This window comes from Achromobacter ruhlandii, assembly GCF_902859695.1.
Classification (GTDB): domain Bacteria; phylum Pseudomonadota; class Gammaproteobacteria; order Burkholderiales; family Burkholderiaceae_B; genus Achromobacter; species Achromobacter ruhlandii.
This window is the reverse complement of record NZ_CADIJL010000002.1, coordinates 173015-229676: the sequence shown is the minus strand read 5'-3', so window position 1 is coordinate 229676 and position 56662 is coordinate 173015. Positions and strand designations below refer to the sequence as shown.

Here is a 56662-nt window from a genome sequence, read left to right as displayed (position 1 = left end):
CGGTGGTGGCGGTGGAACCGACCGGCACGCCCGAGCGCGTCGACGGCCCCCTGCCCCCGCACCTGCTGGTATGGGGCGACCACTTCGACCCGCACGACACCTGGCAACGCTACCGCGCCCAGACCGACGCCTACTGGGACGCCCTGCGGCGGGCCGGCAGGCGCGCCGACGTGCTGGACCTGCCCGCCGCCGGCATCGGCGGCAATTCCCACTTCTGCATGCTGGACCGCAACAGCGACCGCATCGCCGAACTCATCGTCGACTGGCTCAACGGCCTCGACTAACCTTCGCCTGGAGACACCATGAAACTGACCAAAACCGCAATCGCCGTGGCGTTGCTGAGCGGCGCCTCGCTGATCGCGGGCGCGGCCTCGGCGCAGCAGGCCGACTACCCCAACAAACCCGTGCGCCTGATCGTGCCGTTCGCCCCCGGCGGCACCGCCGACATCATCGGCCGCGTGTTCGCCGCGCAGTTGGGCACCGAACTGGGCGCCACCGTGGTGGTCGAGAACAAGGCCGGCGCGGGCGGCTCGATCGGCACGCGCTTCGTGGCCGATTCGGCGCCGGACGGCTACATCCTGCTGCTGGCCTCGTCCAGCACCCACGGCACCAACCCGGCGGTGTACAAGAACCTGACCTACGACGCGGCGCAGGACTTCACCGCCATCACGCAGCTGGTGACTGTTCCCGGCGTGCTGAGCGTGACCAAGGACTTCCCCGCCGCCGACCTGAACGGCCTGATCGCCGCCGCCAAGGCCAACCCGGACAAGTACACCTACGCCTCGTCGGGCGCGGGCGGCCTGGGCAACCTGGCGATGGAACTGATGAAGTCGATGACGGGCGCCAAGCTCATGCACATCGCCTATCGCGGCGCCGGCCCGGCCTTCACCGACGTCATCAGCGGCCAGGTGTCGATGATCTGGGAGCCGGTGCCGGCCTCGCTGCCGTACATCAAGGGCGGCCAGATCCGTCCCATCGCCATCGCCGCCGACACCCGTTCGCCCGAACTGCCCGACACGCCGACCTTCAAGGAAGCCGGCCTGCCGCGCTACGAGGCCAACGCCTGGAACGGCCTGCTGGCGCCCAAGGGCCTGCCGGCGGACGTGACGCAGAAGCTGCACGACGCCTCGGTCAAGGCGCTCAACAACCCCGAGGTCAAGGCCAAGCTGGCCAGCCTGGGCGGCACGGTAGTGGCCGGCACGTCGGAAGCATTCAAGAACGTGATCGCCAGCGACGTGAAGAAGTGGAAGAACGTGGCGGCCGACGCCAAGATCCAGCTGGATCAGTAAGGCTGTCAGGCCCCAGCGGTCTCGCGCCCGCCCCGCCGCGCTACAGGCGGCCGAGCAGGCGCGGTCCCTGCGCTTACTTGAACCGCGTCAGGTGGATCAGCATCGTCCGATCTGAATTGGCGCGCAGCAAGTCGGTCAGGCCCTGGGCGTAGTCAGGCATGGTCAGGTTGTGGAATGCCGTGCTGCCGCCGCCAACGCGCATTTCGAAATTGGCGGTCGTGTCGCCCACCTGCAGGGTGGGAACGCCTACGTCGCCGCCCGTTCGCCGCGGCACGATCGCGGCAATGATCGCATCCTGGCCGACCCTGGCCACCGAGCATTCCGTACTGACCGTCGGATTGAGCAGCAGGCCGCCCAGGCCCTCCTGATCCTGTTGGTCGAGCTTCTTTGGATCGATGATGAGGATCGCAGTGTTGAACATGCGAGCCGACAATATCTGCTCCGAGGGCGCGGTCAGCTCTCCCTGCCGTTCCGCGGCGACCGCAAAGCAGCCCCGGGCGGGATTGTGGGTGAGTGATTGGACCACCCGCTCGAGGCGAGCGGGATCCTCGAGATCCTGCGCCGAAATACGCACCAGGTTGTTGCAGACCACCTGGCTGCTCGACTCGTCGGCACTGACGATGGCGCGCGAGCCCAACTCGCTGCCAGGCTGCAACCCCTCCTCGATACGACGGCTCACCGCGTAAAAGGTCGGCACGGGGAACGCCGAGGTGGATGGCGCCACCGTGCCGCCCACGGGAATCTGGATATCCCCTTCCGTCCGCATATTGTCCAAGGCCTGCCGGGGATCCCGCACCGGCGGTGGCACATTCGGCGCCTCGGCCTTCAACTGGCCAATCATTTCCATCAACGCGGCATGGGCCTGGAGCGTCATCTGATGACGGTCGGCCATGGCGGAAACGTCGTCGCGCACTTCCTGCAGATGGCTGCGCAGCCGGGTCGCATCCTCGACCGAAGGCGTATGACCATGCCGGACCAGCGCCAAGGCGTCGTGCAGGCGCTCGTTGACGCGATTGAGCTGTTCGCCGTGGACCTGCTCTTCTTCGCTCAACGCTCCCACCAGGGACAGGCATTCGTGGACCAATCGCTGCTGCCGCAGAATTTCGTCGGCGCCCTTGGCGACCGCCTCGCCATTCCTGGCATCGGGCTGGAACGCCGTGGGGTATTGCGCCTCAAGATTGGTCCGGTGTTCCTGCTTCGAAGCGGCGATGCCATCCAGCAGTTGGGCCAGCCGGGAGTAATTGTTGGCCGTCTTGATATGGTCTTCCTGCAAATCGCTAACTTCATGCTGCAGATAATTCGCGCCTGACCGCAAGGCCGCAATGTCGTTCATGGGACTCCTCCGCGCATCGTTGTCCACGGGCAGGGAGCTGCCCGCATCCCGGTGAGTAACGAAGCAGCCGGCGAGGTTCCCTCGCCCGGCGCATGGCGGCCAAGCGTCAGGCCGGCGCGAAGTTGCCGGGGAACGTGACCGTCAAGCCCACGCCGCGCCCGTTCAGGCCTGGCGCGAACGCCACGACCGCGCCATGGCGCGCGGCGATCTGCGCCACCAGCGACAGGCCGATGCCGCTGCCGCCGCCATTGGCGCCCGGCGCGCGGTAGAAGCGGTCGAACACCCGCGCGCGTTCGGCCGGCGCGATGCCGGGGCCGTCGTCGGCCACCCGCAGCCAGGCCCCGCCGCCCTCGCCCGGCCCACACGCCACGGCGATCTGCCCGCCCTCGGGGGTGTAGCGCAGGGCGTTGTCGAGCAGGTTGCGCACCAGCACCCCCAGCGTGTCCATGTCGCCGCGCGCGCCGCAGGCCTGCACGTCCAGCTGGATGCGCTGGCGCTTGCGCGCCGCGGCCGCTTCGCAATCGCGCACCAGCAGCACCACCAGCGTATCCAGCGCCACCGGTCCGAAATCCGCGCCGGATTCGCTGGCCGCGTCCATGCGCGCCTGGTCCAGCAATTGCTCGGCCAGGCGGGCGGTGCGCTGCGCCACCGCGCGCAGTGGCAGGGCGGCGTCGGCGGCCGGCGTGCCGGCGATGCGTTGCAACAGCACTTCGGTCTGGGCGCTGAGCGCCGCCAGCGGCGTGCGCAGTTCGTGCGCGGCGTCGGCCAGGAAGCGGCGCTCGTGGTCCATGGCGGCCTGCAGGCGCAGCAACAGGGCGTTGATGGATTGCACGTAGGGATGCAGTTCGCCCGGCAGGCGGTCCAGCGGCAGGGGCGCCAGATCGAACGGCGCGCGCCGCAGGATCGCCTCGCCGGCCTGGTTGACCGGCCGGAAGGCCTGGCGCACCACGATCCAGGTGGCCGCCGCCAGCAGCAGGAACAAGGCAGTAACGATGACCAGGCCGCGCTTGAACGCGGCCACCGTCTCGGCCCGCAGCACGCTGTCGGCGCGGGCCAGTTGCACCTGCACCTGGCCCGAGGCGTCGCTGAGCGAATACACGCGCCAGCTCTCGCCATGGATCACGCTGTCGCGGAAACCATCGTCGAAATGCGGATTGAGCGGCTGGGCCGGCGATTCCGGCGAGCGCAGCGCCAGGCGCCGGTCCGCCAGCGACCAGATCTGCACCGTGGTCCGCTCGCCACGGAAATGGCTGGACGGCGGCAACTTGAAACGTTCGTCCGGCCGCTCATCGAGCAGGCCGCGCCGCAGCGACAGGATGGTCTGGTTGGCCGAGTCGACCAAGGTCTGGTCGCGGATGCCGGTGCGCGCCTCGTTCATGGCGTACTGCTGGCACAGGAACACCGCGGCCCAGGTCAACAACAAGGTCAGCAGCAGCGTGACGGTCAGGCGCTTGCGCAGCGTCTTCATGGCGCGTCCCCCGCGGCAATGCGATAGCCCAGGCCGTGCACGGTGGCGACCAGGTCCTCGCCGAGCTTGCGCCGCAATTGGTGCACGTAGACCGCCACGGTATTGCTTTCGATGGTGCCGCTGCCGCCGTAGACGGCGGATTCCAGCTGCTCGCGGCTGACGGTCTGGCCGGCGCGCTCCATCAGCGCCAGCAGCGTGCGGTATTCGCTGGCGCTGAGCGTCACCTCGGCCCCAGCTCGGGTCACCACCCGCCGCGCCGGGTCCAGCGACACGTCGCGGCAGCGCAGGACCGAGACCACCGAATTGCTGCTGCGGCGCACGACGGCGCGCAGCCGGGCCAGCAGTTCGTCCAGCTGGAACGGCTTGACGATATAGTCATCGGCGCCCGCATCCAGCCCCTGCACCCGCTCGCTCAGGCGATCGCGCGCGGTGATGATGAGGACCGGCGTGGCGTCATAGCGTCCGCGCAGATGCTTGAGCACGGCCAGGCCGCTGCCGCCAGGCAGCCCCAGGTCGAGCAGCACGGCGCCATAGCCGTGGTCGACCAGCGCCAGCCGGGCCTCGGGCACGTCGCGCACCCAGTCCACGCGCATGCCCGCCTGCGCCATGCTGGCGCGCAAGGCGTCGCCCAGCATCGCATCGTCTTCCACCAGCAGAACTTGCAAAAACGCTCCCTGACTCTCCATGGCGCCGCATTGTGCCGTCCTGGATTTAAAGAATTTTTAAAAGCCGGCTCCGACAATGGCGCCTTGTCGCGCTCCGGCCGCCGCCGGGCGCCTGTCCACGAGAAAGGAAAGTTCCCGCAATGAAGCTGGCTATGTTAGCAACTGGCGCCGCCACGGCCGCCGCCCTGGCCTGTGCCGCCGCCCCGGCCCAGGCCGATCAACCTGGCACCAATTTCATCGGGTTGAGCGTCGGCTATGTGCCGGTCTACGAAGGCTCGCGCGAATACCGCGCCCTGCCGGTGCCGTTGGTCAACTACCACTCGGGCAATTTCTTCATCTCGCCACGCGCCGGCCTGCCTGCGATGGGCCTGCAGACCGCACTGGCGCCCGACTGGAAGGCGGGCGTGTTCGTCGGCATGGGCCTGGGCCGCGATTCCAGCGACGCCGACCGCACCAAGGGCCTGGACGACATCAATTTCCACGGCACCTACGGCGCCTTCGTCGAATGGGCGCCCGGCCCCCTCTCCCTGGGAGCCGCCTACCGCCAGGCCGCGCGCAGCGGCTACGGCGGCACGCTCGAACTGCGCGCCACCTACGCCGCCTGGCAGGAAGGCGCCCATCGCGTCAATATCGGCGCCAGCACGCAGTGGGCCAGCCACGACGCCATGCAGACCTGGTACGGCGTCACCTCCTCGCAGGCCGCCAGCAGCCGCGCCGGGCTGTCGACCTACTCGCCAGGGTCCGGCTTCAAGTCGGCGGCGCTGTTCGCCACCTGGTCGTACCGCATCAACCCCAGCTGGAGCACCATCACCACGCTTGGCGTGAACACGCTGCTGGGCGACGCACGCGACAGCCCGCTGACCGAGCGCCGCACCAATATGTTCGGCAGCGTCGGCGTGGTCTACGCCTTCTGAGCGGCCCCGGCCGCGCCTTCCCAGGAAACCCGCGCCATGAAACCGCTGCCCAGGATGGAAGTGTTCGCCAAGGTCACCAGCGTCGGGGCTTTCGGCCGCGCCGCCGCGGCGCTGGGCATTCCACTGACACCGCTGCCGCGCCAGGTGGCCACGGCGGGCCGCGACGCCGGGCCGCTGCGCGTGGACCTGCCCGACGCCGGCACCCGGCAGGCGCTGGCGCCCCTGCTGGCGGCCTTCGCGGCGTGCCATCCCGGCCTGCGGTTCCAATTGCGCGTGACGCGGGCCGCGCCCGCGGCGCCGGATCGCCCCGATCTGACGATCCGGCTGGAACCGCCCACCGACCCGTCCTGGCTGGCGCATCGCCTGGGCACCCTGCGCGCCGGGCTCTATGCCGCCCCCGATTACCTGGCGCGGCGCCCCGCCCCCGAACACCCGGCGGACCTGGCGGCGCACGACTGCATCGGCGTGCATGCCGACGACCACGGCGCGCCCGCGCGCTGGCAACTGCGGCGCGGCCAGGACCGCGCCGTCGTCATGACGCGCGAACGCTATTGCGTGGAGGATCCCGAGATGGCGCGGCAGCTGGCCGCACGCGGCGCCGGCATCGCGCCGCTGCGCGACGGCGCGCCGGGGCTGGTGGCGGTGCTGCCGGATTGGGAGCTGGAACCGGTGGCGTTGTATGCGTTGACCAGCGCGCCCCGGCTGCCGGCGCGCACCCGCGCCTTGATCGCGCACCTGACACGGGCGCTGGCGGACTGACCGCAACGGCGGCGCGGCGCCACCTCATCAACAAGGCGCGGCACGCACAGGCGTCCCGCGCCCCGAAGCACGGCGATTCAGGCGGCCATTCAGGCGCCAAGCAGCGCCGGCTCGGCGCCGTGGCCCAGGGCCGGCGCCTCGGCATCGATCACGCGGCCGGTCTGCAGCTTGAACACCGCCACCGCGTCACGCAGGCGTTGCGCCTGGGTTTCCAGCGACGCCGCCGATGCCGCCGCCTGCTCGACCAGCGCGGCGTTCTGCTGCGTCACGCTGTCCATCTGCGACACCGCCTGGTTGACCTGCTGGATGCCCTGCGACTGCTCTTCCGAGGCGCTGGAGATCTCGTTGATGATGTCGGTCACGCGGCGCACCGACGCCACGATCTCCTGCATGGTGGCGCCGGCCGCTTCGACCTGGTCGGAACCGATCGAAACCTTCTGCACCGAATCGTCGATCAGGCCCTTGATCTCCTTGGCGGCCTGGCCGCTGCGCTGCGCCAGCGCGCGCACTTCGCTGGCCACCACCGCGAAACCCTTGCCCTGCTCGCCGGCGCGGGCCGCTTCCACCGCGGCATTGAGCGCCAGGATGTTGGTCTGGAAGGCGATGCCGTCGATCACGCCGACAATGTCGGCGATGCGGTTGGAACTGTCGGCGATGGCGCGCATGGTGCCCACCACATCGCCCACCGCCTGGCCGCCGCGCGTCGCCACGTCGGATGCCGCCGAGGCCAGTTGCGAGGCGCTGCGCGAGCTGTCGGCGTTGTTCTTCACGGTGGACGACAACTCGTCCATGCTGGCGGCGGTTTCCTCCAGCGAGGCGGCCTGCTGCTCGGTGCGCGAAGACAGGTCAATGTTGCCAGCCGCGATCTCGCGCGAACCGGTGTGGATCTCTTCCACGCCCTGGCGCACGGCGGCCACGGTGCGCGCCAGGCTGTCCTGCATGCGCTTGACGGCTGCGTACAGCACGCCGATTTCGTTGTTGCCGCGCTGCTCGATGCGGTTGGTCAGGTCGCCGCCGGCGATCCGGTCGAACAGGCGGCCGGCCTCGTGCAGCGGCCGGAACACCGAACGCGCGAACACCGCGTACAGGCCCACCACCAGCACCGCCACCACCACCAGCAGGCCGATCAGGAAGGCGATGGCGCCGTTGATGCGGGCGTTGGCTTCGCGCGCCACGCGCTTGCCGATTTCGTCGGCAAAGTCCACGTACTTCTGGATTGCCTGGGTGAAGGCGATGCCCAGCGGCGTGACCTTTTCCAGGTTCAGGCGGCTGGCGTCATGCGCCTTGCCGGCGCGGATCGCGGCGATCATCGGCGTAATCGCATCGCGCTGATAGACCTCATAGGCAGCCAGCGCCTCGTCGAACAAGGGCTTGCCGACGGGTGAGGTCTCGGGATTCTGGCGCGCGCTCTGGATCAGGTCGGCGGCCTTCTTGGTGTAGCCGTCCAGGCGCTGCATGCTCGCCAGGCTGTCGATGCTCTTGCCTTCCAGCAAGGTGGTCTGGGCCGCCAGCAGCACCAGGCGCGCCCGCAGCAGTTCGGAACCGGCATCGTCCACGGCGTTGGCCCGCACCAGGTTGGTGTCCAGCATCACCTCGATCGAGCTGCGGTTGGAGGTCAGCTGTTGGTAGACGGCGATGCCGGTGACCAGGAAAAGGGCGAAAAAAATACAGAGCGCGGTCGTCAGGACGGCGCGGATACTCAGATTCTTGAACATGGGGAGGGCCACTCGGGGGTTGCGGAGGGCAGCCTTGGGCGGCTGTCGGACTGTTTACGGCTTATTGCAATGAAAAGTTAAATATCTCATTGGGTTACATGGGTGGTGCCCCATAAGCCCGCCGACCGCCCATGAAAAAGCCCCACCGATAACCGGTGGGGCTGTTGGCTGCCTCACTGCCTGCAACAGGCCGCCGCGGCGGCCGTCTTGCCTTATTTCAGCCAGGCGCGCGCGTTGCGGAAGATGCGCATCCAGGGACTGAACTGGCCGCCGCTGTCGGCGTTGCCCCACTTCTCGGGCGCCCACGACATCATGACGTTGCGGGTCACGCGTTCCGGGTGCGGCATCATCACGGTGAAGCGGCCGTCGGCGGTGGTGACGGAGGTCAGGCCGCCCGGGCTGCCGTTCGGGTTGAACGGATAGGCCTCGGTGGCATTGCCGCGGTTGTCGATGTAGCGCGCCGCCGCCAGCACACGGCCGGCGTCGCCCTGCTGCGAGAAGTCGGCGTAGCCTTCGCCGTGCGCCACCGCGACCGGGATGCGCGCGCCTTCCATGCCGGCAAAGAAGATCGACGGCGACTTGGCCAGCTCGACCATCGACAGGCGCGCCTCGTATTTTTCGGACAGGTTGCGGGTGAAGCGCGGCCAGTGCTCGGCGCCCGGGATCATCGGGGCCAGCGCGGCCATCATCTGGCAGCCGTTGCACACGCCCAGCGCGAAGGTGTCGGGGCGAGCGAAATACGCCGCGAACTGATCCGACAGCTTGCTGTTGAAGCGGATGGTGCGGGCCCAGCCCTCGCCGGCGCCCAGCACGTCGCCGTAGCTGAAACCGCCCACGGCCACCAGGCCCTGTACCTGCGCCAGGTCGACGCGGCCCGACAGCAGGTCGGTCATGTGCACGTCGACCGCGTCAAAACCGGCGGTGTCGAAGGCCCAGCCCATTTCCACCTGGCTGTTGCAGCCCTGCTCGCGCAGGATCGCCACGCGCGGACGCTTGCCGCTGTTGATGTACGGCGCGGCCACGTCTTCCTGCGGGTCGAAGGCCACGTTGGGGCTCATGCCCGGATCCTGCGTGTCGTTCCAGACGTCCAGCTCGGCCTGGGCGCAGGCCGGGTTGTCGCGGCGCGCCATGATGCGGTAGGAGACTTCGCTCCAGGCGCGGCCGAGGTCGGCGCGCGGCTGGCCCCAGACCTTCTTGCCGTCGCGGTAGAACTCGACCTCGTCGCCGCCGTTCAGGCCGCCGATGACGTGCGAGTGGGCCGACAGGCCGGCGCCGCGCAGCACCTGCATGACGGCGTCGCGCTGGGCGGCCGGCACCTGGATGACGGCGCCGGCTTCCTCGGCGAACAGCGCCTTGAGCGTCAGTTCGTCGCGCTGCACCGCCACCTGTTCCGGACGGATCTTGTAGTCGCCCCAATCGGCCGATTGCGGGTCGAAGGTCAGCATGTCCAGGTTGACCGAGATGCCGGTGCGGCCGGCGAAGGCCATTTCGACCAGCGTGGCGAACAGGCCGCCGTCGGAGCGGTCGTGGTAGGCCAGGATGGTGCCGGCTTCGGCCAGGGTGCGGATGGTGACGAAGAAGGCGCGCAGGGCTTCCGGCGAGTCGATGTCCGGCACGGTTTCGCCGACCTGGTTGTAGGTCTGCGCCAGGATCGAGCCGCCCATGCGGTGCAGGCCGCGGCCCAGGTCGATCAGGATCAGCACGCTGTCGCCGGCGTCGGTGCGCAGTTGCGGCGTGAGGCTGGCGCGCACGTCGCCGACCGGCGCGAAGGCCGTGACGATCAGCGACACCGGCGCCACCACCTGGCGCTGCTCGCCGTCCTGTTCCCAGGAGGTCTTCATGGACAGCGAGTCCTTGCCCACCGGGATCGACAGGCCGGCGGCCTGGCACAGCTCGCTGACGGCCGACACGGTGTCGTACAGCGCGGCGTCCTGGCCGTCGACGCCGCAGGCGGCCATCCAGTTGGCGGACAGCTTGATGTCTTCCAGGCGCGCCACGTCGGCGGCGGCCAGGTTGGTCAGGGCCTCGGCCACGGCCATGCGGCCGGAGGCCGGCGCGTTCAGCATGGCGATGGGCGTGCGTTCGCCCATGGCCATGGCTTCGCCGCGGAAGCCCTGGTAGTCAGCCAGGGTGACGGCGCAGTCGGCCACCGGCACCTGCCACGGGCCGACCATCTGGTCGCGGCTGGAGAGGCCGCCGACGGTGCGGTCGCCGATGGTGATGAGGAACGACTTGTTGGCCACCGTGGGGTGGCGCAGCACGCGGTAGGCCGCTTCGGTCAGGTCGATGCCGGCCAGGTCGAGCGGCTCGGACACGCCCGGCAGGCGGCGCACGTCGCGCGTCATGCGCGGCGGCTTGCCCAGGATGACGTCGATCGGCACGTCGACCGGGCGCACCTCGGCCTCGCCCTGCGGACGGATGGTGTCCAGGCCGGGCAGGCCCTCGCCGTCGACCACGCGCAGCTGGCGTTCCTCGGTGGCCACGCCGACCACCGCGTAGGGGCAGCGTTCACGGCGCGCGATGGCGTCAAAGCGCTCCAGGTCCTTGGGCAGGATCGACAGGACGTAGCGTTCCTGCGATTCATTGCTCCAGATCTCGGCGGGCGACAGGCCGGATTCTTCCAGCGGCACGCGCTTCAGATCGAAGATGGCGCCGCGGCCGGCGTCGTTGACCAGTTCCGGGAAAGCGTTGGACAGGCCGCCCGCGCCAACGTCATGGATGGCGATGATGGGGTTGTTCTCGGCCTGCTGCCAGCAGCGGTCGATCACCTCCTGGGCGCGGCGTTCCAATTCGGGGTTGCCGCGCTGGACCGAGTCGAAATCCAGCTCGGCCGAGTTGCTGCCCATGCTGATGCTGGAGGCGGCGCCGCCGCCCATGCCGATGCGGAAACCCGGGCCGCCCAGCTGGATCAGCAGCGCGCCGGGGGGAATCACGTCCTTGTGCGTCAGGCCGGCGTCGATGCTGCCCAGGCCGCCCGCGATCATGATGGGCTTGTGGTAGCCCCAGCGGGTGCCGCCGGCGGTCTGCTCGAACGAACGGAAATAGCCCAGCAGGTTGGGACGGCCGAATTCGTTGTTGAAGGCGGCGCCGCCGATGGGGCCGTCGATCATGATGGACAGCGGCGAGGCGATGCGGTCCGGCAGGCCGTGGTGGTCGGCTTCCCAGGGCTGCGTGGCGTCGTCAAAGCGCAGGTGCGAGACGGTGAAACCAGTCAGGCCAGCCTTGGGCTTGGAGCCGCGGCCCGTGGCGCCTTCGTCGCGGATTTCGCCGCCCGCGCCGGTCGAGGCGCCGGGGAACGGCGCGATCGCGGTCGGGTGGTTGTGCGTCTCCACCTTCATCAGGGTGTGCACGGTGGTGTCGCGGCGGATGTACTTGGCGCCATCCACGCCCTCGCCCGTCACCCCGGGCACGCCGGCCTGGAAGCGCTGCGCCGGGCCGCCGGCCATGATGGCGGCGTTGTCCGAGTAAGCCACCACGGTGCCTTCCGGCTGCGCCTTGTGGGTGGCGCGGATCATGCCGAACAGCGTGTTGGGCTGCTCCTGGCCGTCGATCACCCACTGGGCGTTGAAGATCTTGTGGCGGCAGTGTTCGCTGTTGGCCTGCGCGAACATCATCAGTTCGACGTCGGTGGGATCGCGGCCCAGGTCGCTGAACGACTTGGCCAGGTATTCGATCTCGTCATCGGACAGGGCCAGGCCCAGGGTGCTGTTGGCCTCGACCAGGGCGGCGGCGCCGCGCGCCTGCACGTCGACCGTGCGCATCGGCTTGCCGGCCAGCGGCTGGAACAGCGCCTGGCCGTCGAAGCTGGCGTCGACCACGGTTTCGGTCATGCGGTCGTGCAGGCAGTCGGCCGCGCGCGCCAGCATGTCGGCGTCGAACGTCTTGCTGCCCAGCAGGCCGCGTTCGGGCGTGATGACGTAGCGCACGCCGCGTTCGATGCGGTGCACGGCCGACAGGCCACAGTTGTGGGCGATGTCGGTGGCCTTGCTGGCCCACGGCGAGATCGTGCCCAGGCGCGGGATCACCAGCAGCGCAAGGCTCTTGGCCGGCGCCTCGCCGGTGGCGGGGGTGCCGTAGTCCAGCAATTGGGCCAGGTGCTGCTGCTGCTCGGCCGTCAGGGCGGCGTCGGTGCTGACGAAGTGCTCGTAGCGGGCGGAAATGTCGGCCACCGGCAGGCCGGCTTCCTTCAGTTGCGCCAGCAGGCGGTCACGACGAAAGGAGGACAGGACGGAGGAACCAGGCAGATGCTGAACAAGGGACACGATGCGGGCGCCGTATATAAGGAGGGAAGCAAAAGCAGGATTTTACCCCGCTTGGCGGGTTTTCCCGGACGGAAGCACGGCCCTGTCCCGATCCGGCCCGAATTCGTCCGGCTTTGGCCATTGTTACAAAAGAATTCCGCGACGTAACGTCCGACCTGCTGCACAGCAATATGACGGGCAAACCCCGCCGCCATCGCGGGTTATGGCGCATCGCCGCCCTGCCGGCGCGGCCCGCCTATTGCGACGCACCATGTTGCACCCATACCGCAGCGCGGGAAAACACGAACACCCCTGCCCTTGCCCCGACGGTAGGATGCAGCGACCCCATACCAAGAAAGCGCCCCGCCGCGCTGGCCGTCGCCTCACATGTCACGCCCCGAAGCCCCCGCCGAGCCTGTCGAACCGATCATCCCCGCCGAAACAGACCCCGCCGTGAAAGTGCCGCTGGCGATCGAGGACTGGCTGGCCGTGATCCTGCTGGCGGCGCTGGCCCTCATCACCTTCCTGAACGTGCTGGTGCGCTACTTCACCGACCAGTCGTTCGCCTGGACCGAAGAGATCTCGGTGTTCCTGCTGATCGTGCTGACCATGGCCGGCGGCAGCGTGGCCTTCGTGCGCAACCACCACATCCGCATCGAGATCCTGGCCGACAACGGCTCGCCGCGGCGCCAGCGCATCATGGCGCTGATCGCCAACTTCTGCGTGCTGGCGTTCTTCGTGCTGCTGACGGTGCTGTCGGTCAAGCTGGTGTCCGATGAATTCATCTACGAGGAAACCTCGCCCGCCATCGGCGTGCCGACCTGGTGGTATTCGATCTGGCTGCCGGTGATGGCCGCCGCCATCTCGCTGCGCACGCTGGGCACGCTGCGGCGCCTGTGGAAAGCGCCGCTGCCCAAGGCCGACGGAGGCCAGGCATGATCGCCGGCATCCTGTTCGCGGTCTTCATCGCGCTGATGCTGATCGGCGTGCCGGTCGGCGTGGCGCTGGGCATCGGCGGCACCGTGGCCATCGTGCTGTCCAACCTGGATACGCCCTGGTATGGCCTGCTGACCGTGCCGCAGAATTTCTACGCCGGGCTGGCCAAGTACCCGCTGCTGGCGATTCCCATGTTCGTGCTGGTCGGCTCCATCTTCGACCGCTCCGGCGTGGCCAAGCGGCTGGTGGATTTCGCCATCGCCATCGTCGGGCGCGGCCCGGGCATGCTGCCGCTGGTATCGATCGCCGTGGCCATGTTCCTGGGCGGCATCTCCGGCTCCGGCCCGGCCTGCGCCGCCGCGGTGGGCGCGGTGATGATCGCGGCCATGTCGCGCGCCGGCTACCCGGGGCCGTTCTCGGCTTCGGTGGTGGCGGCGGGCGCGGCCACCGACATCCTGATTCCGCCGTCGGTGGCCTTCATCATCTATTCGGTGCTGGTGCCCGAAGCCTCGGTGCCGGCGCTGTTCGCCGCCGGCATGGTGCCGGGCATCCTGGCCGGCCTGGCGCTGATCGTGCCGGCCGTGTGGCTGTCGCGCAAGCACAAGATGGGCATGCTGGAAGCGCACCTGCCGCGTCCGCCGTTCTGGAAGAGCCTGCGCGAGGCCTCATGGGGCCTGGCCGCGCCGGTGCTGATTTTGGGCGGCATGCGCATGGGCTGGTTCACGCCCACCGAGGCGGCCGTGGTGGCGGTGTTCTACGGCCTGTTCGTGGGCATGTGCATCCACCGCACCATCAAGCTGCGCGACCTGTACGTGATCCTGCGCGAGGCGGCCGAGCTGTCGGCCGTGATCATGCTGGTGGTGACCCTGGCCGGCATCTTCGCCTGGGCCCTGTCCACGCTCAGCGTGATCGACCCGATCACCCACGCCATCGTCAATTCCGGGCTGGGCGAATGGGGCGTGCTGGCGCTGCTGATCCTGCTGCTGATGACCGTCGGCATGTTCCTGGACGGCATCTCCATCTTCCTGATCTTCGTGCCGCTCCTGATGCCGATCGCCAAGGCCTACAACTGGGATCCGGTGTGGTTCGGCGTGATCCTGACGCTGAAGGTCGCGCTGGGCCAGTTCACCCCGCCGCTGGCGGTCAACCTGATGGTGTCGTGCCGCATCGCGCGCGTGCCGATGGAATCGACCGTGCGCTGGGTGGTGTGGCTGCTGGGCGCGATGTTCCTGGTGCTGGTGGCGGTGCTGGTGTTCCCGCAGCTGGCGCTGTGGCTGCCGCACAAGCTGGGCTATTGAGGGACCCGGACCGGCTCGTCCGGCATGCATTCATGACAACAACAGACAGACCCGCAAAGAGAGGAGACGCAACATGAATTTCCGCAAGCTGATCGGCGCCACCCTGTGCGCCGCCGCCGTGGTTGGCCTGCCCGCCGCCGCGCAGGCGCAGAACTACAAGCCCGAATACAAGCTCTCCATCGTCGTCGGCACCACTTTCCCGTGGGGCCAGGGCGCCGAGATCTGGTCCAACCTGGTGCGCGAGCGCACGCAGGGCCGCATCAACATCAAGGTCTACCCCGGCACCTCGCTGGTGCAGGGCGACCAGACCCGCGAATTCACCGCCATCCGCCAGGGCGTGATCGACATGGCCGTCGGCTCGACCATCAACTGGTCGCCGCAGATCAAGCAACTGAACCTGTTCTCGCTGCCCTTCCTGATGCCGGACTACGCCGCCATCGACGCGCTGGTGCAGGGCGACGTGGGCAAGGAGATGTTCAAGCTGATCGAGAAGGCCGGCGTGGTGCCGCTGGCCTGGGGCGAGAACGGCTACCGCCAGCTCAGCAACTCCAAGCGCGAGATCAAGCGGCCCGAGGACATGAAGGGCATGAAGCTGCGCGTGGTCGGCTCGCCGCTCTACATCGACACGTTCACCGCGCTGGGCGCCAACCCGACCCAGATGAGCTGGGCCGACGCCCAGCCGGCGCTGGCCAGCGGCGCGGTCGACGGCCAGGAGAACCCGCTGTCGATCTACACCGGCTCCAAGCTCTACACCGTCGGCCAGAAATACCTGACGCTGTGGAACTACGTGGCCGATCCGCTGATCTTCGTGGTCAACCGCGAGGTGTGGAATTCGTGGTCGGAGAAGGACCGCGACATCGTGCGCCAGGCCGCGCTGGACGCCGGCAAGCAGCAGATCGTGATCGCGCGCAAGGGCGTCACGCCGGAAGATCCGTCCTTGCTGAAGGAGATCGAGGGCCATGGCGTCACCGTGACCTCGCTCAGCCAGGCCGAGCATGACGCCTTCGCCAAGGTCACCCAGCCCGTCTACGACAAGTGGAAGAAGCAGATCGGCGAAGACCTGGTCAACCTGGCCGAGAAGTCCATCGCGGCGCGCAAGAAGTAATCCGGCCAGGACACGATACCGAACAAGCAGCAAGCCCCAGGGGAACGGCGGCGCAAGCCGCCAACCGAGGCAGGGACGTCAGATCCCGCCCACCAAAGACGGGCGCCGGCCACAAGCCGGCGCCCGTCGCCTTTTGGAGAGTTCGTTCCGGCCCGTGGGATCGCCCTTCGGCGCCTTCCCGCTCATCGCCCGGCGGCGGGCGCCGCAACGCCGCCGCGTGGCATCGCGCTACCCCGGGTAACGCACTTCCAGGATGTCCAGTTCCTCGATCCCGCCCGGCGTGCGCAGCACCACCGTGTCGCCCTCCCGCGCCTTGATCAGCGCCCGCGCCACCGGCGAAATCCAGCTGATCTTGCCGGCCAGCGGCTCGGCCTCGTCCACGCCGACGATGGTGACGGTATGTTCCTCGCCGGCCTTGTCCGAATACAGCACCGTGGCGCCGAAGAAGACCTGGTCGCGGTTCGGCTGGGCGGCCGGGTCGACCACCTCGGCGATGTCCAGGCGCTTGGTCAGAAAGCGCATGCGGCGATCGATTTCGCGCAGGCGCTTCTTGCCGTAGAGATAGTCGCCGTTCTCGGAACGGTCGCCGTTGGATGCGGCCCACGACACCACCTGCACCACCGCCGGCCGCTCCACGTTCATCAGGTGCGTCAGCTCGCCGCGCAGGCGCTCGTAGCCTTCCGGCGTCATGTAGTTCTTGGTGCCGGCCGGCAATGCCTGGGCTTGCGGCAGGTCATCGTCGTCCTCGTTGTCGGATTCTTTGACAAATGCTTTGTTCATGGCGGCGGCGCGGTCGACGCGCGATCAGTCAATTCAAGGGCGGCATGGACACGCCATGCCAGGAGCCGGGCGGCGACGCGCCGCCCGCGCTAGAACCAGTCGTGCCAGACCGGTTTCAGGTCCGGCGGCAGCGGGGGCAGCCGGCCCAGGTCCATGCGGCTTTCCTTGGGGCTGTGGAAGTCCGACCCGCGCGAGGCCAGGAAACCATAGCGGCGCGCCACCTCGGCATACTGGCGCGCCTCTTCAACGGTGTGGCTGCCGGTCGTGACTTCGATGCCCACGCCCCCCAGTTGCAGGAATTCGTCGAACAGCGCGGCGAACTGCAGCGGCGTGTACTTGTAGCGCCCCGGATGCGCGATGACGGCCATGCCGCCGGCGCCGCGGATCCAGCCGACGGCCTCGGCCAGCGTGGCCCATTGCATGGGCACATGGCCGGGGCGGTCATCGCCCAGGTGCTTGGTGAAGACGGTCTGCACGTCGGGACAGTAGCCGGCTTCGACCAGATAGCGCGCGAAGTGCGTGCGGCTGATCAATTCCGGATTGCCGGCGAACGGCAGCGCGCCTTCGTAGGCGCCGGGCATGCCCATGTCGGCCAGGCGCTCGCCGATGCGGCGGGCCCGCTCCGCGCGGCCCGAGCGCGTCTTGCGCAACCCCTCGACCAGCGCCGCGTTGGACGGATCGAAACGCAGGCCGACGATGTGCACCGTCAGGCCGGCCCAGGTCACCGAGATCTCCACGCCGGTGGCAAAGCGCATGCCGAGTTCGCCGGCCATGGCCGCCGCTTCGGCCAGGCCGCCGACTTCATCGTGGTCCGTCAGGGCCCAGACATCGACGCCATTGGCGTGCGCGCGCTGCGCCACGTCGCGCGGCGCCAGGGCGCCATCGGACACGGTGGAATGGCAATGCAAATCGATGTTGAGGACGGGCGTGTTCATGAAGCCTATTGTAGAGAAGCCCCGCCCCCCTGGGTAGCGGCGCCGGCCAGCGGCGTCCCCAATATGATGGCCGCGGCCGTTGCGGAACAACTGAAGCGCCGCGGCGGCCGTCACGCCAACAGGAAATCCGCCACCGCCGTCACCTGGTCGTCGGCCATCAGCGTCGGCGCGTGGCCGACGCCCCGCACCTCGTGGACCTGGGCGCGCGGATTGCGCTGGCGCATTTCATCGACGGTGGCGCGGGTCAGCAGATCGGAATGCTCGCCGCGCACGATCAGGATCGGGCAGTCGACCGCCTCATACGAGCGCCACAGGATCTGCTCGCCGGCGGCCAGTTCCTCGCCGGTCTGCAGCGCCATCGGCTGCGCCAGCGCCAGGTCGTAGTGCTTGACCCATTGGCCGCCCTGCTCGGGATAGACAAAACGCGCCAGGTGGTCCCACTGCGCGTCCGTGTGCGGGCCGAAGGTCTCGGAATTGGCGCGCATGGCCGCCACCGCCTCGGCAAACGAGGCGAAGGCGCCGGGCTCGCCCACGTACTGGCCGATGCGGGCCAGCGCGCCGGTCTCCAGGCGAGGGCCGACGTCGTTGAGCACCAGCTTCGACAGCCGGATGCCCTCCTGCGGCGGCAGCATGCCGGCATGCGGGCGCAGCGGCAGCATCGCCCGCGCGAACGCGGCGGCGCCGGCCAGTCCCAGGCCGATCAGCCCGCCCATGGAGGTGCCGACCCACGCCAGCGTGGCGGGACGCAGCCGGGCCACCAGGGTCGTCATGTCGGACACGTACTGCGGCACGGTGTAGAAGGCCGGATTGACCAGCCAATCGGAACGGCCGCGGCCGACCACGTCCGGGCACACCACCCGGTATCGATCGGCCAGGCGCCGCGCCAGCGTGTCGAAATCGCGGCCGCTGCGCGTCAGGCCGTGGACGCAGACCAGCACCTGGTCATTGGCCGGATCGCCCCACTCCCAGTACGCCATGCGGTGCAGGCCCGCCGGGCTGGCACAGGTGACGAATTCCAAACGGGGTTCCAGGCTCGCATCCAGCATCGTTGTGCTCCATCAGACCGGCGCGCCGCCACGGCGGCGCCGCGCATGGTCGGTATCTTATCGGAAGCGCAGCGCGGCCAGCACCTGGTCCGCCAGGTCGTCCACGCTGGCGCGCGTGTCCAGCGTCAGCACCGGGCAATGCAGCTGGCGGATCCATTCCCGGTGCTGCGCCAACGTGCGCGCGCCCTCGGCGCCCGTGTCGTAACCGGCGGCCCACTCCAGGAAAAGGCGGCTCTTCTCACGCACCGCGGGATCGTTTTCCAGCGCCGCGCCGTAGCGTTCAACCTCGCGCCGCCGCAGCCGCGCCATGCGCTCGGCCGCCGGCAGCCGCAGGAACACCACCAGCGTGAACGCGGGAATCAGGCCCTCGCCCCAGTGATACACCGAGCCGCCGCTGAGCACCCAATCGTCGTGCCCTTGCAGCCGTTCGCGGATGCGGCGCCAACGCTCCTCTTTGGGATACTTGTGGGTGAACGGCGGATCGGTCGGCAGCCAGTAGTAGTCATCGGCCTCCAGATGCGGCACGCCGAGGCGTTCGCCCAACGCGGCGCCCAGCGTGGTGGCGCCACAGCCGGACGCGCCGAAAAGATGTATGCGCGCAGCCATGCGACTCCCCTTGAAACGGATGCGACAGGGCGGATCGCGGATCCGCCGGCGGCAGGCACGGGCCTGGCAACCAGTGTAGCGGCGATCGCGTGGCGCCGGCGCGCAGCGACGCATTCGCCATGCGGGCGCGCGGGCCCGCCGCCGCACTAGAATGGCGCCTGGCCTGGCGGCGCATTGCCGCCGCGAGCCAGGCGCCTTTGAATGCTGCGACGTTCCAGGAACTCCAAACATCATGCCCGGTGGCTACATGCTCAACGGCGGCTACGTTGCCGCCGCCCTGCTCTTCATCGCCGCCCTGTTCGGCGTGCTGGTGGTCGGCCTGGTGGCCGGCTGGCGCGCCGGCCGCGGTAGCCGACTGCAACTGGTGCTGGCCTGGCTGCTGGCGCTGGCGCTGCTGCCGCCGTGGCTGCTGGCGCTGGCCGCCGACGGCGACATCTTCGGAGTGGTCCTGATTTCCCGCTACGCGCTGGCCCTGCCGGCGCTCGCCGCGCTATGGTGGCTGCGGCGCAGCATCCGCCTCTTCACCGGCCTGCGGCCCGGGCTGGAACGGCTGCCGCGCACACCCTGGCTGCTACTGCTGGCCGCGGTGCTGCTGTACAGCCTGTTGGGTTATTGGTCAGGTCATCGTTACGATTATTCGTTCGACATCAACGACACCATTACTTCCATGGTCTTTATCGTCGCCACCGGCCTGTTGGTGGCAGGATGCGCATGGGCCTTGCGCAGCAGCATACGTTGGTTAAGATTGGCGGGTCCCGGTTCAGTGGCCGAGGTAGCCCGGCGCTGACGGCCCGCTGAAATTAGATTGCCTATCGGCCCGATTCAATCATTAAATTGGATTCCACGCGCCGGTCCGGGCGAGAGTTATGCGCTTCGAGCATTGCCAGATCAGTCAGTCCAGAATTGATATGGAGCCACTATGCACCAAAGCAGTCCGACTACTCCGCTAACCCACTCCCGCCCGGAGGCCGCCCCGCCGCCCGAACCGCCCAAGGTCCTGCAGGACGTGCTGGCGCGGGCGGATGTCCGGATCAACGGCTCGCGCCCCTGGGACATCCAGGTCCATGACAAGCACATGTACGAGCGCGTCTTCGCCAGCTGGTCGCTGGGGCTGGGCGAGTCCTACATGGACGGCGAGTGGGACTGCGAGCAGCTCGACGAACTCTTCACCCGCCTGCTGCGCGCCGACATGGGTTCGGCCGCGCTGGGCCTGGCGCGCGTCAAGCTGATCGCCGAACACCTGCGCCACAAGCTGTTCAACCTGCAATCCCGAAGCCGCGCCTTCGAAGTCGGCGAGCAGCACTACGACGCCGGCAACGACGTCTTCGAGGCCATGCTCGACAGCCGCATGATCTATTCCTGCGCCTTCTGGGAACGGGCCGACACGCTGGAAGCCGCGCAGGAAGCCAAGCTCGACATGATCTGCCGCAAGCTGCAGCTCAAGCCCGGCGAGACGCTGCTGGACATCGGCTGCGGCTGGGGCGGGCTGGCCAAGTTCGCGGCCGAACGCTATGGCGTCAAGGTCACCGGCATCACCGTCTCCAAGGAGCAATTGGCGCTGGCCCAGGAACGCGTGCGCGGACTGCCGGTGGAACTGCTGCTGCAGGACTACCGCGACCTGCAAGGCAGCTTCGACAAGGTGGTGTCGGTCGGCATGTTCGAGCACGTCGGCCCCAAGAACTACGACACCTACTTCAGCAATGTGCAACGCCTGATGGCGCCCGGCGGCATCTTTTTGCTGCACACCATCGGCATCGCCTCGACCAGCCAGAGCACCGATCCCTGGATCGACCGCTACGTCTTCCCCAACGGCAAGCTGCCCTCGGCGCGCGAGATCAGCACCGCGGTCGAAGGCCGCTTCATCATCGAAGACTGGCACAACTTCGGCGCCGACTACGACCGCACGCTGATGGCCTGGTGGGACAACTTCCAGCGCGCCTGGCCGCGGCTGCAGGAACGCTACGGCACGCGCTTCTACCGCATGTGGCAGTACTACCTGATGTGTTGCGCCGGCTTCTTCCGCTCGCGCGAGGGGCAACTGTGGCAGGTGATCCTGACGCATCCGCAGCGCCAGGAGATGTACCGCTCGCTGCGCTGAGGCGGACTCGGGGAGCGCCTTCCGGGGGCCGCCCCCTCTGGAAGGCGCCGCCCGGGCCCCAGACGGGAAATGTCGGGCCTGGCCGCCCCCGCCTCCAACGCGCCACGCCCGGATCGCCCCGGGCGCGTCCCGCTCCGCGTCACGCCACCAGCTCAGCCGCCCTGGCCTCGGCGCCGACTCGCGCCGCGTCCTCCAGAATCATCTGCGCCGCCCGTTCCGCGATCATGATGGTCGGTGAATTGGTGTTTCCCGAGGTGATCGTCGGCATGATCGACGCATCAGCCACGCGCAGCCCCTGCAAACCATGCACGCGCAGGCGCGCATCCACCACCGCGCCGTCATCGGCGCGGCGGCCCATGGCGCAGGTGCCGACGGGATGGAAGATGGTGGTGCCGATCTTGCCGGCCGCCTCGCGCAGCTCGGCCTCGCTCTGGTAGGCCGGGCCCGGCAGCCATTCCTCCGGCTGGTAGCGCTGCAAGGCCGGCGCCGCGCTGATGCGCCGCACCAGCCGGATGGCGTCGGCCGCCACCTTCAGGTCCTGTTCTTCCTTCAGGTAGTTCGGCGTGATCACCGGCGGCATCGAACCGTCCGCGCCCTGCGCGTGCACGCTGCCGCGCGACACCGGCCGCAGATTGCAGACGCTGGCCGTGAAGGCATCGAAGCCATGCAGCGGCTCGCCAAAGGCGCCCAGCGACAAAGGCTGCACGTGGAATTCCAGGTTGGCGCGCGCCTGGCCCGGGTCCGACTTGGCGAACGCCCCCAACTGCGACGGCGCCATGCTCATCGGCCCGCTGCGGTTCAGCAGGTATTCCAGGCCGATGCCGGCCTTGCCCCACCAGGTCGAGGCGATGCGGTTCAGCGTCTTCACGCCGCGCACCTTCAGGATGACGCGCAGTTGCAGGTGGTCCTGCAGGTTCTCGCCCACGCCGGGCAAGGCGTGATGCAGCGCAATGCCGCTTTCGCGCAGCCGCGCCGGCTCGCCGATTCCCGACAGTTCCAGCAGTTGCGGCGTATTGACGGCGCCCGCCGCCAGCACCACCTCGCGCGCCGCGCGGACGCTGACGGACTGCCCCTCGCGGCGCACCTGCACGCCGACGCAGCGCGTGCCCTCGAACAGCAGCCGTTCGGCGTGCGCGCCCGTCATCACCCGCAGATTGGGCCGCTCGCGCACCGGCCGCAGGAACGCCTTGGCGGTATTCCAGCGCCAGCCACGGCGCTGGTTCACATCGAAATAGCCGACCCCGAAGTTGTCGCCCCGGTTGAAGTCCGCCACGCGGGGAATGCCCTCCTGCTCCGCCGCGTCGGCGAAGGCATCGAGGATGTCCCAGCGCAGCCGCTGCGCCTCGACCCGCCACTCGCCGCCGACGCCGTGGAATTCGTCGCCGCCACGATAATGGTCTTCGCTGCGCTTGAACACCGGCAGCACCTGGTCCCAGCGCCATGACGGATCGCCGGCGATCTCGGCCCAGTCGTCGTAATCCTGGCGCTGCCCGCGCATGTAGATCATGCCGTTGATCGACGAGCAGCCGCCCAGCACCCGGCCGCGCGGATAGATCAGCGACCGCCCGCCCAGCCCCGGCTCGGCGCCGGTGCGGTACATCCAGTCGGTGCGGGGATTGCCGATGCAATACAGGTAGCCGACCGGGATGTGGATCCAGTGATAGTTGTCGCGTCCGCCCGCCTCCAGCAGCAGCACGCGCGCCGCCGGATCGCGGCTCAGGCGGTTGGCCAGCACGCAGCCGGCCGACCCCGCGCCCACGATGATGTAGTCGTATGTCTCCATTGCGCTTCTTCTTTTGAGTCTCAAGGGCTGTGCCACTGTCGCGCAGCCGGCCGCCCCTGTCCAATGAATTGTTGAAAAGCGCTTTATAAGTCTCTTTAATAATGGGTATCGCCCTGACGGGACCGGAGCCATGGACCTCAAGCACATCCGCACCTTCGCCGCCGTGGCGCGCGTCGGCAACCTGACGCGCGCGGCCGAACACCTGCACCTGACGCAGCCCGCGCTCAGCCTGCAGCTCAAGAGCTTCCAGGAGGCCCTGGACCTGCCGCTGTTCACCCGCACCGCCCAGGGCCTGGCGCCCAATGCCGATGGCCGCGCGCTGCTGCCGTCGGCCCAGCGCGTGCTGGACGCGCTGGAGGATTTCGAGCGCGCCATCGGCGCGCTGCGCACCACGGTGCAGGGCGAACTGCGCCTGGGCACCATCCTGGATCCGGAATTCCTGCGGCTGGGGGCCACGCTGCAATACCTGGTGCAGCACTATCCCAAGATCCGTCCCACCCTGCGCCACGGCATGTCCGGCTCGGTCGGCCGCCAGGTGCGCGCGGGCGAACTGGACGTCGGCTTCTTCCTCGGTCCGCGCGATGCCGCCCGTGGCCAGCCGGCGCTGCACGCCCTGCCGCTGGCCGACTTCTCCTACTACGTGGTGGCGCCCAAGGGCTGGGGGCCGCAGCTGGCCGGCCGAGGCTGGCACGACATCGCCGCCCTGCCCTGGATCTGGACACCGCCCGACTCGGTCCACCACCGCCTGCTCGCCGCGAAATTCGCCGAGCTGGATGTCACGCCCAACACGGTTGCCGAAGTGGACCAGGAAGCCTCGATGCTGGACCTGGTGCGTTCCGGCGTCGGCCTGACCTTGGCCCGCGACTCGATCGCGCTGCGCGAATCGCAGGCCCATGGCCTGGCGCTGGCGCCGGGCCTGGCGATCCAGGCCGAACTGGCCTTCATTACGCTGGCGGCGCGACGCGAGGAACCGCTGGTGATGGCGGCATTCGATGCGGTGCGGGCCGCGTTTGCCTAGGCCGGGCGGATGCGCGCCGGCCTCGTCCGCGCCAGGCGCGCCACTCGGGTATGCTCGCTGTCACATCCTGCCGGCCCCGCCGGCGCCGCCCCTGACCGGAGACCCGCGTATGCGTTGGCGCGTGCTTGCCTGTAGCCTGGCCCTCACCTTGGCGTGCGCCGCATCGCCCGTGTTCGCGGCCGCGCCCGCCAATCAGGCCGAGTGGAGCCAGGCCGTGCAGCGGCGCATGATCAGCACCTTCATCTTTCCGCCCGAAGCCCGGCGGCTGGATGGCCCGATCAGCCTGTCGCTGAAGATCATCGTGCTGCGCGACGGCAGCATTGCCGATATCCGCGTCGATCGCTCCTCTGGCGACGACGCGGTCGACCTTGCCGCCACCCGGATGGTCAGGCGCGCCGGACCGCTGCCCGCCTTTCCCGCCGACATGACCGGCGAAAAGACCACGCTGAGCCTGCCGCTGCGATTCCAGCAGGAGCAAGACGAACCAGCGGGCGGCCGCGGCGATGACCGGGGCCCGCCCGCCGACATCGTGCCGCGCCGCTACGCCGACGCCGCCACCGGCCTGGCCGTCACCGTGCCGTCGCCCTTGCGTGCCGGCCCCGCGCCGGCACGCGGGCGCTTCGACGCCTTGATCGAAATCGCCGGCCCCGACGGCTTCCCACCCCGGGCGCAAGACGCCAAATACCTGTGCCGCGTCGGCTTCCTGGCCGCGCCCCCCATGGAACGGGGCGCCAAGGCGCCCGCCGCGCCAACCTGGCAGGCGCAGGTCAAGGCCGCCGAACGCCGGCAACGCCAGCGCCGCGCGAGCATCGAGCTGTACGACCACTACCTGCTGGCCGGCCGCCAGGGCATCGACTACGTGGTCGCGCCCGGCGCCGGCCCCGGCCACGCCGACACGCTGGAGTACTACGCCGAGCTGCCGTTGCCGCAGGGCCGCATCCGCATGGCCTGCGCCACCCAGCGCGACGCCATGCCGGCCGCCCTGACGCTGTTCAGGCAGGTGCGCGACGGCATCGGGCTGGCGCCGCGCTCGCCATGAGCCCATCGTCCCCTCGCGCCTGATGCAGTGCCAGCGCCCGGGTGACGATTCAGCGCCCATCAGCGCCCATGCCAGTAGCGTCGATGCCGCTCGCGCTGGGCCCACACCCGCAGCCCGTCCGCGCGCGACTCGGCCAACACCGCGCCGTCGCGATCGCTGCGCCAGAAGCGGGCGCCGGCGCGCAGCCAGCGTCGCTGCACCGCCGGCGCGGGATGGCCGAAGCGGTTCAGGTAGCCGCATTGCGCAATCGCATGGCCTGCCCGCGAGGCCATCACCAGCTCGCGGCCCGAGGACCCGCCCGATCCGTGATGCGGCGCCAGCACGATGTCGGTCGGAGGCAGGCCCAGCGCGGCCAGCTCGCGCTCCTGCGCCACGCCGATGTCGCCGGTCAGCAACAGCGAATGGGCTGCCCCTTCCACCCGAAGCACACAGCTGCTGGCATTGCGGTCGCCGCCCGGATCGGCGGCGCCCGCCGCCGGATGCAGGAACGTGAAGGTGACGCCGTCGATGCGCCAGCCATCGCCGCGTTCGCAACGCAGCATAAGGGCCGGCGGCACATCGCGCACGCCGGCCGGCCACAAGCGGGCGTCGCGTCGCAGCCACGCCGCCAGATCGAACGACGCATAGCTGCGCGCCACCGGCGCCGCCGCCAGCACCGAGCGCGTGCCGCCCACATGATCCAGGTCCGCGTGCGACAGCACCAGCACGTCGAGCCGCCCGATGCCGCGCGCCAGCAACTGCGGCCCGATCACGCGCTCGCCCGCGTCGCCCCCGCCGAAATGACGCGGGCCCGCGTCGAACAACAGCGACTGGCTGGCGGTTTCCACCAGGATCGCGCTGCCCTGGCCGATATCCATCGCGCTCATGCGCCAGTATCCCTGCTCGGGCCGCTCCGGCCGCCAGCACAGCAATGGCAGCATGCACAGCCACCCCAGCCGGCGCAGGGGCCAACCTGGCGCCTGCAAGGCCCAAGCCATGCCCGCGACCGCCCACGCCAGCCACGGCCACGGCGCCGCCGCCACCGTGAAACTGGCCCAATCGGCGTGGGCCACGCGCGCCACCACCACCATGGCCGCGCTGAACACGCCCGCCCCCGCCTGGCCGGCCAGCGCGGCCACCGCCGCCATGCCCGGCGTCACTGACAACAGCGCGCACAGCAGCGCCAGGGGCGTGACCAGGAAGGTCACCGCGGGAATCGCCACGGCGTTGGCCAATGGCGAACCCAGAGACACCTGGTGCACCAGGAACGCCAGCAGCGGCGTCAGCCCCAGCGTCACGGTCAGCTGCAGGCGCGCGGCCTGCGCCAAGGCCGCGGCCCAGCGCTGGCGCCAGCCGGCCTGCGCGTCGCGCGGCGCCTGCGCCACGCGCAACAGGATCGCCACGGCGCCGAACGACAGCCAGAAACCCGCCGCCAGCGGCGCCCAGGGATCGAGCAGCACCACTGCCGCCGCCGCGAACGCCAGCACCCGTCCCGCCGAGACCCGCAAGCGCGACCCCAGGGCCGCCAGCGCCAGCAGCAACATGAAGAAGGTGCGCCGCGACGGCACGCCCCAACCCGCCAGCAGGCAATACGCCAACCCCGCCACGGCCGCCGCGGCGCCGCCCGCGACGCGGGCCGGCACGAACTCGGCCAGGCCCATGCCGCGCCAGCGGGCGCGCCGCCACCAGGCCGCCAGCAGCCAGGCCGCCAGTCCGGCGATCGAGGTCACGTGCATGCCGCTGATCGACACCAGATGGGTGATGCCGGCGCGATTGAAAACGACCCAGTCTTCGCGCGCCACGCCCGCCTGGTCGCCGATCGCCAGGGCCACCAGCACCGGCGCGTAACGGTGGCCATCCAGCGCGCGCCGCATGCCCTCGCGCACCCGGTGGCGTGCCCGTTCGATGGCAATGCCGGCCGACGCCCATGGCCGGTCGTCCAGCAGACGGGGTTGCCCGCGCACCGTGCCGGTGGCCCGCAAGCCGCGCGCGAACAGGCGCGCCTCGCCATCCGGGGCGTCCGGGTTGAGCGGCGCGTGCGGCCGGCGCAGCACCAGCGCCATGCGCCATATCTGCCCGGGAATCACGCGCGGCGCGCCCGGCGTTCCCCGCGCGGGCAGGCTTTGCGGCCCGCCCGGCCGCCCGCCCGCCGCCGCGCCTTGCGGGGCCAGCCACGAGACCAGAATGCGTCGGGGAATTCCCGGCTGCGCCGGCTCCACCTGCTCGGCGGTGAAGCGCACCCCGCGCGCGTCGTCATCGGGCAGTTCCACGACGCGCAGCGCCAGCCGCGCCACGGCATTCTGGTGCACGTCGGCCAGCGCGTCATCCAGGCGCCGCTGCGCCTGCCACGCGGCATCGAGCGCGCCGACCAACAGGCCCAGCAGCAAGGGCGCCATCACCCCGGCCAGGCGCCCCGGCCAGCGGCGCGCGGCCAGCGGCACCAGCGCGCAGGCCGCGCCCGCCCCTATGTAGAACCCCACGCCCGGCAAGACCGCCAAGCCCTGCACCGCCCCCGCGCCTGCCACCACGGCCAGGCAGAATATGCGCCCTTTGATGTCCGTCTCCTGCAACACGGACCAGCATAGGGTCGGGCCACGCGCGGCGGATGCGTCAGTGAACGCGCTTGTCCACCTCGGCAAACCGCAAGCGCGAACGGCGCCTCGCCGTCACCCGCGACAGCCGGCGCCCGGATGATTCAACGCGCTTGCCGCGCCGCGCTGGCCAGCAACCGCACTTCCGCCAGCGCCGCGCCGATCCCGCCCGCCGCCAGGGTCTCGACCAGACGCGTGCCCACGGCCACCAGATCCGCATGGCGGCCCACCGCCCGCGCCTGCTCCGCGGTGCGCACGCCGAAACCGGCCGCGATGGGCAATGGCGTGCAGGCCCTGACGCGCGCCAGCGCTTGCGCGATCGCGTCATCGGCGGGCAGCGCGGCGCCCGTCGTCCCCGCCAGCATGACGTGGTACACGAAGCCGCTGGCGCCGGCCAGCACCCGCTCCAGGCGTTCGTCCGGCGTGGTCGGCGCGGTCATCCTGATGATGGCGATGCCGTGCCGCCGCGCCAACCGCTCGATGCCGGCCGCGTGCTCGGGCGACAGGTCCACCACGATCAGGCCATCGACGCCGGCCCAGGCCGCGTCGGCCATGAAGCTGGCCGCTTCGTAGCGCATCAATGGGTTCAGATAGCCCATCAGCACGACCGGTGTCCGCTCGTCTTCCTCGCGGAAGGCGGCGACCAGCTCGAGCGTGCGCCGCAGCGTCTGCCCCGCTTTCAGCGCGCGCGCGTTGGCCCGTTGCAGCACCGGGCCATCGGCGATCGGGTCGCTGAACGGCATGCCCAGTTCGATCACGTCCGCGCCCGCCGCCGGCAAGCCCCGCAGCAGGGCCAGGCAATCGTCGTAGCTGGGATCGCCCGCCGTGAAATAGGCCGCCAGGCCCGCCCTGCCGGCGGCGCGCAGGTCGGCCAGGGTTCGTTCAAGCCGGTTCATCGCGCTTCTCCCGTGAATTGCAGCACCGAATCCATGTCCTTGTCGCCGCGTCCGCTCAGGCACACCACCAGCGCCTGATCGCGCGCCATGCGCGGCGCGAGCTTGCGCGCATAGGCCAGGGCATGCGCGCTTTCCAGCGCGGGAATGATGCCCTGCCGCCGCGTCAGCCAGACGAATGCGTCGACCGCCTCGGCGTCGGTGATCGACTCGTAGACCACGCGCCCGGTATCGTGCAACAGCGCGTGCTCCGGTCCGACGCCCGGGTAGTCCAGGCCCGCCGAGATCGAGTGCGCGTTGCGGATCTGGCCATCCGCATCCTGCAGGAAATAGCTGCGGCAGCCATGCAGGACGCCAGGCGCCCCCTCGCCGATGCTGGCCGCATGCTCGGCGGTACCGGTGCCGCGGCCGCCGGCCTCGACCCCGAACAGCCGCACCCCGGCGTCGTTCAGGAAGGGATGGAAAAAACCGATGGCGTTGGAACCCCCGCCCACGCAGGCCACCATCGCGTTCGGCAACCGCCCCGTTTTCTCGATGATCTGCGCCCGGGTTTCCTCGCCGATCACCTTCTGCAATTCACGCACCAGCCAGGGATAGGGATGCGGACCGGCGCCGGTGCCCAGCAGGTAATAGGTGTCGTCGGGATGCGCGATCCAGTCGCGGATGGCGGCGTTCATCGCGTCCTTCAGGGTGGCGCTGCCGTCGCGCACCGGACGCACCTCGGCGCCCAGCATCTTCATGCGCGCCACGTTGGAGGATTGCCGCGCCACGTCGACGGCGCCCATGTAGACCACGCATTCCAGGCCGTACAACGCGCACACCGTGGCCGTGGCCACCCCATGCTGCCCCGCGCCGGTCTCGGCGATGATGCGGCGCCTGCCCATGCGCCGGGCCAGCAGCGCCTGTCCCAGGCAATTGTTGATCTTGTGGGCGCCGGTGTGGTTCAGGTCCTCGCGCTTGAGGAACAGGCGGGCGCCGCCCAGCTCGTCGCTGATCGCCCCCGCGTACAGCAGCGGGCTGGGACGACCCACATAGTCGGCCAGCATGGCGCGGTACTCGGCCCAGAAGCCGGGGTCTTCCCGCGCGGCGCGAAAGGTCTGCTCCAGCGCGTCCAGCGCCGGGGCCAGCGTCTCGGGCATGTAGCGGCCGCCGTAGCCGCCGAACTGGCCCGCCGCGTCGGGAAATTCTGGATGTGAGGTAAAAGACATGGATTCAGCCCTTGGGAAACATGGGCACCATGGTATCCAGGGAAATTCGCGGAATAAATCATAGATTTCTTGCACACGGATATCAGATTTTCTAATATCAATAGCATGCGTAACCTGCCCCCGATGAACTCGCTGCGCTTTTTCGACAGCGCCGCCCGGCACCTGAACCTGTCGCTGGCCGCGCAGGAATTGGGCGTGTCGCACAGCGCGGTCAGCCAGCAGATCCGGCAGCTTGAGACCTGGCTGGGCTGCAAGCTGTTCGAGCGCCATTCGGAAGGCGTGCGCCTCACCGCCGCCGGACAGGATCTGCAACGCGCGTGCCACCCGGCATTCGACATGCTCGAACAGCGGCTGGCCGAACTGCAGGGCCGCGCGGCATCGCCCCATGTGGTGGTGGGCGCGCCCGCCAGCCTGCTGTCGAACTGGATCATCCCCAGGCTGGAACATTTCGAGCGCGATCACCCCGCCATCCAGGTGCGGTTGCAAACAGCGACGGACATCGGCCTGCTGGAACGGCGCATCGTCGACGTGCTGATCGTGGCAGACGAGCACCACCTGCCCGCCATCGAGGCGCTACCGCTATTCCGGGAAACCATCGGTCCGGTCTGCACGCCCGGGATCGCGCGGCGCATCCACACCCCCGCCGACGTGCCGCGCACGCCGCTGCTGCACACCGCCTCGCGTCCCGCCGCCTGGGAATACTGGGCCCAGGCCTGCGGCGTGGCGCTGGACACGCGCCAACCCGGGCGCCAGTTCGACCAGCTCGGCCACATGCTGGAAGCGGCGGCGGCGGGCCTGGGCATCGGCATCGCCCCCAGGGAACTGGCGCAGGCCGACATCCGCGCGGGCAGGCTGGTCGCGCCGCTCGGGTTCCTGGCGACGGGCGGCCGGTTCAGCCTCTACGCCCGCCCCGATGCCGGGCCGATGGTGAATGACCTCAAGCACTGGCTGACAGCGCAAGCGCACTCCGACGCGTCCTGACTCGCCGCCGCGGCAACGCGGCGCGGCGTTCATGTCGGCCATGCTCACGCAGGCCCCGCGCCAAGTCGGATCGATCTGGGATTTGGTCTCGTGGCGAGACGCAACGCCAACGATCCGCTTAGTATTTTTCAGCCGATCCATCCCGGATTGGATAAGCGAACCGACGTCTTTCCGACCCGAAAAGGGCCATCGCACACGGGTCGCGTGCCATCATCGACGCCACATCGGTCACCGCGTCGATCCGTCACGCGCCACCTCGTCAACGATGGCGCGGATCGACCCCGCCATCCCCTTACGCAGCCAGTCGCACGCCATGCCGGTTGCAATCATGTCATGGCCTGGCCGCAACCCTGCATTGGAGAACCTCATGCCCTCGATCCTAAACCAGTCCCTGTCGCTGCGTGCGCGCAACAACCTGGGCAAGTCGGAATCCGCGCAGGGCGTGGCGATGGAGCGGCTATCTTCCGGGCTGCGGGTCAACCACGCCGCGGACGATGCCGCCGGCGAATCCATCGCCAACCATTTCACCGCCCAGATCCGCGGGCAGCACCAGGCGGCGCGCAACGCCAATGACGGCATCTCGCTGGCGCAAACCATCGAGGGCGCGCTGGGCGAGATGGGCCGCAGTCTGCAACGCATCCGCGAACTGGCGGTGCAATCGCAAAACAGCACCAACTCGCTCAGCGACCTGCGTGCCATCCAGGCCGAGATCGACCAGCATCTCGGTGAAATCGAGCTGATTTCACACCAGACCCGCTTCAACAATCTCGACGTGCTGGCCCAGGACGCCAATCTGTCCATCCAGATTGGCGCCCACGATGGCGACACACTCACACTCAGCACCCGGCTCGTCAACACGAAAACCCTGAACCTGGATCATATCGACGTGGTGCATGATCCGCGTCTGGGCAGCGCCGTCGACAGGACGGTGATTGACACCCAGTCCAAGCCCGCGCCGATCATCCCGCCACCGGCGGTTGCGCCGCCTCCCCCTGTGGCACCGCCTCCCGCAGTAGCGCCGCCTCCCACCCCCCCTTCCGTCCTGAGCATCAGGAATGGCGCCACCGTCCTCACGATATTCGACGCCTTCCTCTTTAGCTACCCGTTCAACGGCACGACGCAATACGTCATTCAGACTTCATTTACTATTCCCCCCACGGAGTACCGCCTTGCCGCCTTGCCCGCGCCCGCGACGGGCGTCACAGAAATCGACATCGCTGGCCTGCCGCTCCTGGACAGAACAACCCTGAGCGCCGCGGAATCGACGGCGCTAGGCAGCAGCACGATCACGCTAATCGGCGACCCGGTTCCGGTTCCGACCGCTCCGCCGGTCGTGCCGCCCCCCGCGCCCGCACCTGCCCCTGCCCCTGCCCCTGCCCCTGCGCCCGGGCCGACACCCGCGCCCGGCGTCCCCGCGCCCAGCGCCGACGCCGTCAAGAAAGACACGCCCATCCGACTGTTCGATTTTCTCCGGAGCCTCGCGCCGGTGCCCGCCGCCGACGATGGCCGGCCCCTGTTCGACCAGGACAGCAAGGTGCACTACCTGAAGGACGCCACCGGCAACGCCAACGGCGAATACGTCATCAGCGGCAGCGATGGCAATTTCTACGACATCAGCATTTCGTCCACCGGCGAGGTGTCCTTCAAGCCGAAAGACGCGCCGCCGACCGTGAACCTCAAGGTCGTGCCCATGAAGCGGGTGACCCAAGCCCTGGGCCAGGTCGACAGCCTGCGCGGCGAGCTGGGCGCGATGCAGCACCGCCTGGGCTCGGTCATCACCAACCTCAATCACACCGCCGATATCCTCAGCCAGGCCCGCAGCCGCATCGAGGACGCGGACTACGCCGTCGAAACCTCCAACCTGACGCGCCAGCAGATCCTGCAGCAAGCCAGCAAGGTCGCCTTGACGCAGGCCAATCAGTTGGCGCAGAACGTATTGGCGTTGCTGAAGGAGGATTGAGGCGTCATTGGGGCAGATCCGAGGCTATATTGTGAGTGCCCGTGGATACGTCGATCATATTCTCCATGACCGTGGCCAAAGCTATCTACTTGGTGCCCTGGCCAGTGGCATCGCGCTGCGTCAACAACGTCTCCACCGGCGCGTAGTCCGTTGCCGCACCGGCACATCGGTGCCGCTTTGCAAATAGCTGATGCAGGCAGGGCTGGCCGAGGGTTCCCCTTTCACAGAGTGCAGCTTATAGCCGGGCATGCTCATATCCTGAGGCCTGGCAGCCACATCCAGAACGGCAAGGACTCATCCTGTGCGCCGAACATTAGACCGTCAACAATGACACGCCTTTTATCAGTTTGAGTCCCAGCCCGCGCAAAAAGACAGGCAGGACCATCACCGGACAACACGGCACGGCAGCGAGAAGCTGAATGGCATATGCCTGCAAGCCGCGCCATCGCAGCGGCGCCGCGCCCGCTCAGTCAGTTACCAGATACGCCTGGCCCCCCGGCTTGAGGTAGGGCCGCAGTGCCTTGAACGGCACGCTGCCGTGGGTGCCCAGGCAGGCGCCCGAGGCGTGTCCCACGCCGGACACCGACAGGCTCAATGCCCCCGGCGCGGTGGCGCCCAGGGCCAGGTATTGCGGCCAGAGGTCGGCGCAATCTTCCAGGTTGGGATGCTGCTCGGCGCGGTCCTCGGGCGGGCCGGCCTTGACCACCTGCTCCACCAGCCCCCGCAGCGCGGCGCTGGGCTCGCGGCCGAAACTGCGCTGGCCCGGCGCGTAGGCGTCGAACACGCGGTTCCAATCGAGGTATTCGCCGCGCAGCAAGTCGAAGGTGTATGGCTCGAAATGATTGGCGGGATGTGCCCCGCCGCAATCCAGGCTGCCTGCTTCGGTCACGGTCAGCAGCGCGCGCGACAGCCAGGTAACGTTGATGTTTTCATCATCGAAGCCGCCCAGGGTGCCCGCGCCGGGATTCGTGCTGGTATAGGCGGACGCCATGCATTCCAGCGCGCCCAGGCTCTTGCGCCAGTGGCGCTGCTCCAGCAGGTCATTGACGCGCCGCATGACTTGCGGATCGGGGTGACGGCTGAGCCGTGGATAGGCGAACCTGGTGCGCGGATCCACCCACATGCGGTAGGCCACCGCGGCCGAGCCGGCTTCCTTGCCCACCGGCTTGGCGTGGCCGGCCAGCTTCAGCGTTTCGTAGGGCGCGCGGGTGGCATCCATGCCCGCCTTGAGGTCGATGTCGCCCAGGTCGACCTGCGTGGCCCGCGCCTTGGCGCGGTCGCGTTCGAGTTGGGCGGTGTCGTAGCCGGCCACCCGCTGCAGGTCGAAGCGGCGTTGCTTGCCGGTGCGCGCGTCGGTCCACTGGCCGCGATAGCCCTTCTCATCGCGCGTGCCTTGCCAGCTGGCGGCGCGATCGGCGGCATCGATCGTGGCCGTGTCCGAGGCGGGCGGCCGTGCCGGATTCGGTTTGGGCTCGTACAGGACTTCGCCCGTGCCGCGCAGGGGAATGTCGACGCCGCTCCTGGGATAGAAATAGCGTCCGCTTACGACCCCGTCGGCGCCAGCCGCGTCATCCAGTTCCAGCACCACCTCGCCGGCGCCTTGCAGCGTGCCCTTGTAGACGGTGCGCTGGGCGGCATCGGCCTGCGCACCCGGCAGCGACAGGAGGGCCATCGCCAGGGCCCCGAGGGAAGGAATATGAGGACGAAAGGTGGACGATGGCATGGAGTGGGCGCAGCCGGAAATTGGGTAGGCCAAATATACCCGAGCCATCTCTGTGCCTTCCGATTGCGACCGACGGACGCAACACGCGAGCGCGCGCCACCAAGCCGGCGATTGAAGCGCGGCCGCCGGGCCGGCGCTTACGTGCTCTTCAGCGCCGCCAGCACCCCGGCCAGATCCAGCGCGCCGGCGCTGGCGGACCGTTTCATCGATTCCAGCCCGCGGGCCACCCAGCCCGCCACCGCTGCATTCGCGTCCGCCTCGTTCACCGCCATCGCCTCGTGACGCGGAACCTGGATGACAACCGCAAGGGCCGCTTTCTTGCCCGAGTACTTCGCCACGGCGCTGAACCCCGACTCGGCGTAGTCGCTGATGCTGCCTCCCACGAAGAGTTCGATATCCAGCGTGGCGGCGCCCGGCACCACGACCGGCGCCAATGCCGCCTTCAGTCTGGGCCGGTACGCGACGACGGCGGGCAGGAACCGCAGGCCGGCCTCCGGCCCGCCCATTCTTGCGCCGAGTGCGACATCCATGAAAACTCCTTTCCCGGGCAGGCCGGTCGTGTGCGGACGGGGCATCGGCCGGGCACGGTGCGCCGGCCGCGCCGGGCGTCACTTGTTTCGCTTGACCATATCCAGGATGGTCCGGAAGAGTTCGTCGCGCGCCTGCGCCTCGGGGATTTCACCGGCGACGGCCGCATTCGAGAGCGCGTCAGCCGCGCCCAGCATGGCCCACAGGCTGGCCGTGGCGATGCCTTGCGGCCCGGCGAAGGGCGCGAAGAGGCGCCGGCATTTTTCGATGAAGGCATATTGGTACTGCCTTTTCACGGCGGCCAGCTCCGGCGAGCCGTCCAGCGCCGCGAGCACCCCGGCAATCTCGCGCCCTTGCGCCGATACGCACGCGACGTATCTCGCGGCGATGACGCCGGCCTTGTCCTTCAGGGTCGGCTTGCTGGCGGCGATGGCGTCGTCGATGATCGCCGTCTGGCGCGCATCGAAGTCCTGGTACAAGGCGGCCAGCAGGCCATTGCGCGTGCCGAAGTGGTCGTAGACCACCGGCTTGGAAATCCCGGCCTCTTCGGCCAGGCGCCCGAGGGTCAAGGCGTCGGAGCCTTCCTCGCTGACCAGTTTCCAGGAGACTTCCAACAACTGGCGCGAGCGCTCGTCTTTCGACAGGCGGCGGCGTGGCGGCGGGGCGGGAGCGGCGGACATCTGTATTCTCGGGTATCGATCAGGACGGCACGGCAAAGATCCGCTGGCCGATAACGTGCGCCGCGTCGAGATGGGACGCCGGAGAGCCGGTATCCGAGGGAAGCAGCAATTCCGAGGTCGCGACGCGCGCGCCGCAGTAGCCAAAGATGCCGTGGTCGATCTGCGTTTTCATGGCGCTGAAATAGCCATGCTTGTCGTAGGTTCGCATATCGGCGCCGCCGATGGCAACCAGGTGCACGGGCAGGCGCTGCAATTTCTTGACCAGCTTGCCGTCCGCGCTGGCGTCATAGGCCCAGCCGTTGGTGAACACGCGGTCGATCCAGCCCTTCAACAAGCCGGGAAATGACCACCAGTAAACCGGGTAGACCAGCGCCAACGCATCCGCGCGGTCAAGCCGCGCATGCTCGGCGAGGACGTCCGGCGGCGGCGCCGCCTGCTTCAGGTGCAGGGCCACGTCGGCCTGAGTGAATCTCGGATCGAACCCCTGCGCGGCCAGATCCGCGATCTCGAAAGTGTGTTCCGTGCCGGAGGCGGCAATGCCCTGCGCGAGCCGGGCGGCGACGGCGTGGGTCAGGGATGCCGGATCGGGATGTGCGACAACAATAAGGGCGTGCATGCGGGGCCTTTCGTATCAGAGTTTCTATATACCAATCGTAGCCTACTTTTAGTAGGTTATGAAAATTTCTTTGGCCGCGGTCGCGATGGCGGTCGCGATGGCGGCCGCGGACATGTCCGCCGACCATGCCCGCCGCGATCTTGAGCATGGGCGCCCGAAGCGATAAATTTGCTGCAGCGAAATCGTTACCGCGGCCTGCCCCGCAGGCCCGACGTGGGAGTCACACGCATGGATATCATCGAGACGATCGCTGCTCACACCCGCGCGCTGCAACGCCCGCTGTACGCCGTGACGGCCAGCGCCATCCGCAAGGCCGACACTCCTCTCATCCTCACCCTGCACTGGCACGGCTTTCACCGTGATGGCGAGCCCGGCCGCCGGCTGCGCTCAGTCGCCGGTTCGGCGGTGCAGCTCAACCTGCGTTGGCACGATTTTGCCGTGCTCGACCGCGCGATCATCGACGCCGGATGGGCGCTCGGCGCCTGGGACGTCGAGCGCGTGGCGCGCCCACCCTGGTGGCGCCTGAACGCGCCGGTCGCGGAAGCCGTGGCCGGCCACCGCGCCTTCGCCGATTATTCCGACCTGCCGTCCGCGGACGACCCGGTCGTGGTGGAAGCCCCGGACCAGCGGGACCTGATCGCGCTGGCGGCGCGCAAGGGCTACGTGCGCTGGCTGTTCAGGCCGCGCAAGGGGGGACTGTGGCGCCAGCTGGACGGCGACGACAGCACGCTGGATGCCGATGGCGGACGCCCCCTGCCCTGCCCGGTTCCGCTGCAACCGGACGGCCGCGAACTGCGCCGCAAGGTGCTCTACCGGCTCGGCCAGGGGAATGGATTTTTGATTCTTTAAGTTTCATTTTGATGCATTTTTGACTCTTGAAGCGCCTTTGGCGCGCCCATAGATTTTTTGCGCATCCCGATCGCGGATGCCCGGCGCATGACGGCGCAATGCCGTGACGACGCGCCGGCGTTCACTTTTTGATGATCAAGACTTCAGGAGATAGAGTCATGAAGATCCGTCCCCTCTACGACCGGATTGTCGTCAAGCGAATCGAACAACAGCGCCAGACGGCGTCCGGGATCGTCATCCCCGATGCGGCCGCCGAAAAGCCCGAGCAAGGCGAAGTCCTGGCCGTCGGGCAAGGCAAGCGCAATGCCGACGGCTCCCTGCGCGAGCCCGAACTCAAGGTGGGCGACCACGTCCTTTTCGGCAAGTACGCCGGCCAGACCGTGAAGGTCGACGGCGAAGAACTGCTGGTCATGCGCGAGGACGATGTCTTCGCCGTGCTCGCGCCGCGGGACAAGCAACTGAAGAAGGCCGCCTGAGGCCCGGCCATCGCGAACTGAGGAGCAAGACATGAGTGCCAAAGACGTCAAATTCCACGATAACGCCCGCACCCGCGTGGTCAAGGGCGTCAACATCCTGGCCGACGCCGTCAAGGTGACGCTCGGCCCCAAGGGCCGCAACGTGCTGCTCGAACGCAGCTTCGGCGCGCCCGTCATCACCAAGGACGGCGTCTCGGTCGCCAAGGAAATCGAACTGAAGGACAAGTTCGAGAACATGGGCGCGCAGATCGTCAAGCAGGTGGCCTCGAAGACGGCCGACGTGGCCGGCGACGGCACCACCACCGCCACCGTGCTGGCGCAGGCCATCGTGCAGGAAGGCATGAAGTACGTGGCCTCCGGCATGAATCCGATGGACCTGAAGCGCGGCATCGACCAGGCCGTATCGGGCGTGGTCGAGGCGCTGCGCAAACTGTCCAAGCCGATCTCCACCAGCAAGGAAACGGCGCAGGTGGCGGCGCTGTCGGCCAACGCGGATGAAGCCATCGGCAAGATCATCGCCGACGCGATGGACAAGGTCGGGCGCGAAGGCGTGATCACCGTCGAGGACGGCAAGTCGCTGGACAACGAGCTCGATATCGTCGAGGGCATGCAGTTCGATCGCGGCTACCTGAGCCCCTACTTCATCACCGATCCCGAGAAGCAGGTGGCGCAGCTCGACGACCCGCTGGTGCTGCTGTACGACAAGAAGATCTCCAACGTGCGTGAGCTGCTGCCCGTGCTGGAAAGCGCCGCCAAGGCCGGCAAGCCGCTGCTGATCGTGGCCGAGGATGTCGAAGGCGAGGCGCTTGCCACGCTGGTGGTCAACGCCATGCGCGGCGTGCTCAAGGTCACCGCGGTCAAGGCGCCGGGCTTCGGCGACCGCCGCAAGGCCATGCTGGAGGACATCGCCATCCTCACGGGCGCCACCGTCATCTCCGAAGAGACCGGCAAGCAGCTCGACAAGGCCACGCTGCAGGACCTGGGCAGCGCCAAGCGCATCGAGGTGCGCAAGGAAGACACCATCATCATCGACGGCGCAGGCAAGCAGGAAGCCATCGACGCGCGCGTCAAGACGCTGCGCAAGCAGATCGAGGACGCCACCAGCGACTACGACCGCGAGAAGCTGCAGGAACGCGTGGCCAAGCTGGCGGGCGGCGTGGCCGTCATCAAGGTGGGCGCCGCCACCGAAGTCGAGATGAAGGAAAAGAAGGACCGCGTCGACGATGCCCTGCATGCGACCCGCGCGGCCGTCGAGGAAGGCATCGTGCCCGGCGGCGGCGTGGCGCTGCTGCGCGCCCGCGCCTCCATCCAGGACCTCAAGGGCGCCAATGCCGACCAGGACGCCGGCATCCGCATCGTGCGGCGCGCGCTGGAGGCGCCGCTGCGCGCCATCGTGGCCAACGCCGGCGAAGAACCGTCGGTGGTGGTGGCCAAGGTGGCGGACGCGAAGGGCAATTTTGGCTATAACGCGGCCACCGGCGAGTACGGCGATCTGGTGGAGATCGGCGTGGTCGACCCGACCAAGGTCACCCGCACCGCGCTGCAGAACGCGGCGTCGATCGCCGGCCTGATCCTGACGACGGACGCCACCGTCGCGCAGGCCGCCGAAGAGGCCAAGCCGCAGGCGGCGCCGGCCGAAGCCATGGACTTCTGATCCGGCTCGGACCGGGGCAGCGTGAAGGCATCGCGCCACGGGCGCGGTGCCTTTTTTTTTGCGTCGTGGCGCGCGACCGGGCCACCGCCGCCGCGTCCTCGCGGACCGCTCTTCAATGGCGTCTATGCATTCGCGCCAACCGATTTCACGAATCAAAAACGCGGGGTCTTGAATCCGCGCGGACCGCACTTATATCTCTGTTGAAGCGGTCGAGCGGCTGGCGATTGCGACGCATGAAGCGGCCCCGATCCTGTCCAACCATCTTGGGAGGTAATCATGGCGAACTACCCATTCACCGATACCGGCGTCGAATCCTTCTTCGACGCGGTCCAGGAACAGATGGACCGCATCCTGCGCGGCGCGGGCCTGCCCGCCAACCTGCGCGCCCTGCCGCGCGGACATTTTCCGCCGGTCAATATCGGCGTGTCGGATGATGCCGCGGTCGTGGTGGCATTCATTCCCGGCATCGACCCGGACACCCTGAAAGTGTCCATCGAGAAGGGCCTGCTGACGATCAGCGGCACGCGCGAGACGCAGGCACTGCCCGAGAACGCGCGCTATTACGCGCGTGAACGCGCCGACGGTTCATTCACGCGCGCCATCGAACTGCCGGCCGACGTCGACGCCGACAACGTGCAGGCGCGCTATGTCGACGGCTGCCTGCTGGTCTCCATCAAGAAGAAGGAGTCGTCCAAGCCGCGCCTCATCCCGGTGCAGTAACGCCCGCCCGTCGCATTGTTCAGGAGATACCATCATGAATACGCGTAACGAACTCGTTGTCGAACAAGAAGGCCGCGCCGCGCAGCGGCGTCCCGCCACCCTGCCCGCAGTGGACATTTTCGAGGACACCGCCGGCGTCACGGTGCTGGCCGACCTGCCGGGCGTCACCAAGGAGCGCCTGAACATCAAGGTCGAGGCCGACGTGCTGGTCATCGAAGGCGAAGCCGCCGTGCCGGTGCCGCGGGAACTGCGCCTGATCCACAGCGAACTGCGCGAGCCGCTGTTCCGCCGCTCGTTCCGCCTGGGACCGGAATTCGACAAGGAGGCGATCAGCGCCAACCTCAAGCAAGGGGTCCTGACGCTGCGCGTGCCGCGTGTGCGCGAAGCGCAGCCGCGCCAGATTCCGGTGACGGTGGCGTAAACGATGCGCCGCGCCGCGGGGCCGCCGGGCCGCCGCGGCGCGGCGCCTTCATGTCCTGACCTGCCGCGGCCGGCGTCCCCCTGCCGCCGTGGATTCAGAAGCGATATCTCACTTCCAGCGACCCGGTGTTCTGCCGGTTGCCATCGCCAAACTGCCCGCCGTACAGCGCGCTCACCGTGGTGCGCTTGCTGACGTCGATGCCCACGCCAAGCTCGACCACCGCGGCGTCGCGCGCCACAGGGGCGCCCGTCACCGAAAACGCGTCCCCGCCCTGCACGAAGGACATCGTGCTGAGCGGATTGCGGTCGCCGAAGGCGTGGCGCCATCCCAGCGTGCCCCGCACCGCGCCGCGCGCGCCGGCGCTCTCGAAATCGCTGCGCGCGTGCAGGCCCAGCGTGGTGGTCGTGATGCGGCTGCGGCCGCTCTCGCCGCGCAACGCCGCGTCGCCGCCGGATTCGGAAAAGCCGCGCGTGCGCAGGTCGCTGAAGTTGGCGCCGACGAAAGGCTCCAGCGTGATGCGGTCGTTCAGCGGCATGGCATAGCCGAGTTCGCCGAACACCTGGCCGGTGCTGGCGCCGTAGCCGGCCTTGAGCGTCTGATCGAGACCGGCGGCGGCGGTGCTGCGCCGGGTGTCGACGTCGTGCCACGTATAGGCGGCCCCCAGGCTGAGATTGATCCGGCCCGCGCCGGCCTCGAAGGCCCGGCCGCCATACAGCGTGACGCTGTAGCTGTCGACGTCGGCGCTGGAGGCCCGGTCGCTGGTGCGGCTGCGGCTGTTGGTGTAGCCCAGGGCGCCGCCCAGGCGCCATTGCGCGCCGACCGCCACGTCGCCGCCGAGGATCACGCCCGAGTCAGTCTGCGTGGTACGGGCGGCGTTGCCGTCGCCGCCCAGGGTGCTCCAATTGCCGAACACCTGGGTCCAGAGCGGTTGCGCATTCGATTGCGGCAGCGACGCGGCATCGCCCCTGCCCAGCTGCGCCGTCGGCGCGCCCGGCGCCCAGCCCGCGCCCAGGTTGGCGCGCAGCCGCGACAGCGGCATCTGCGCCATGGCGCCGGTGGCGCCCTGCAGGATCGACATTGCGCTCGCATGGGCTTCGCCGGAGAGCGCGTTGAACGCCTGCGCGGGCATGCCATCCGGCAGGTTCAACACGTGCCGGTATAGCGCGCTATCGGGCGCCAGGCTCTGCAGGGCCCGCGCCACCGCGCGCTGGTTAGCGCTGGCCGCGGCATCGACAAACTGGATCGGGCGCGAGCCGCCGCCATCGGACGGAACCTGCTTGAGGCTCACCACCAGATCGACGCGCTGGCTGTCGTAGGCCAGAGAAGGCGTCAGGAACGCCAGGTTGCTCGACACGCTATCGAAACGGCCCTGCACCCCGTTGTCCGCCGTCAGGATGGAATAGACCGTGGCAGGCGCATAGTTGCCGTTCTGGCCGATATGCAGCACGGATCCCGCCAGGTTGGCGCTGCCGGCCACCCGCACGCTGCTGGCCAAGCCATCCGGCGTGGTGGCGACGCGGTAGACGGATCCCGGTTGGAAGGTCAGGTCTCCCTGCACGTTCATGCGGCCCGTGGGAAGGTTGGCGCTGCCCGGGGCCAGGGTGGCGCCGGATGCGATGGTCACCCCGCCCAGCGTTCCGGAGCCGGACAGCGTCGACCCGCTCGCGGCAAGCACCTGGCCGCCGAGCTTGCCGTCCACCTGCAACGTGCCGGCCGCCACCTGTGTCGCGCCCGTGTAGGCGCTGCTGTCGCCGGTCAGCGCCAGCGTCCCGGCGCCCAGCTTCGTCGTTGCGCCCGCGCCGGAAATCGCGCCCGCGTAGACGGCATCGTCGGCGCGATCGAACCGCAGGTTGGCGTTGTTGACGATATTGCCGCTCAACGAGCCGCGATTGCCGCCATCGCCCACTTGCAGCGTGCCCGCGTCGACCACCGTGGTGCCCGCGAAGGCGTTCTCGCCAGCCAGCACCAGGGTGCCGGCGCCGGCCTGGCGCACCTGTCCGGCGCCGCGCAGTATGCCGTCGAAGCGGATCGTGTCGCCGCGATTGAAGACCAGCGCCGCGCCCGCCGCGATGTCCGCATCGCCGGCCAGGCTGCCCGAGTTGGCGCCGTTGCCTATCTGCAGGGTGCCGGCTTGCACGAAAGTGCCGCCGGCATGGTTGCCGGCGCCGGTGAGGATGACCGTGCCGCTGCCGGTCAGGCTCAGCCCCCCCGCGCCGGAGAGCGTGCCGGACAGCGTCATGCCGTTGGCGCCTGTTACCGTGAGCCCGCCAGGACCGAGCACGAAGTCGTTGGCCATTCTCAACGTCCCCGGCGCGCCGGCGGCGGCAATCGCGCCCCCATTCGCGTTGATCGGGCCGAGTCCTAGCATGGCGCCGTGCTGCAGCGTCGCCAGGCCGCCGTTGAGCGTCACGCTGCCGCCGGAGACCAGGGGCGAATCCTGCAATATCCAGGAACCGCTGTTGATACGCAGGTTCTGGAAGTTGACGTAGGTCAGCCCGGAGATGGCGGTGACCGCCCCTCCCGTGCCGCTGCCGGTGCCGGCGGACGGCAGCGCGTTCTGCAGCACCAGCGTGTTGCCCCCGCCCACGCCGCCATCGATCGTGCCGGCAGGCGCGAAGGCAAGCCCGGGCTGACCGGCCACCGGCAGGTCGGCTGACGAGGATCCCGAACCGCGAAACACGACGGAACCCGAGACGGCGGTGAAGGTGTTGTTACCGCCCTGGCCCAGCGACACGCCGCCGACGATGGTCCCGGCATTGGTGAAACTGTGCCCCTCGCCGGGAATGCCGGCGGCTTCGAACGCGACGCGGCCGACGATGGTGCCGGTACGGTCGTTGACGAATTCCACCTTCGCGCCGCCGTAAGCGGCAATGACGGCCTTGTCCGCCGCCGCGGTGACGGTGCCGTCCACATCTCTGCTGCTTATCATGCCAGCGTTGGTGAGGTAGCTCGTCCCGCCGCTGCCGTTCTGCACGGCCAGGGCCATGCCCAGGAGCGACGGCAGGCTGGAGCCGCCGCCGACGCCGGGGGTGACGCCGACAATCGTCCCCGTCACCCCATTGGTCACCCGTGTGACGCCGGCCGAACTGTTGCCGACGAACACGCCGGTCGACCCGGCCGAATTCACGCCAAGCGGGTTGGGGTCGATCCTGCCATCGTTCGACACGGTCACGTTGCTGCCGGTCAGGCTGAGCGCGGTGCCGCCGCCGGGCGGTATGACGCCCAACGACCCCGTGCCAGTCACGGTGACCTGCAGGTTATTGGTCGCATCCGCGTAGGACGGCGTGACAGGATTGGCTGGCGAGGCGCATTGGACGAGAAGGCCGGCGCGGATACAGTCCGCCTGGGCCGCCCCGCCGGTCCCGGCCAGTGCCAGCGCCAGCGCGGCGCCCAGTGCATGACGGCGCGGCAGGCAAGGCAGGACGGGGCCGGGCGAGATCCCGCCCGCACGCGCTTGCGATGCCAGTTCCGACGCCGCTTGCCAGACGCGCAGACGGCGGTTCCATACCAGACGGTAGATGTGGTTCAAAGCGCGATCCCTTGTTTTTGCGACGGCCCGCGTCATCCTGGCCCACCGTGAAGTTGGCACGAACGCATGCGATCAGCGCGGCGCACCCACGACAGGACGAGCCGACTTTTTTTGGCCGATGGGCGAAATATTTGCGCACAATATAGCCCGCGCCGGGGCGGCTGAAGCGAAAAGAAAAGGCGCAATCACTGGTCAATTCCTGCCCACCGCGAAGATAATCGCACTTTTGCCGCCAATGCCGATTTACAAGGAGCGACCTTCTTGGGCCCGACCGCCGACCGCGCCGCCCCGCCGTTGACCGTCCGCGAGGCCATCGCCCTGGCCCACACGCACTGGAACGCCGGTCAGGCCGCGCAAGCCGAAGACCTTTGCCTGCGGGTGCTGGACGCGGTTCCGGACCAGCCTGACGCGCGGCATTTGCTCGGCCTGATCGCGCATGCGTACGGCCATCCAGCGCTGGCGCTGGCGCATCTGCGCGCAGCCTGCCAGCCGCCCGCGGCGCCGGCCGCCTATTGCAGCAATCTGGCGGAAGTGTGCCGCCAGCAGGGACGGCTCGACGAAGCCGAGGCGGCCGCCCGGCGCGCGGTGGCCGCCGACCCGGGGCTGGCCGAGGGCTGGAACAACCTGGGCATCATCCTGCAGGAGGCAGGCCAGCTGGCCGCCAGCCTCGATTGCCTGCAGCGCGTGGCCGCGTTGCTGCCCGACAGCCCGCAGGCCCACAACAACCTGGGCAACACCTGCAAGCGCCTGGGCGACAACCCGCAGGCGCTGGCGCATTACCGCCGCGCCCTGGAATTGGACCCGGACTACGCGCAGGCCTTGAGCAACATGGCGGTGGCGTTGGGCGACGAGGGCCGGCACGAGGCCGCCCTGGCCGCCATCCGGCGCGCCATCGAGATTGATCCGCTGCTGCCGCAGGCGCACCTGAATCTGGCCGCGCTGGAGCGCGCGCGGCCACGGCCAGGCCAGGGCCAGGCAATTCCCGGCGGCGCCCCGGCGCCGGCCGCGCCGCCCGATGAACATGCGCTGGGCGAGGCCGAGGCGCTGCTCCGCGAGGGCCGCTACGCCGAAGCCGAAACGTTGCTGCGCGACGCGCAGGCGCAGGCGGGGCGTCATGTCGCGCTATTGCGCCTGCTGGTCCAGGCCCTGCGCCCGCAAGGAAAGCTGCGGGAAGCGCGCGCCGCCCTGGAGCACGTGCTGCGCGCGGAGCCGGGCGACACGGGGTCGCGCTTCGAGCTGGCCGAGGTGCTGCTGACGGAGGGCGATTTCGATGCCGGCTGGCGCGAGTACCGCTACCGCTATCACCTGGCGCACACGGCGGCGCTGGCCCGCCACGTGCAAAAGCCGCGCTGGGATGGCCGGCCCATCCCCGGCCAGACGCTGCTGCTGCATGACGAGCAAGGCTACGGCGATACCTTCCAGTTCCTGCAATTGGTGGCGCTGGCCCGCGCGCGCAGCGGCGCGCGCATCGTCCTGGAGGTCAAGGCGCCATGCCACGCACTGGCGCGGGGCGGCGACGGGATTGATGAAGTCATCGTCGCCGGCTCGCCGCCGCCGCCGTTCGATCTGCACTGCGAGCTGATGAGCCTGCCGCTGGCGCTAGGCCTGCGGCTTGACGACCTGCCCGTGCGCACCGCCTACCTGCGCGCCGACCCGGCCCGCGTGGCTCGCTGGCGCGCGCGGCTGGCGGGCCTGCCGCGCCCCCTGGTCGGGCTGGCCTGGGCGGGCCGGCCGACCCACCCGCGCGACGCGCAGCGTTCCCTGGCGCTGGCCGATCTGGCGCCGCTGGCACAGCCCGGCATCACTTTCATCGGGCTGCAGGTCGGCGAGGCGTCCGCCCAGGCGGCCTCGCCCCCGCCGGGCCTGAACCTGGTGCCGTTGGGCCAGGATATCCAGGACTTTGACGACACCGCGGCCATCCTGACCCTGCTGGATGTGCTGGTGTCGGTGGACTCATCGCCGGTTCATCTGGCGGGCGCGCTGGGCTGCCCGGCCTGGGCGCTATTGCCCTTCGCGTCCGACTGGCGCTGGCTGCGCGAACGCCGCGACAGTCCCTGGTATCCGTCGCTGCGCCTGTTCCGCCAACCGGCCCCGGATGCATGGCGGCCGGTGTTGGAAGAGGTGGCTGTCGCGCTGCGCGCCTTGCAAGCGGCCCGTTCCGCCGACGCATGACGTTCCGCCCCTTCCTCGCGGGCCGCTCCAAAACCTGACGACCCGCTCCACGGCAAAGCCGCGCACTTTGGCGCCGAACATGGAGCGGCCGGAAATGCCACGCGCGTCGCCCGCGAACCGCGACTGCGTCGGCTCCAGCGCGCGGCGCCGCGGCCGCCGCAATGCCGTCACGCAGGCGCCGGACCGCGTCAGGGCAGCCCGATTCCCGTGGCGCCTTGCAGGGTTTGCAGCAGACGCGCCTGGAAGGCCTCGTCATGCGTGGCCGGATGCGGTTCGCGCCGCGCCTGGTGATGCCAGTAGCCGCCGCTGCGCAGCGCGTCGGCATCATCGGTCGTCGCCAGCCAGGCTTGCGTGACATGCCCCAGGCTGAGATCGTCCGGCGCGTTGGGCACGCCCATCTTGGTGGGCACCCAGCCGGGATCGACCGCATGGCTGATCACATCCGGCCAGCGGCGCGCCACGGCCGCCATCAACGCCGTCACGAACAGCTTGCTGTCCGAATACGAGCCGCTTTCGCGGCCGCCATCCCAGGCCATGCCGTCCAGGTCCGGCCTGCCGTCGTAGTGCATTTCGCTGCTCAGGTACACCAGCCGTCGCGGCCGCGCCATCAAGGCGGTCAGCACATACGGCGCGATGACATTGACTGGCAGGATGGCCGGGCCGGTGAAGACGCCGGCATTGTGGATGACCGCGTCCATCCGACCCAGCGCATTGAGCTGGTCCGCCAGCTCCCGCGTCTGCGCCAGGTCGGCCAGGTCGCCCACCACGGCCAGCGCCCCTTGCGACAACAATTCCCTCGCGGCGCCCAGGCGCTCGCGGTTGCGGCCGTGCACGACCACCATGTGGCCGTCCGCCAGCAGCGCGCGCGCGGCCGCCAGCCCCAGGCCATCGACCGAACCGGTGATGAAGATGCGTGCCATGAATCCACTCCTTGAAAACCGGGCGCGGGCCGGGCAAGCCTTGCGCGGCCGCCATCGACACCGCGCCACGCGCAGGCGACTGCAGTGTATCGGCATCGCGCGCCCGATGACGCCTTGACCCGCCGGCGCATCCGGGAATTCCGGCGCCCGTCGCGTGCGGCAGCCTCGGATGCGCGGATTCGCGCGAAGTATAGTGACCGGCGCGGCGCAGGCGCGCCCGAGGTCCCCCATCCCGAACTTCGCAGCAGGAGCCCCTTTTCATGGCCACCGAATCCCAAGCCCCCGTCATCCTGATCACCGGCGGCAGCCGCGGCGTCGGCGCCGCCACCGCGCGGCTGGCTGCCGCGCAGGGCTACGACGTGGCGATCAGCTATGTCTCGAACGAGGCGGCGGCGCGGGCGGTGGTCGCCGACGTCCAGGCCCTGGGGCGCCGCGCCCTGGCCGTGCGCGCCGACAGCGCGGACCCGCAACAGGTCACCCATCTGTTCGCCGCCATCGACCAGGCATTCGGCCGTCTGGACGTACTGGTGAACAACGCCGCGATCATCGCGCGGCAATCGCGCGTGGAGGACCTGACGTTCGAACGGATGCAACGGGTCTTCGCCGTCAACGCCATCGGCCCCATGCTGTGCGCGCAGCAGGCGGCCCGGCGCATGTCCCAGCGCCACAACGGCCGGGGCGGCGCCATCATCAACGTGTCATCGGGCGCGGCGCGGCTCGGCAGCCCCAATGAATACGTGGACTACGCCGCCTCGAAGGGCGCGCTGGAGAGTTTCACGATCGGCTTTTCCAAGGAAGTGGCGCGCGAAGGCATCCGCGTGAACTGCGTGCGTCCCGGCCACATCTATACCGAGATGCACGCCAGCGGCGGCGAACCGGGGCGGGTGGACCGCGTCAAGGACACCGTGCCCATGGGCCGCGGCGGCCAGCCCGAAGAAGTGGCGCGAGCCATCCTGTGGCTGGCCGGCGCCGAGGCCTCGTACGTCACCGGGACATTCGTCGACGTCACCGGAGGCAAGTAGCCGGCGGCGCCGCGCTAGCGCAGCGCGGCCACCTCCATGACGGTTGCCCCGCAGGCCTGCACCAGTTCGGGATCGTGGCTGGCGAACAGCACCACGCGGTCCCGGCCCCAGGCCATGAACAGCTCGGCCAGTTCACGCCGCGCCGGCGTATCCAGCCCGTTGCTGGGGCCGTCGGCGATGACCACGGCCGGATCGCCCAGGGCGGCCGCGGTCAGGTAGACCTTGCGGCGCGTGCCCGTGGACATCTGCTCGAAGCGCTTGTCCAGGTGCGGTTCCAGCCCCAGCCGCGCGGCCAGGTCGAGCACCGCGTCATCCACCGCCACGCCCTTCTCCGCCGCGACCTGCTGGAGCAAACCGCGCCCGGTCTGCTGCGGCGACGCCAGGCAGTTGTCGGGCACGTAGGCGAGGCGGGACTTGGCCAGTTGGGGCGCCCCGCCCAGCGAATGGCCCTCGACCCAGACCTCGCCGCCATCCGGCGCGATCACGCCCGCGATGATGGCGAGCAGGCTGGATTTACCGGTGCTGTCCTCTTCGCACAGCGCCACGCAGCCGGGGCCGAAGGTGTGCGTCAGCCCCTGGAAGACGAGATGGTCGCCGTAGCGTTTGGTGAGATGGTCAATGCGCAGCATGGCGCCAGTGTACGCAGGAACGTGCCGCCCCGCCAGGACCGCGCGGTGCCTGCCGCCCAAGCCGCCGGGCCGCCCCCGACCACGCGACGACACGCGGCCCCGGCCATGCGCGACGGCGCGGCCACCGCTGCCTGCCCCCGCCTGGCCTCGATGGCGAAGGTCTGGAAGCGCCTGAAGCGCGAGGCCGCGTGACGGCAGCGCGTCACTTCCTCAGGTACGACTTTTTCCCGCTGTCCGAATAGCAGAAGGTTCCGCCGCGCGGGCCCGTACAGTATTGGCCGTCGCGGCAGTGGCACGTGCCGCTCGAACCGGCCGCGGGTGGCGGCGACACCAGGGATTGGGCGCCGCCGTCCGGCCCCGTGCAGACACGCTTCGATGCGCTGATCGAACCATCACGGCAAAGAAACTTCTCCCCGGCACAGCGTTCCACGCCGCCCTTCTTGCCGGAACAGGGAGTGTTCGCCGAATGAGCCGTGGTCGCGAACGATACGGCCAGCGCGGCCAGCGCCAGGATCAGCGCGCGCATCGTCAATGCGCCGCCGGTCGATCGCCGACCCAGGCCGAGAAGCGCAGCAGATAGCCATCGGGGTCCTGCACCAGGAACTGGCGCACGCCCACTTCGATCGCATCGCTGCGATACCAACGCGCTTCGGGTTCCCGGTACAACGGCCAGCGGGCGGCCGCCAAGCGCTCCAGCAAGGGCTCGATGGCGGCCACCTTGATCTCGAAATTGACGCCCCGCCCACGCGGCGCCTCCAGCGCGCCCGTGATCCAGTTGTCATCGCCGCGCACCTCCTCCAGCATGAACTGCGCGCCGTCCAGGTCCAGGTATGCAAAGCCCTCCGCCTCGCGTCGGTAGGCAATCTGGAAGCCGCACAGGTCCATCCAGAAAGCCAGGCTGCGCGGCAGGTCGGCCACCAGCAACTCCGGAACCATTCGGGCTCGGCGTAATTCGGTCATGCGTGTCTCCGCTTTTTTTGAGTATTCGACATGATGACAGAACCGATGGCGCCCCGCCTTCGCGGTGAAAGAACAACGGCTCCAGGCCGCCCTTGCCCCGGTCCAGGTACTCGAACGCCACCCGCTCCCCGGGAAGCGCCGGACCGCCGCCATGGCTGAGGTTGTACAGTTCACCGCCCAGCCGATAGACATACAGCGGGGTCCAGGACGTCGACTCCGGCATTAGTACCTTGTAGGTCAGGACCTCGTCCACCCGGCCACGCACGCCGTACTTGACCGTCGCGCGCCGTGGTCGAGGGCCCCCACAGCCAGATCCCGGCGAAGAGAACCGTGATGGCCAGGAACAGCATGAAAAACACCGCCCCCCAGGACCGTTTCCGCGCCTTGAAAGTTCGTATGCCGGCGCAACCATGCCAGGTCCTGCTCGGTCAACGCCTCATCGTGGGTCTGCATGCCGCGCGCCTCCTCGTCTCGATCCGATTGCCCGCCATGATGACAGAAGCGCCGGGCTCGCCCGGCTTGACAAGCCCCCCTCCCCCCTCCGAACATAGCCCCATCCACCCGGGGAGCTTCGGCAAGAAGCTGAGATTCCGATGGCGGCCGCGCCCAGCGCGGCACGCGGCGCGCGAGACCCGTTGAACCTGATCCAGACAATCCTGGCGTAGGGAAGGTGCGCATCCCGCCGGCCCGCCATGCCGCGCCACGCCGCCCCGCCCCGCCCGTTGTCCCCTTGCAAGGACCCGCCGGCATGGCCTCCCTCACTCCTACCCTGTCCGACCTGGCGCTGGCTTCGCGCGACCTGTATGCGGCCGTGCGCCGCGACGCGCCGCTGGTGCAGTGCCTGACCAACTTCGTGTCGATGAACACCGCGGCCAACACGCTGCTGGCGATCGGCGCCTCGCCTGCGATGGTGCACGCGGTGGAGGAAGCGCCCGAATTCGCCGCCATCAGCGGCGCGGTGGTGATCAATATCGGCACGCTCTCGGCCCCCTGGCTGGACAGCATGCTGCGAACCGCCGCCGCCGCCAACCAGGCGGGCACGCCCTGGGTGCTGGATCCGGTGGCGCACCACGCCACTGCGTTCCGCCGCGACGCGGTGCGGCGCCTGCTGGACCTGCGGCCCGCCGTAATCCGTGGCAACGCGTCGGAGATCATCGCGCTGGGCGGCGGCCAGAGCGCCAGCAAAGGCGTCGATGCCCGCGATCCGGTGCGACAGGCCGAGCAGGCCGCGCGCGAACTGGCGCGGGCCCGCGCCACGGTGGTGGCGGTGACGGGAGAAGTGGATTTCGTGACCGACGGCCAGCGCGAGGTGCGCGTGGCCGGCGGATCGCCGCTGATGCCGCAGGTCACCGCCACCGGCTGCGCGCTGACGGCGGTGGTCGGCGCCTTCGCGGCGGTGGCGCGCGCTGACGCCTACACGGCGGCGGTGGCGGCGCTGTCCTGCTTCGGCATCGCCGGCCGGCGCGCCGGGGCGCTGGCGGAAGGCCCCGGCTCGTTCGCGTGGCGCTTCCTCGACGCGCTGGCGGCGCTGGAGACGGACAGCCTGACGGCCGAATCGCCACTGCGCTGAATCCACATCCGCGCGCCCTGTCGGCGCGCGGATGCCTTTCCTTTTACATGCGGTACTGCAGGCTCAGCATGGCGTTGCGCGGCGCGCCGGGCATGTTCAGGTTGGCGTTGCTACCGTGCGCCGACACGATATACCCGGCATCGAACAGGTTGTAGACGTTCAGCTGCACCGAGTAAGGCCCCTGGCGCCACCAGGCGGCGGCGTCCGCCGTGACGTAGCCGGGCAGCTTGACGGTGTTGCCCGGGTTGGCAAAGCGCGCGCCCACCAGGTTCAAACCGGCGCCAACGCCGAAGCCCTCGCCCAGGTCCTTGGTGATCCAGACGTTGCCGGCATGGCGCGGCGTCAGCGTGGCGCGCTTGCCTTCCACATCCTTGCCCGCGTCGCGCGCCACCGACTGCGTCACGCGCGCGTCCAGGTAGGCATAGCCCAGCATCGCGCGCCAGCCGTTGGACAGGTCGCCCGACAAGGTCCACTCGGCGCCGTCGGTGCGTTGCGTGCCCACCGGCACCAGCGTGTTGGTCACCGGGTTGGTCACCTTGATGTCGGTGCGCTCCAGACGGAACACCGACACCGTGGTCGACAGCTTGCCATCCAGGAAATCGTACTTGGCGCCGACTTCATAGTTGGTGGTCTTCTCCGGCGCCAGGTCGACGTTGTTGGCCGCCAGCGCGAAGGCCTCGCCCGAAGGCTGGTAGGAACGGCTCCACGACACGTAGTACGACTGCACGCTGTCCGGCTGGAACACCAGGCCCAGGCGCGGGCTCAGGTTGGAGTCGGTGCGCTGCAGGTTCTGGCCGCTGCGGCGGTCCTCGGTCTTCTGCTCGAAGCGGTCATGACGCACGCCGCCCAGCACCTTCCAGTGCTCGCCCAGCGACACCATGTCCTGCACATACAGGCCGAGCGTGCTGAAGCGGCCCAGGTTGTCGGAACCCGGCGCGCCCACGGCCTGCCGCCGCAGCGTCGGCAGTTGCGGATCGAACAGGTTGACCACCGCCACGTTGGGATTGGAATAGCTCACCAGGTCCTTGTTCTGCTGGCCCACCTCGACGCCGTAGAGGATGTCGTGGCGCACCGATCCCCACTGCACGCGCTGCATCAGCTCGGTCTGGTTGGTCCAGCCGTGTTCGTCGCGCAGCACGTTGCCGTGGGTCAGTGACACGGTCTGCGCGGCCTCGTTGACTGAACCCGGCAGCGTGTTGTTGCGGTTCAGCGTGTAGTGGTAGTAGCGCGTGGCGTTGCGCAGCGACCAATTGTCGTTGAAGCGGTGCGTCAGCGTGCCGGCGTACGACTGCACGCGAGTCTGGGTGTAGTCGGTGTCGCGCGCGTTCTCGGCGCCGTAGTAGGTGGACGGGTCCACGTCCACCGGACGGCCATGGTAAGCCGGGATGCCGAAGTCGGTCAGGCGGCGGTCTTCCAGGAATTCGGTCTGCAGCAGGAAGGTGGTGTTCTCGCCCAGCTTGAACTGGGCCGACGGCGCGATCGCCTTGCGGTCGATGAACTGCTTGTCGCGGTAGCTGTCGCCCTTCTCCACCGCGCCGGTCAGGCGCCAGGCCATGCTGCCGCTCTCGTTGGCGCGTCCCAGGTCCAGGTCGAGCCGACGGTCGTTCCACGACCCGTAGCTCAGGCCGACCTGCGAGATGTCCTCGCCGGGCTTCTTGGTGACGCGGTTGATCAGGCCGCCCGACGAGCCGCGGCCGTACAGCACCGCCGCCGGGCCCTTGATGACGTCGATGCGTTCGACGTTGGACAGGTCGCGGAAGTACAGCGCGTCATCGCGGAAGCCGTCGACGAACTGGTCGGCGATGGCGGTGAAGCCGCGTATCGACACCTGGTCGCGCTGGCCGTCGCCGGTCGAGAAGCTGACGCCCGGCACGTTCTTGAGCGCGTCCTGCACCGACATGGCGTGCTGGTCGCGCAGCACCTGCGCGGGCACCACGTTCACCGTCTGGGGAATGTCGCGCAGCGGCGCGTCGATCTTGGTGGCGCTGGTGGACGCGGGCGGGTTGTAGCTTTGCGCGGGGTCATCGGCGCCGACGACGCTGATCGCGGGCAAGGTGGCGGCGGGCGCGGCCTGGGCCTGGACGGCCAAGGGGGCCGCGGCGAACAGGGCGGCGGTGAGGGGGCGGAGGACGTGCATGGCCTGCGGGTCTTTTCGAAGTCGTTTGAAATGGAAGAAACCGCCATTCTCTTGACAACGAGAATCACTCGCAATGCTTTTATCATTACGTTGCCTGGGGGCCACGATAAATGAGACACGCGTCCAATTCAGATGTTATTCAGCATGTGTGTGCAAAGCGTGCGCGGCGGGCCGGATGTCCCAGCCCGGTCGCATTCCGTCCCCGAAAATTTTCCGCCGCGCGCCGGCGCTGGCGTCGTCCCGCGAGCCAGCGCGCGCTCCCCGCGACCGTCAGCGGTAATACACGCAGATGCGCTTGCCGCCGATTTCGTGCACGTCGATCGGCAATTCATACAGTTCGCCCAGCACCTCGGGACGGATCAGTTCGGCGGGTGTGCCGCAATGCGCCACCCTGCCCGCCTTCATCGCCACGATGCGGTCGGCATAGCTGGACGCGAAGTTGATGTCGTGCAGCACCAGCACCACGGTCTTGCCCAGTTCGTCGGCCGCGCGCCGCAGCGTGCCCATCATGGCCACGGCGTGCTTCATGTCGAGGCTGTTCAGCGGCTCGTCCAGCAGCACATAGCGCGTATCCTGGCACAGCACCATCGCCACGAACGCGCGCTGGCGCTGGCCGCCGGACATCTCGTCCAGGTAGCGGCCGGCCAGCGGCTCCAGGTCCAGGTAGGCGATGGCCCGGTCGATATGGACCTTGTCGTCCAGCGTCAGGCGGCCTCCGGAATGCGGATAGCGCCCGAACGCCACCAGGTCGCGCACCGTCAGGCGCAGCGGCAGGTGGTTGTCCTGCCGCAGGATGGCCAGGCGCCGCGCCAGTTCGCGGCTGTCGCCGCGCGTCACGTCCAGGCCGTCCACCTGGATGCGGCCGGCGGACATCGGCAGCAGGCGGCTGATCATCGACAGCAGCGTCGACTTGCCGGCGCCGTTGGGGCCGATGATGGCGGTCACGCCGCCGGCCGGCAAGGCCAGCGACACCTGGTCCACGACCACGCTGTCGCCGTACTGCTTGCTGACTTGTTGGATATCGATCATTGGCGTCCCCTGCGCAAGATCAGGGCCAGGAACATCACTCCGCCCACGAATTCGATGACCACGCTGACCGTGGTGCTCAATTGCAGCACCCGTTCCAGCAGGGTCTGCCCACCCACCAGGAAAATCACGCTGAGCAGCGCGGCGGCCGGCACGGTATGGCGGTGCCGATCCGACCCCATCGCCTGGTACGCCAGGTTGCTGACCAGCAGGCCGAAGAAGGTCACCGGTCCCACCAGCGCGGTGGACACCGACACCAGCACGGCGATGGCGGCCAGCGTCAGCAACAAGGTGCGGCGGTAGTCCACCCCCAGGTTCAGCGCGATCTCGCGGCCCAGCGCCAGTACGTCATAGCGACGCCGCATGCGCCAGACCAGCAGCGTGGCCGCGGCCACCGCCGCCAGCGCGATCGGCAGCAGTTCGGTGCGCACCGAATTGAAGTTGGCGAACATCCGGTCCTGCAGCACCAGAAACTCGTTCGGGTCGATCAGGCGCACCACGAAGCTGGACAAGCTGCGAAACAGCAGCCCGAAGATGATGCCCACCAGCATCATCAAATGCAGGCTGCGCACGGCGTCGGTGAACAGCCAGCGGAACAGCAGGCAGGCGAAGGCCGTCATCGCGCCCACTTCCAGCACGAAGGCCGCCACCGGATGGTTGACCGCGCCGGCCGCCTGACCGAAGCCGAACACCACCAGCGACTGGATCAGCAGGTAGAGCGCGTCAAAGCCCATGATGGCCGGCGTCAGGATGCGGTTGTGCGTCACGGTCTGGAACAGCACCGACGACACCGCCACCGCGTAGGCTACCAGCAGCATCGCCGCCAGCTTGCCGCCCCGGAACGGCAGCACGAAAGCCCATTGGCCATTGGCGCCCAGCGTCATGAAACCGACAACGCACAGCAACGCGGCGGTGGCCAGCAGCGCCAGGCGCCAGGCCTGCGGCGAAGGCAACAGGCGCGACACGGAGTCAGCCACGGCGCGCTCCCCGGCTGCGCAACAGGCACAGGAACAGGACGCTGCCCACCACGCCCACCACGGTGCCCAGGGGCACCTCGTAGGGATGGATCACCAGCCGGCCGATGATGTCACAGGCCAGCACGAACACGCCCCCCAGCATCGCCACCCACGGAATCGCGCGGCGCATGTTGTCGCCCAGCATCAGGCTGACCGCGTTCGGCACGATCAGGCCCAGAAACGGAATGCCGCCGGCGGTCACCACCACCACGGCGGAAATCGCCGACACGATCAGCAGGCCCACCAGGGTCAGGCGCGCGTGGTTCAGGCCAAGATTGGCGGCGAACTCGCGGCCCATGCCGGCCACGGTGTAGCGGTCCGCCGCCAGATAGGCCGCGGCCGCCAGGCCGAAGCCGATCCACAGCAGTTCGTAGCGGCCGCGCAGCACCCCGGAAAAATCGCCGGTGGTCCAGGCGTGCAGTGACTGCAGCAGGTCATAGCGGTAGGCAACGAAGGTGGTGACGGCGTGGATCACGCCGCCCAGGATCAGGCCGATCAGCGGCACGATGAACGGCGTGCGCAGCGGCACGCGCCGCAGCAGCGCCAGGAACAGCAGCGTGCCCGCCAGCGCGAAGCCGGTGGCCGTCAGCATCTTGCCGATCACCGGCGTGTCCGGCGCCAGCAGCGTCACCACCAGGATGCCGAGCGTGGCCGACTCGACGGTCCCGGCCGTGGTCGGTTCGACGTAGCGGTTGCGCACCAGCATCTGCATGATCAGCCCGGCCACCGCCAGCGCCATGCCGGCCAGCAACAGGGCCAGCGTGCGCGGCACGCGGCTGACCAGCAGCAGGCGCCAGGCGCGCTCGGCGTCCGGCCCGCCGGCCAGCGCGGCGAACGAAAACGACCCCGCGCCCAGGCTGACGCTGGCCACGCACAACGACAGCAACAGCAGCAACAGGGCCGCCAGCCCGGCCCAGCCGGTCATCATCCCGCCCTGCTTCACCCGGCCGACTCCGACGCCATCCGATGGACCATGCGCTTACTTGACGTCCGGCTTGGCGCCCGACAGCGCGCGGGCGATATCGTCCACGTTCTGCTGCATGGCGGTCAGGCCCGCACTGCCCAGCAGGTACCAGTTGTAGCCGTTCAGATAGACCACGCGCTGCTGCTTCCAGGCCTTGGTGGGGCGGATCAGGTCGTTGTCCAGCATCCGCTGGGCCGAGGTGCCTTCGCGGCCGATGGCGGCGTCGCGGTCGATCACGAACAGCCAGTCGGGATCGGTCTGGGCAATGAACTCGAACGAAATCGCCTGGCCGTGGTTCGACACGTTCAGGTCCTTGCCGGCGGGCGCGAAGCCGAACGCGTCATGAATGACGCCGAAGCGCGAGCCGGGACCATAGGCGCTCATCTTGCCGCCGGTGGTCAGCACGATCA

General features: G+C 69.1%; 49 protein-coding genes and 1 riboswitch (2 of these 50 cut by a window edge). Of the genes, 22 read left to right on the top strand and 27 right to left on the bottom strand.

Features of this window, described 5'->3' with window-relative positions; all coding sequences use genetic code 11:
• Positions 1-284: the end of an alpha/beta hydrolase gene (locus HV742_RS03330; RefSeq protein ID WP_175144454.1), read on the top strand. 670 nt of this gene lie to the left of the window's left edge; 284 of the gene's 954 nt are visible here — the last part of the coding sequence; the start codon falls outside the window, past its left edge; the stop codon is at positions 282-284.
• An 18-nt stretch (positions 285-302) separates the two neighbouring features.
• The gene (locus tag HV742_RS03325; RefSeq protein WP_175144453.1) at positions 303-1289 is read left to right on the top strand and encodes a Bug family tripartite tricarboxylate transporter substrate binding protein; all 987 of its coding nucleotides are present in this window, start codon (positions 303-305) and stop codon (positions 1287-1289) included.
• Between the two features lie 73 nt (positions 1290-1362).
• Here HV742_RS03325 and HV742_RS03320 read toward each other — a convergent pair whose 3' ends face one another.
• The 3 genes from HV742_RS03320 to HV742_RS03310 form a co-directional block, all read right to left on the bottom strand.
• Complete coding sequence (locus tag HV742_RS03320; RefSeq protein ID WP_175144452.1) at positions 1363-2622, bottom strand: hypothetical protein; 1260 nt, start codon at positions 2620-2622, stop codon at positions 1363-1365.
• A gap of 106 nt (positions 2623-2728) precedes the next feature.
• The gene (locus tag HV742_RS03315; protein ID WP_175144451.1) at positions 2729-4090 is read right to left on the bottom strand and encodes an ATP-binding protein; all 1362 of its coding nucleotides are present in this window, start codon (positions 4088-4090) and stop codon (positions 2729-2731) included.
• Positions 4087-4755: a response regulator transcription factor gene (locus HV742_RS03310; protein WP_059271302.1), complete on the bottom strand. Its 669-nt coding sequence runs from the start codon at positions 4753-4755 to the stop codon at positions 4087-4089. The genes HV742_RS03315 and HV742_RS03310 overlap by 4 nt, the downstream gene beginning before the upstream one ends.
• 140 nt (positions 4756-4895) lie before the next feature.
• On the opposite strand from HV742_RS03310, the gene HV742_RS03305 reads away from it, so the two are divergent.
• Complete coding sequence (locus HV742_RS03305; protein ID WP_175144450.1) at positions 4896-5669, top strand: MipA/OmpV family protein; 774 nt, start codon at positions 4896-4898, stop codon at positions 5667-5669.
• 36 nt (positions 5670-5705) lie between these two features.
• Complete coding sequence (locus HV742_RS03300) at positions 5706-6428, top strand: substrate binding domain-containing protein (protein WP_081335470.1); 723 nt, start codon at positions 5706-5708, stop codon at positions 6426-6428.
• Positions 6429-6517: 89 nt separating this feature from the next.
• Here the strand turns inward: HV742_RS03300 and HV742_RS03295 are convergent, their stop codons facing one another.
• Both HV742_RS03295 and purL read right to left on the bottom strand, forming a co-directional pair.
• A complete protein-coding gene (locus tag HV742_RS03295; RefSeq protein ID WP_059271308.1) occupies positions 6518-8143 on the bottom strand; it encodes a methyl-accepting chemotaxis protein in 1626 nt (541 codons plus the stop codon).
• A 212-nt stretch (positions 8144-8355) separates the two neighbouring features.
• Positions 8356-12405: a phosphoribosylformylglycinamidine synthase gene (gene purL, locus HV742_RS03290; protein WP_059271310.1), complete on the bottom strand. Its 4050-nt coding sequence runs from the start codon at positions 12403-12405 to the stop codon at positions 8356-8358.
• 366 nt (positions 12406-12771) lie between these two features.
• Here purL and HV742_RS03285 point away from each other — a divergent pair, with 366 nt between their 5' ends.
• The 3 genes from HV742_RS03285 (at position 12772) to HV742_RS03275 (ending at position 15723) form a co-directional block, all read left to right on the top strand.
• Complete coding sequence (locus tag HV742_RS03285) at positions 12772-13323, top strand: TRAP transporter small permease (RefSeq protein WP_049073256.1); 552 nt, start codon at positions 12772-12774, stop codon at positions 13321-13323.
• Positions 13320-14618, top strand: coding sequence for a TRAP transporter large permease (locus tag HV742_RS03280; protein WP_049073255.1), 1299 nt, complete (start codon positions 13320-13322; stop codon positions 14616-14618). The genes HV742_RS03285 and HV742_RS03280 overlap by 4 nt, the downstream gene beginning before the upstream one ends.
• Before the next feature lie 73 nt (positions 14619-14691).
• Positions 14692-15723 (top strand): DctP family TRAP transporter solute-binding subunit, encoded by a 1032-nt coding sequence (locus HV742_RS03275; protein ID WP_049073254.1) that lies wholly within the window; start codon positions 14692-14694, stop codon positions 15721-15723.
• 228 nt (positions 15724-15951) lie between these two features.
• On the opposite strand, the gene greB is transcribed toward HV742_RS03275, so the two are convergent.
• The 4 genes from greB to HV742_RS03255 form a co-directional block, all read right to left on the bottom strand.
• A complete protein-coding gene (gene greB / locus HV742_RS03270) occupies positions 15952-16503 on the bottom strand; it encodes a transcription elongation factor GreB (protein WP_049073253.1) in 552 nt (183 codons plus the stop codon).
• An 89-nt stretch (positions 16504-16592) separates the two neighbouring features.
• Positions 16593-17438, bottom strand: a complete 846-nt coding sequence (locus HV742_RS03265) for a 3',5'-nucleoside bisphosphate phosphatase (RefSeq protein WP_049073252.1) — start codon at positions 17436-17438, stop codon at positions 16593-16595.
• 110 nt (positions 17439-17548) lie between these two features.
• On the bottom strand, positions 17549-18484 hold the full coding sequence (locus HV742_RS03260) for an alpha/beta fold hydrolase (RefSeq protein WP_068980190.1): 936 nt from the start codon (positions 18482-18484) through the stop codon (positions 17549-17551).
• Positions 18485-18541: 57 nt separating this feature from the next.
• On the bottom strand, positions 18542-19090 hold the full coding sequence (locus HV742_RS03255) for an AAA family ATPase (protein ID WP_175144449.1): 549 nt from the start codon (positions 19088-19090) through the stop codon (positions 18542-18544).
• Between the two features lie 232 nt (positions 19091-19322).
• On the opposite strand from HV742_RS03255, the gene HV742_RS03250 reads away from it, so the two are divergent.
• Together HV742_RS03250 and cfa are read left to right on the top strand one after the other, a co-directional pair.
• Entirely contained in the window at positions 19323-19877 is a 555-nt protein-coding gene (locus tag HV742_RS03250; RefSeq protein ID WP_049073249.1) for a hypothetical protein, read from the top strand.
• Between the two features lie 132 nt (positions 19878-20009).
• A complete protein-coding gene (gene cfa / locus HV742_RS03245) occupies positions 20010-21188 on the top strand; it encodes a cyclopropane fatty acyl phospholipid synthase (RefSeq protein ID WP_175144448.1) in 1179 nt (392 codons plus the stop codon).
• A 139-nt stretch (positions 21189-21327) separates the two neighbouring features.
• On the opposite strand, the gene HV742_RS03240 is transcribed toward cfa, so the two are convergent.
• The gene (locus HV742_RS03240) at positions 21328-22971 is read right to left on the bottom strand and encodes a GMC family oxidoreductase (RefSeq protein WP_175144447.1); all 1644 of its coding nucleotides are present in this window, start codon (positions 22969-22971) and stop codon (positions 21328-21330) included.
• Positions 22972-23101: 130 nt separating this feature from the next.
• Here HV742_RS03240 and HV742_RS03235 point away from each other — a divergent pair, with 130 nt between their 5' ends.
• Together HV742_RS03235 and HV742_RS03230 are read left to right on the top strand one after the other, a co-directional pair.
• Positions 23102-23989, top strand: coding sequence for a LysR family transcriptional regulator (locus tag HV742_RS03235; RefSeq protein ID WP_059271321.1), 888 nt, complete (start codon positions 23102-23104; stop codon positions 23987-23989).
• A 109-nt stretch (positions 23990-24098) separates the two neighbouring features.
• Complete coding sequence (locus HV742_RS03230) at positions 24099-25028, top strand: TonB family protein (protein ID WP_175144446.1); 930 nt, start codon at positions 24099-24101, stop codon at positions 25026-25028.
• A gap of 59 nt (positions 25029-25087) precedes the next feature.
• Here the strand turns inward: HV742_RS03230 and HV742_RS03225 are convergent, their stop codons facing one another.
• The 3 genes from HV742_RS03225 to trpB all read right to left on the bottom strand — a co-directional run bounded on the left by HV742_RS03225 (position 25088) and on the right by trpB (position 29699).
• On the bottom strand, positions 25088-27577 hold the full coding sequence (locus HV742_RS03225) for a DNA internalization-related competence protein ComEC/Rec2 (RefSeq protein ID WP_437340581.1): 2490 nt from the start codon (positions 27575-27577) through the stop codon (positions 25088-25090).
• A gap of 125 nt (positions 27578-27702) precedes the next feature.
• Positions 27703-28494 carry a tryptophan synthase subunit alpha gene (gene trpA / locus HV742_RS03220; protein WP_175144445.1) on the bottom strand — a complete coding sequence of 264 codons (792 nt, stop codon included), beginning with the start codon at positions 28492-28494 and terminating at the stop codon, positions 27703-27705.
• Positions 28491-29699: a tryptophan synthase subunit beta gene (gene trpB / locus HV742_RS03215; RefSeq protein WP_175144444.1), complete on the bottom strand. Its 1209-nt coding sequence runs from the start codon at positions 29697-29699 to the stop codon at positions 28491-28493. The genes trpA and trpB overlap by 4 nt, the downstream gene beginning before the upstream one ends.
• Positions 29700-29804: 105 nt before the next feature.
• On the opposite strand from trpB, the gene HV742_RS03210 reads away from it, so the two are divergent.
• The gene (locus HV742_RS03210) at positions 29805-30680 is read left to right on the top strand and encodes a LysR substrate-binding domain-containing protein (RefSeq protein WP_238909076.1); all 876 of its coding nucleotides are present in this window, start codon (positions 29805-29807) and stop codon (positions 30678-30680) included.
• A 31-nt stretch (positions 30681-30711) separates the two neighbouring features.
• Positions 30712-32640: a flagellin N-terminal helical domain-containing protein gene (locus tag HV742_RS32430; RefSeq protein WP_302478774.1), complete on the top strand. Its 1929-nt coding sequence runs from the start codon at positions 30712-30714 to the stop codon at positions 32638-32640.
• Positions 32641-33106: 466 nt separating this feature from the next.
• On the opposite strand, the gene HV742_RS03195 is transcribed toward HV742_RS32430, so the two are convergent.
• The 4 genes from HV742_RS03195 to HV742_RS03180 form a co-directional block, all read right to left on the bottom strand.
• Positions 33107-34312, bottom strand: coding sequence for a hypothetical protein (locus HV742_RS03195; protein ID WP_232732873.1), 1206 nt, complete (start codon positions 34310-34312; stop codon positions 33107-33109).
• A 188-nt stretch (positions 34313-34500) separates the two neighbouring features.
• Positions 34501-34893, bottom strand: coding sequence for a hypothetical protein (locus HV742_RS03190; RefSeq protein ID WP_157809347.1), 393 nt, complete (start codon positions 34891-34893; stop codon positions 34501-34503).
• Between the two features lie 78 nt (positions 34894-34971).
• Positions 34972-35571, bottom strand: a complete 600-nt coding sequence (locus HV742_RS03185) for a TetR/AcrR family transcriptional regulator (RefSeq protein WP_049073234.1) — start codon at positions 35569-35571, stop codon at positions 34972-34974.
• Positions 35572-35590: 19 nt separating this feature from the next.
• A complete protein-coding gene (locus HV742_RS03180) occupies positions 35591-36187 on the bottom strand; it encodes an NAD(P)H-dependent oxidoreductase (protein ID WP_100503557.1) in 597 nt (198 codons plus the stop codon).
• 228 nt (positions 36188-36415) lie between these two features.
• Between HV742_RS03180 and HV742_RS03175 the strand changes: the two genes are divergently transcribed.
• The 5 genes from HV742_RS03175 to HV742_RS03155 all read left to right on the top strand — a co-directional run bounded on the left by HV742_RS03175 (position 36416) and on the right by HV742_RS03155 (position 40307).
• Complete coding sequence (locus HV742_RS03175; RefSeq protein WP_175144443.1) at positions 36416-37036, top strand: diguanylate cyclase; 621 nt, start codon at positions 36416-36418, stop codon at positions 37034-37036.
• A 158-nt stretch (positions 37037-37194) separates the two neighbouring features.
• A complete protein-coding gene (locus tag HV742_RS03170) occupies positions 37195-37512 on the top strand; it encodes a co-chaperone GroES (RefSeq protein ID WP_049073231.1) in 318 nt (105 codons plus the stop codon).
• Positions 37513-37543: 31 nt separating this feature from the next.
• Complete coding sequence (groL, locus tag HV742_RS03165) at positions 37544-39166, top strand: chaperonin GroEL (protein WP_054415782.1); 1623 nt, start codon at positions 37544-37546, stop codon at positions 39164-39166.
• A gap of 276 nt (positions 39167-39442) precedes the next feature.
• Entirely contained in the window at positions 39443-39886 is a 444-nt protein-coding gene (locus tag HV742_RS03160) for an Hsp20/alpha crystallin family protein (protein ID WP_054415783.1), read from the top strand.
• Positions 39887-39920: 34 nt separating this feature from the next.
• Positions 39921-40307: an Hsp20/alpha crystallin family protein gene (locus tag HV742_RS03155; RefSeq protein ID WP_054415784.1), complete on the top strand. Its 387-nt coding sequence runs from the start codon at positions 39921-39923 to the stop codon at positions 40305-40307.
• Between the two features lie 94 nt (positions 40308-40401).
• Here HV742_RS03155 and HV742_RS03150 read toward each other — a convergent pair whose 3' ends face one another.
• Positions 40402-43836, bottom strand: coding sequence for an autotransporter domain-containing protein (locus HV742_RS03150; RefSeq protein WP_175144442.1), 3435 nt, complete (start codon positions 43834-43836; stop codon positions 40402-40404).
• A gap of 261 nt (positions 43837-44097) precedes the next feature.
• Here HV742_RS03150 and HV742_RS03145 point away from each other — a divergent pair, with 261 nt between their 5' ends.
• Positions 44098-46008 (top strand): tetratricopeptide repeat protein, encoded by a 1911-nt coding sequence (locus HV742_RS03145; protein ID WP_175144441.1) that lies wholly within the window; start codon positions 44098-44100, stop codon positions 46006-46008.
• 188 nt (positions 46009-46196) lie between these two features.
• On the opposite strand, the gene HV742_RS03140 is transcribed toward HV742_RS03145, so the two are convergent.
• Entirely contained in the window at positions 46197-46928 is a 732-nt protein-coding gene (locus tag HV742_RS03140; protein WP_175144440.1) for an SDR family NAD(P)-dependent oxidoreductase, read from the bottom strand.
• Positions 46929-47188: 260 nt separating this feature from the next.
• On the opposite strand from HV742_RS03140, the gene HV742_RS03135 reads away from it, so the two are divergent.
• Entirely contained in the window at positions 47189-47950 is a 762-nt protein-coding gene (locus HV742_RS03135) for an SDR family oxidoreductase (protein WP_049073225.1), read from the top strand.
• A gap of 14 nt (positions 47951-47964) precedes the next feature.
• Here HV742_RS03135 and HV742_RS03130 read toward each other — a convergent pair whose 3' ends face one another.
• Positions 47965-48579 (bottom strand): ABC transporter ATP-binding protein, encoded by a 615-nt coding sequence (locus HV742_RS03130; RefSeq protein WP_175144439.1) that lies wholly within the window; start codon positions 48577-48579, stop codon positions 47965-47967.
• A 45-nt stretch (positions 48580-48624) separates the two neighbouring features.
• Between HV742_RS03130 and HV742_RS03125 the strand changes: the two genes are divergently transcribed.
• Positions 48625-48771 (top strand): hypothetical protein, encoded by a 147-nt coding sequence (locus tag HV742_RS03125; RefSeq protein WP_175144438.1) that lies wholly within the window; start codon positions 48625-48627, stop codon positions 48769-48771.
• Positions 48772-48781: 10 nt separating this feature from the next.
• On the opposite strand, the gene HV742_RS03120 is transcribed toward HV742_RS03125, so the two are convergent.
• Together HV742_RS03120 and HV742_RS03115 are read right to left on the bottom strand one after the other, a co-directional pair.
• The gene (locus HV742_RS03120; protein WP_100503563.1) at positions 48782-49105 is read right to left on the bottom strand and encodes a YdcA family protein; all 324 of its coding nucleotides are present in this window, start codon (positions 49103-49105) and stop codon (positions 48782-48784) included.
• A 2-nt stretch (positions 49106-49107) separates the two neighbouring features.
• The gene (locus HV742_RS03115) at positions 49108-49539 is read right to left on the bottom strand and encodes a bleomycin resistance protein (protein ID WP_068979675.1); all 432 of its coding nucleotides are present in this window, start codon (positions 49537-49539) and stop codon (positions 49108-49110) included.
• A gap of 552 nt (positions 49540-50091) precedes the next feature.
• Positions 50092-50225: riboswitch (TPP riboswitch) on the top strand.
• Between the two features lie 62 nt (positions 50226-50287).
• Between HV742_RS03115 and thiM the strand changes: the two genes are divergently transcribed.
• Positions 50288-51109: a hydroxyethylthiazole kinase gene (gene thiM, locus HV742_RS03110; protein WP_100507875.1), complete on the top strand. Its 822-nt coding sequence runs from the start codon at positions 50288-50290 to the stop codon at positions 51107-51109.
• A gap of 43 nt (positions 51110-51152) precedes the next feature.
• Here the strand turns inward: thiM and HV742_RS03105 are convergent, their stop codons facing one another.
• The 5 genes from HV742_RS03105 to HV742_RS03085 all read right to left on the bottom strand — a co-directional run.
• Positions 51153-53246 (bottom strand): TonB-dependent receptor, encoded by a 2094-nt coding sequence (locus HV742_RS03105; RefSeq protein WP_175144437.1) that lies wholly within the window; start codon positions 53244-53246, stop codon positions 51153-51155.
• Between the two features lie 270 nt (positions 53247-53516).
• On the bottom strand, positions 53517-54275 hold the full coding sequence (locus HV742_RS03100) for an iron ABC transporter ATP-binding protein (RefSeq protein WP_175144436.1): 759 nt from the start codon (positions 54273-54275) through the stop codon (positions 53517-53519).
• Positions 54272-55249 (bottom strand): iron chelate uptake ABC transporter family permease subunit, encoded by a 978-nt coding sequence (locus tag HV742_RS03095; RefSeq protein WP_232734840.1) that lies wholly within the window; start codon positions 55247-55249, stop codon positions 54272-54274. The genes HV742_RS03100 and HV742_RS03095 overlap by 4 nt, the downstream gene beginning before the upstream one ends.
• Entirely contained in the window at positions 55242-56213 is a 972-nt protein-coding gene (locus HV742_RS03090; protein ID WP_059273028.1) for an ABC transporter permease, read from the bottom strand. The genes HV742_RS03095 and HV742_RS03090 overlap by 8 nt, the downstream gene beginning before the upstream one ends.
• A gap of 54 nt (positions 56214-56267) precedes the next feature.
• Positions 56268-56662: the 3' portion of a siderophore ABC transporter substrate-binding protein gene (locus HV742_RS03085; protein WP_175144435.1), read on the bottom strand. It continues 580 nt past the right edge of the window; the window shows 395 of its 975 coding nt (coding positions 581-975); the start codon falls outside the window, past its right edge; its stop codon occupies positions 56268-56270.

What these genes read in the sequence shown, in the direction of transcription:
- HV742_RS03325 (WP_175144453.1), top strand. Translation starts at nt 303, where the DNA reads ATGAAACTGACCAAAACCGCAATCGCCGTGGCGTTGCTGAGCGGCGCC.
- HV742_RS03320 (WP_175144452.1), bottom strand. Translation starts at nt 2,622, where the DNA reads ATGAACGACATTGCGGCCTTGCGGTCAGGCGCGAATTATCTGCAGCAT.
- HV742_RS03315 (WP_175144451.1), bottom strand. Translation starts at nt 4,090, where the DNA reads ATGAAGACGCTGCGCAAGCGCCTGACCGTCACGCTGCTGCTGACCTTG.
- HV742_RS03305 (WP_175144450.1), top strand. Translation starts at nt 4,896, where the DNA reads ATGAAGCTGGCTATGTTAGCAACTGGCGCCGCCACGGCCGCCGCCCTG.
- HV742_RS03300 (WP_081335470.1), top strand. Translation starts at nt 5,706, where the DNA reads ATGAAACCGCTGCCCAGGATGGAAGTGTTCGCCAAGGTCACCAGCGTC.
- HV742_RS03295 (WP_059271308.1), bottom strand. Translation starts at nt 8,143, where the DNA reads ATGTTCAAGAATCTGAGTATCCGCGCCGTCCTGACGACCGCGCTCTGT.
- HV742_RS03285 (WP_049073256.1), top strand. Translation starts at nt 12,772, where the DNA reads ATGTCACGCCCCGAAGCCCCCGCCGAGCCTGTCGAACCGATCATCCCC.
- HV742_RS03280 (WP_049073255.1), top strand. Translation starts at nt 13,320, where the DNA reads ATGATCGCCGGCATCCTGTTCGCGGTCTTCATCGCGCTGATGCTGATC.
- HV742_RS03275 (WP_049073254.1), top strand. Translation starts at nt 14,692, where the DNA reads ATGAATTTCCGCAAGCTGATCGGCGCCACCCTGTGCGCCGCCGCCGTG.
- greB (WP_049073253.1), bottom strand. Translation starts at nt 16,503, where the DNA reads ATGAACAAAGCATTTGTCAAAGAATCCGACAACGAGGACGACGATGAC.
- HV742_RS03265 (WP_049073252.1), bottom strand. Translation starts at nt 17,438, where the DNA reads ATGAACACGCCCGTCCTCAACATCGATTTGCATTGCCATTCCACCGTG.
- HV742_RS03260 (WP_068980190.1), bottom strand. Translation starts at nt 18,484, where the DNA reads ATGCTGGATGCGAGCCTGGAACCCCGTTTGGAATTCGTCACCTGTGCC.
- HV742_RS03255 (WP_175144449.1), bottom strand. Translation starts at nt 19,090, where the DNA reads ATGGCTGCGCGCATACATCTTTTCGGCGCGTCCGGCTGTGGCGCCACC.
- HV742_RS03250 (WP_049073249.1), top strand. Translation starts at nt 19,323, where the DNA reads ATGCCCGGTGGCTACATGCTCAACGGCGGCTACGTTGCCGCCGCCCTG.
- cfa (WP_175144448.1), top strand. Translation starts at nt 20,010, where the DNA reads ATGCACCAAAGCAGTCCGACTACTCCGCTAACCCACTCCCGCCCGGAG.
- HV742_RS03240 (WP_175144447.1), bottom strand. Translation starts at nt 22,971, where the DNA reads ATGGAGACATACGACTACATCATCGTGGGCGCGGGGTCGGCCGGCTGC.
- HV742_RS03235 (WP_059271321.1), top strand. Translation starts at nt 23,102, where the DNA reads ATGGACCTCAAGCACATCCGCACCTTCGCCGCCGTGGCGCGCGTCGGC.
- HV742_RS03230 (WP_175144446.1), top strand. Translation starts at nt 24,099, where the DNA reads ATGCGTTGGCGCGTGCTTGCCTGTAGCCTGGCCCTCACCTTGGCGTGC.
- trpA (WP_175144445.1), bottom strand. Translation starts at nt 28,494, where the DNA reads ATGAACCGGCTTGAACGAACCCTGGCCGACCTGCGCGCCGCCGGCAGG.
- trpB (WP_175144444.1), bottom strand. Translation starts at nt 29,699, where the DNA reads ATGTCTTTTACCTCACATCCAGAATTTCCCGACGCGGCGGGCCAGTTC.
- HV742_RS03210 (WP_238909076.1), top strand. Translation starts at nt 29,805, where the DNA reads ATGCGTAACCTGCCCCCGATGAACTCGCTGCGCTTTTTCGACAGCGCC.
- HV742_RS32430 (WP_302478774.1), top strand. Translation starts at nt 30,712, where the DNA reads ATGTCGGCCATGCTCACGCAGGCCCCGCGCCAAGTCGGATCGATCTGG.
- HV742_RS03195 (WP_232732873.1), bottom strand. Translation starts at nt 34,312, where the DNA reads ATGGCCCTCCTGTCGCTGCCGGGTGCGCAGGCCGATGCCGCCCAGCGC.
- HV742_RS03190 (WP_157809347.1), bottom strand. Translation starts at nt 34,893, where the DNA reads ATGGATGTCGCACTCGGCGCAAGAATGGGCGGGCCGGAGGCCGGCCTG.
- HV742_RS03185 (WP_049073234.1), bottom strand. Translation starts at nt 35,571, where the DNA reads ATGTCCGCCGCTCCCGCCCCGCCGCCACGCCGCCGCCTGTCGAAAGAC.
- HV742_RS03180 (WP_100503557.1), bottom strand. Translation starts at nt 36,187, where the DNA reads ATGCACGCCCTTATTGTTGTCGCACATCCCGATCCGGCATCCCTGACC.
- HV742_RS03175 (WP_175144443.1), top strand. Translation starts at nt 36,416, where the DNA reads ATGGATATCATCGAGACGATCGCTGCTCACACCCGCGCGCTGCAACGC.
- HV742_RS03170 (WP_049073231.1), top strand. Translation starts at nt 37,195, where the DNA reads ATGAAGATCCGTCCCCTCTACGACCGGATTGTCGTCAAGCGAATCGAA.
- groL (WP_054415782.1), top strand. Translation starts at nt 37,544, where the DNA reads ATGAGTGCCAAAGACGTCAAATTCCACGATAACGCCCGCACCCGCGTG.
- HV742_RS03160 (WP_054415783.1), top strand. Translation starts at nt 39,443, where the DNA reads ATGGCGAACTACCCATTCACCGATACCGGCGTCGAATCCTTCTTCGAC.
- HV742_RS03155 (WP_054415784.1), top strand. Translation starts at nt 39,921, where the DNA reads ATGAATACGCGTAACGAACTCGTTGTCGAACAAGAAGGCCGCGCCGCG.
- HV742_RS03140 (WP_175144440.1), bottom strand. Translation starts at nt 46,928, where the DNA reads ATGGCACGCATCTTCATCACCGGTTCGGTCGATGGCCTGGGGCTGGCG.
- HV742_RS03135 (WP_049073225.1), top strand. Translation starts at nt 47,189, where the DNA reads ATGGCCACCGAATCCCAAGCCCCCGTCATCCTGATCACCGGCGGCAGC.
- HV742_RS03130 (WP_175144439.1), bottom strand. Translation starts at nt 48,579, where the DNA reads ATGCTGCGCATTGACCATCTCACCAAACGCTACGGCGACCATCTCGTC.
- HV742_RS03120 (WP_100503563.1), bottom strand. Translation starts at nt 49,105, where the DNA reads ATGCGCGCGCTGATCCTGGCGCTGGCCGCGCTGGCCGTATCGTTCGCG.
- HV742_RS03115 (WP_068979675.1), bottom strand. Translation starts at nt 49,539, where the DNA reads ATGACCGAATTACGCCGAGCCCGAATGGTTCCGGAGTTGCTGGTGGCC.
- thiM (WP_100507875.1), top strand. Translation starts at nt 50,288, where the DNA reads ATGGCCTCCCTCACTCCTACCCTGTCCGACCTGGCGCTGGCTTCGCGC.
- HV742_RS03105 (WP_175144437.1), bottom strand. Translation starts at nt 53,246, where the DNA reads ATGCACGTCCTCCGCCCCCTCACCGCCGCCCTGTTCGCCGCGGCCCCC.
- HV742_RS03100 (WP_175144436.1), bottom strand. Translation starts at nt 54,275, where the DNA reads ATGATCGATATCCAACAAGTCAGCAAGCAGTACGGCGACAGCGTGGTC.
- HV742_RS03090 (WP_059273028.1), bottom strand. Translation starts at nt 56,213, where the DNA reads ATGACCGGCTGGGCCGGGCTGGCGGCCCTGTTGCTGCTGTTGCTGTCG.